Origin of the sequence: Kocuria sp. CPCC 205260 (genome assembly GCF_040981045.1) — a bacterium.
GTDB lineage: Bacteria > Actinomycetota > Actinomycetes > Actinomycetales > Micrococcaceae > Kocuria > Kocuria palustris.
The window spans coordinates 451167-508253 of sequence record NZ_JAVKPT010000002.1 but is presented as its reverse complement, the minus strand read 5'-3'; the positions used below and the strand labels follow the sequence as shown (position 1 = coordinate 508253).

Genomic DNA, 57087 nt, shown 5'->3' with positions numbered 1-57087 from the left:
GCGCGCAGCCGGCATTCCTTGATCCGGTCGTGCAGCATGACGAGCTCCTCGGATGGGGATGCGCCGGGATCGTTCGGCGGTGTCATCAACCGAGAGCCGTGCGATCCCCCAGCCCACCGATATACCCCCTGGTCACGGCCCTGCGGGGGTGAGCGCGGCGGAGACGGAGACGAGCCCCGCGATCGCTGCGCGCAGCGGCCGCGGGGCTCGTCGTCATGCGGAGTCCGGACGCCGGCCTACTTGATGGCGCCCATGGACAGACCGCGCACCAGCTGCTTCTGGGCGACCCAGCCGGCGATGACCACCGGGAGGGAGGCCAGGACGCTGGCGGCGGAGAGCCGAGCCAGGAACAGGCCCTCGCTGGTCATGGTCGAGACGAGCATGACCGGCACCGTGGCCGCCTCGACGGCCGTGAGGTTCAGGGCGAAGAAGAACTCGTTCCAGGCGAAGATCACGCAGATCAGGGCGGTCGAGGCGATGCCCGGGGCCACCATGGGGATCAGGATCGTGCGCAGCGTGGTCATCAGCGAGGCGCCGTCGATCTCCGCGGCCTCAAGGACCTCCCGGGGGACCTCCTGGAAGAACGAGCGCATCATCCACACCGCGATCGGCAGGTTCATGGCCGTGTAGAGCAGGACCAGGGTCCAGACGCTGTCCAGGACCTTGAGCTGACCGGCGACGACGTAGATCGGGACGATCACGGCCACGACCGGCAGCATCTTGGTGGAGATGAAGAAGAACAGCACGTCCGAGGTCTTCTCGACCGGGCGGATGCTCACCGCGTAAGCGGCCGGGATGCCGAGCAGCAGGACCAGGAGGGTCGAGGCCACCGTGGCGATCGCGGAGTTGAGCATGTAGTCGCCCAGTCCGGCGTCGATCACCGCGCGGTACTGATCCAGCGTGGGCGCGAAGAAGAACGTCGGCGGGTTCGTGGAGGCATCGGCCTCCTGCTTGAACGACGTCAGCACCATCCACGCCACCGGCAGGAAGAACCCGAGGGCCAGCAGCCAGGTGATGAGGGTCAGTGCCGCGCCGCCGATGCCGCCGGAGCGACGCTTGCGCACGGGCGGCTCGGGCCGGTCGTCGCGAGCACGGTCCTGGGCGTCCCAGGGAGCAGAGGTCGTCTCCGCGGAGACGGAGTCATGGGGCTGTGCGGTCATGTCGGTCACTGCTCCGTGGTCATGAAGCTCTTGAACATCAGACGCAGGGCCCAGGTCGCGATGATGATCGTGCCGATCACCACGACCACGCCCATGGCGGCGGCCTGGCCGACGTCGAAGCCCAGGAAGGCTCGCTGGTAGATGTAGAACGGCAGGTTGGCGCTCTGGGTGCCCGGTCCGCCTGCGGTCATGAGGTAGATCTGATCGAACGTGTTGACCACGTAGATCGCGCCGAGCAGGACGCACAGCTCGATGTAGCGGCGCATGTGCGGCAGCGTGATGAGGACGAAGGACTGGATCCTCGAGGCCCCGTCCACGCGCGCCGCCTCGAGGACGTCGCGGGGCTGGGACTGCAGACCGGCCAGGAGCAGCAGCATCATGAACGGCGTCCACTGCCACACCAGCGCCACGATCACGGAGATCCGCGGCATCTGGGAGGTCCAGTCCACCGGGTCGATGCCCACGAGGCCGATCATCCAGTTCACCAGGCCGTAGGACGGGTTGAACATGGACACCGACCACAGCATGGCCGAGGCCACGGGCATGATCAGGAACGGCGTGATCAGCAGAGTGCGGGCCAGGCCGCGGCCCAGGAACGCCCGATCCAGCAGCAGCGCGAAGATCATCCCCAGGATGAGGGCGAACAGCACGCAAGCCAGCGTGTAGAGGATCGAGTTGAGCGCCGCGCCGCGGAACGTGGAGTCGGTGAAGATCGCCAGGTAGTTGCGCAGGCCGACGAAACGGTCGGAGTCCTCGTTGAGGAGGTTCCAGGAGCGCAGCGAGTACCAGATGGTGATCAGGAACGGCAGCTGGGTCAGCGCGATCGTGAAGATCAGCGCGGGCAGCAGCGGAAGACGGCGGCGGAAGGCGTCGCGCTTGGCGCGCTCCTCGGCGCTGCGACGGCTGGCGGGCTCTGCGGCCCGAGTGCCCGACGGGGTGGCCACGGTGGACATCTCAGTTGCCTCCAGAGCTGTTGCGGTGCACGTCGGCGACGTCCTCGGCGTACTCCTGGGACTGCTCGAGCGCCTCGTCGACGCTCTTCTGGCCGGCCACGGCGGCCGACATCTGCTGGCCCACGCGGGTGCCGAGATCCTGGAACTCCGGGATCGCCACGAACTGCAGGCCCTCGTACGGGACGGGGTGCGTCATGGAGGTCTCCTGGGAGGCACCGGCCATGGCGTCGAGGGTGGGCTTGGCGTAGGCCTCGGAGACCTCGGCGTAGCCCTCGAGCTCATAGGTCGAGTAACGGCTCCCCGGGGGAACGCGCTCCCAGCCGATCTCCTCGCCGACCAGCTTCATGTAGTCCTTGCTGGTCATCCAGGCGATGAAGTCCCAGGCCTGCTCCTTGCGCTGCGAGGTCGCGGGGATGGCCAGCGACCACGAGTAGAGCCAGCCCGCGGCCTCGGTCTCCATGACCGGGGCGGGGGCGTACCCGCTGCGCCCGGCGACCGTGGAGGAGGCCGGGTCCTCGACCGAGGAGACCATGGCCGTGGCGTCGTACCACATGGCCGCCTGGCCCTGGCTGTAGCGGGTGATGCAGTCGCCGTAGCCGGAGGTGGCCGCACCGGGCTGCCCGTGCTCGCGGACCAGGTCCACGTAGAACTGGGTGGCCTTCCTGGTGGCGTCCGAGGTCAGCGTGGGGTTCCAGTCCATGTCGAACCAGCCGCCGCCGAACGTGTTGTACACGGTGGTCAGCGGGGCCATGATCTCGCCCCAGCCGGCCAGGCCGCGCAGGCAGATCCCGGAGATGTCCTGGTCGGGATCGGCCAGCTCGGCGGCGAACTCGCCGATCTGCTCCCAGGTGGGCTTCTCCGGCATCTCCAGGCCCTTGGCCTCGAAGAGGTCCTTGTTCCAGACCAGGAACGACGACTCCCCGTAGAAGGGCACGGCGTAGAGGCTGTCCTGGTAGCTCAGGGCGGCGCGCACCGAGTCGATGAAGTCCTCGGGGTCGTAGCCCTCGGTCGCCTCCGCGTACGGCTGCAGGTTCTCGATCCAGCCGTTGGCCGCCCAGATGGGGGTCTCGTAGTTGGAGATCATGACGACGTCGAACTCGCCGCCGCCGGTGGCCACGGAGGCCGTGATCTTGGCACGGGCCTCGTTCTCCGGAAGGGAGACGAATCGGACGTTGATGTCCGGGTGCTCCCGCTCGAACTCGGCCTGCAGGGAGATCGCGTCCTGCATCTGCGGGTTGGACACGATAGCGACGACGATCTCGTCGCCCTGGGACGAGCCGCAGCCGGTCAGGGCCAGTGCGGAGAGACCGAGGGTCCCGCCGAGCAGCTGGCGCCTGCCCACAGACCACGGCGGGCTGTGCGGCGAGGTGAGACGAGGGCTCATGGATACCTCTGTGGATTCGTACGGGCCCAGGCAGCGGTGTCCGGGCCGAGAGGCAGAAGACCTGGTGGGGGCGGGCACCCGGCCCCATCCGGTGCTTCTCACGTGAGCGCTCTATCCCGCTCAGGTGAGTGTGATGCTAGTCATATAGACTCACCTGAGCAACACCCGACCTCACAGATGTGGCCCCCATGACCTCGGATCCGACCGCACCATCCGCCGACGCCGCCCCCTCCTCGAGCGCCGACGACCGCGCCCACCTCACGCTGCTCGCCGAGATCAGTCGTGCCCACTTCCTGGATCAGAAGTCCAAGGTCCAGATCGCCCAGGAACACGACATCTCGCGCTTCCAGGTCGCCGCGCTCGTGCAGGAGGCCCGCGATCGGGGCATCGTGCGCATCACCATCGCCGTGCCGTCGGACGGCCGCGACCAGGAGACGGCGCAGTCCCTGGGCATCGCGGAGCTGATCTCGGTCGAGCCCGCCGACACCCCCCGCGGCGCCGAGGCCCTGGCCCGCGAGCTCGCCGCCTCGGTGGCCGAGCACGCCGCAGGCCAGACCGCCGTCGGGATCTCGTGGTCGCGCATCATCCAGGCCATGGCCCCGCACCTGCCCGACCTCTCGGACAGCGTGGTGGTCCAGCTGGCCGGGGCGATCGCCTCCCCGGACTCCACCGAGGCGGTCCCCCGGCTGCTGAGCACGCTGCGCGCCAAGCAGACGCTTCCCCTGTGGGCGCCGCTGGTGGCCGGTGAGGGCGCGGCAGCCCTGCGCGAGACCCCGGAGATCGCCCGCACCCTGGCCCAGGCCGGGGATCTGGACCTGGCGGTCTTCGCGATCGGCGGCTGGGGACCGGGGCTGTCCACCGTGTGGGACCGCATCCAGGAGCAGGACCGTCAGCAGGCCCTGGCGGCCGGCGCGGTCGCCGAGATCTCCGGGCACCTGATCGACGCCCGCGGCACCGCGGTGGAGGGCCCCGTCGAGGACTCCGTGATCGCGGCATCGCTTGCGGACCTGCGTGCGGCCCGTCGCCGGATCGCGGTCGCCCACGGCGCCGGGCGCGCCCCGGCCGTGCTGGCGGCGGTGCGGGCCGGGCTGGTCGACATCCTGGTCTGCGACATCCCGCTGCGGGATGCCCTGGCCGAGCTCGAGGGTCAGTGAGCGGGCGGCCGCCGGCCCTGCACCGGCACCGCAGGGCCGAGGCCGACCGAGCGCTCCCGGGAGCCGCCGCAGGCCCCTGCGATGTGACGCAGACCGCTAGGCTGAACCGTCAGAGAGTCTCGGCAGAGGAGCTGGAGTGAGCATCAGCGGAACCGTCATCGGGGTGGACTCCTCCACCCAGTCCTGCAAGGTCATGGTCGTCGACGCCGCCACGGGGCAGATCCTCTCTCGCGGCTCCGCCCCGCACCCGGACGGGACCTCGGTGGACCCCCGGGAATGGACCAAGGCGCTGAATCAGGCCTGGGACGCCGCCGGAGCCCGCGGGCGCTCGGACGTGCTGGGCGTGGGCGTCTCCGCGCAGCAGCACGGCATGGTGGCCCTGGACTCGGCCGGCGCGCCGGTCCACGACGCCCTGCTGTGGAACGACGTCCGCAGCGCCCCTCAGGCCCGGGCCATGGTCGAGGAACTCGGGATCTCCGGCTGGGTCGAGGCCACCGGCTCCGCGCCCGTCACCTCCATCACGCTGACCAAGCTGGCCTGGCTGCGCGAGAACGCCCCGGCGGCCGCGGCACGCGTTGAGCGCGTGGGCCTGCCGCACGACTGGCTGGTCTCAGAGCTGACCGGCGGCGCCTGGATCACGGACCGCTCCGAGGCCTCGGGCTCGGGCTGGTTCGACCCCGCCTCCGGCTCGATCCGCGAGGACCTCCTGGAGCGCTGGTTCGGGGCGGCCCCGCAGGTCCCCGAGGTCCTCGCACCCCACGCCTCCGCCGGCACCATCACCTCGGACTGGCTCCCGAACAGCCCCGGCGCGGTGGTCTCGGCCGGGTGCGGAGACAACGCCGGCGGCGGGCTCGGCCTGGGCATCGGCCACGGCGATGTCGTGGTCTCGGTCGGCACCTCGGGCACGGTCTTCGCCCACAGCCCGCACCCGATCGCGGACCCCACGGGCGTCACCTCGGGATTCGCCGACGCCACCGGCGCCTACCTGCCCCTGCTGTGCACGCTCAACGCCGCCCGGGTCATGGCCAGGACCTCGGACCTGCTCGGCACCGACCTGGACGAGTTCGACGCCCTCGCGGCCGCCGGCGACCCAGACTGCTCGGGGCTGACGCTGCTGCCGTACCTGGACGGCGAGCGCACCCCCAACCTCCCCGACGCCGCCGGGCGCTGGCACGGCGTCACGGGCGCCTCGCTCACGCGCGAGAACATGGCCCGCAGCTCGGTGCTGTCCGTGGCGAACTCGCTGGCCGACTGCCTCGAGGTGCTGCGGACCCTGGACGTCCCGATCGAGCGCGCCCTGCTGATCGGCGGCGGCTCGCGCTCCGCCACTCTGCGCACGGCCCTCACCCATGTGCTCGGCGTCGACATCGACGTCCCCGCCCCGGATGAGTACGTCGCCCTGGGCGGCGCGCGCCAGGCCTACTGGGCCGCACAGGGCGAGCTGCCCGCCTGGACCGCCGGCACCGAGGGCTCCCAGCATCTGCCCGCCGCCCAGGACGACGGGGCCGACGCCTTCCGCGCCCGCTACAGCGCCATGCGCCGTCAGCTCGAGGACGAGCTGGCCGACTGAGCCGTGACTGCCGGGAGCTGATCAGGCGCTCGGGCGCCCCACGACCTCCAGGACCTCCTCGAGCGTCGCGCGAGCGCCGCGCGAGCGGAAGCCGCGCAGGGCGCGCAGGTACGGCTCCGTGAAGGCCTCCTGCTGGGCGAGGTCCCCGAAGAGCTCCTCGTTGCGCAGGAAGGACAGCTCGTCCTCGTCGTGGTGAGAGGCGGCCTCGATCACGGCGTCGCGGCGGGGATCGACGATCTCGAACGGGCGGCCGTTCTCGTCGGCGCCCTCGGCGTAGCGCGCCCAGGAGGCCACGATTGTGGCGGAGAGCTCGACCGGGCGACCGGCCTCAAGATTCTCGCGGATCACCGGCACGAGCCACTTGGGGATGCGGTCCGAGGCCTCGGCGCACAGGCGGGCCAGGGTGTCGCGGATCTCCGGGTTCGCGAAGCGCTCGATGAGCGTCCTGCGGTAGTCGTCCAGGTCCACGCCCGGGACCTCGCGCAGCGTGGGAGTGGCCTCGAGCTCCATGTAGGCCAGCAGGTAGGCCACGTACAGCGGGTCGGAGCAGACCTCGTGCGCGTACTCGAGCCCGGCCAGGCGGCCCGGGTAGCACAGCGCCTGATGGGAGGCGTTGAGCAGGCGCAGCTTCATGAGCTCGTAGGGCTCGACGTCCTCGACGAGCTGCACGCCGGCCTTCTCGAAGGCGGGGCGGCCCGGGGCGCCGTCGAGGCCCGGGACGAAGTGGTCCTCGAGCACCCACTGGAAGAAGGGCTCGCACACGACCGGCCAGGCGTCCACCCGCCCGGTGTCCGCCAGGACGTTCTCGCGGTCGGCGTCGGTGGTGACCGGGGTGATGCGATCGACCATGGAGTTCGGGAACGGGACGTTCTCGCGGATCCAGGCGGCCAGCTCGGGATCGACCAGCTCGGCGAAGGCCACGAACTGCAGGGCGGCGGTGTCGCCGTTGCCCTGGATGTTGTCGCAGGACATGACGGTGAAGGGGGCGGTTGCCCGCTCGCGGCGCACCCGCAGAGCGTCCACGACCAGGCCGAAGACCGAACGCAGCTCGCCCTCGCCGGAGCCGCGCAGGACCTCGAGATCATGGGCGACGGCCGGCGTGGTCTCGTCGAACAGGCCCGTGGCCTGGTTGAAGTTGTAGCCGCCCTCGGTGATGGTCAGCGAGACGATGCGGGTGGCGGGATCCGCCATGAGCTCGACCGCTCCGGCCGGGTCCTCCGGAGCCACGGCCATGGTGCGGATGGAGCCGATCACGCGGTTGTCGCGGTGGCCGTCGGGGTGCTTGACCGCCAGGGTGTAGAGCCCGTCCTGGTCGTTGAGGGCGTCGCGCATGCGGGAGTCGCCGGCCAGGGCGCCGAGGCCCGTGATCGCCCAGCTGTCGTGGCCGCCCTGGGCCAGCAGGTCGTCCATGACGACGGCCTGGTGAGCGCGGTGGAAGCCGCCCACGCCGATGTGGACGATCCCGGTGCTCAGGCCGGAGCGGTCGTAGGCGGGCAGCTCCGCCTGCGTGCCGGGCAGCGAAGCGTCGGCAAGGCGCTGCGAGGGCTCGGACGAGGGAGCGGGTGAGACGGTGTCGGTGGGCATGCGGGCCTCCTGTGGGCAGTGCGGATCCGCGATGACCCGCCCGGCGAAAATATCATCTGAGACGAGACCCATGCCACATCTGAGACTGAGTTGCCTGCAGCCGCTCAGCTCAGCAGCTGCGGGGCCCAGGCCAGCGCGATCCCCGCTGCGCTGAGCAGGATCACCGCCAGGAAGGCCAGCAGCCACAGCATGGCCGGGACGCCAGTGGCCCGGGCCAGTGCCACGGCATCCGATGGCAGCCCCAGCGGGTGCTCGTGCTGCACCCGTCGGCTCAGGGCGCCCTGGACGTGGCGCCGGGCCAGCAGCCACCACACCCGCAGCGCGCCGACCCACAGCGCGGTGCCGACCGCGAGCATCAGCCAGCGCCCGATCGCGAGGTCCGCCCACACCAGCGCCAGCAGCAGCGCCGCCGATCCGGTCGTGACCACCCAGGACAGCGCACCGCGCATCACCACCAGGGAGCCCAGCAGCACCAGCGCGCTCACGACGGCGGCCACCGGCCAGTGCCCCAGCCCCACCGCGGCGGCCCACACAGCCCCGACGACGGCGGGGAAGGGATAGCCCCAGAAGGTCGACCATGCCGCGCTGGGCCCGGTGCCGAAGGAGTGCGTGACGCCCGAGTGATCGGCCTCGATGCGGATCGTCATGACCCTCCGGCCCACGACCAGCCCCGCCAGCGCGTGGCCGAGCTCATGCACGACCGTGACGACCAGCCCGAACCACCGCCAGGTCCGTCGCGGAAGGCACAGCCCTGCGGCGAGGAGCCCGCACAGCACGAGCACCCAGGCATCTGCCGGGGGCACGGGACGGGCCGCGAGCAGCTCGGTCATCGGCTCAGGGTCATGGGCACGTGCGGGATGCCCACCTCCAGGACCTCATCTCCGCTGCGGACGAATCCGAGCCGCTCGTACCACTGCTCCAGATGCGACTGGCCCAGCAGCACGACGGGGCGATTCAGCGGCGCCAGGTCCTGGAGCACCAGGCGCATCAGCCGCCCGGCCAGGCCCTTCCCGCGGTGCTCGTGAGCGGTGGCCACCCGGCCGATCGCGATGGCCTCCTCGTGGGCCAGGACGCGCAGGACCGCGGCGGGGCGGCCGTCGATCTCCAGCCAGTGGTGGATGGTGGTCTGCAGGGCATCGAGCTCGTCGATCTCCGTGACCTCGGTGGTCTTCTGCTCCACCACGAAGACGCGCTCGCGCAGCAGCGTGATCGCGTGCATCTGCAGTCCGGTCATCTCCGCCAGCGGCAGGGCCACGTGCCGCTCGGCGCTCGGCTGCTCCACGGCGGCCGGCTCCGGATCCTGCCGCTCCGGGGCGGGCTGCCCGGCGGGCTCGGTGCGCCGCCAGCCGCCGAAGTCGGCCTCGATGCGCGCGGGCAGCTCCGGCGTGCAGCCGTGGCGGCGCAGCAGCTCGCGCAGCCGCGCCGGTTCGGCCTCGAGCACCACCGACTCCCCGCGGCGGGCGTCGACCAGCTCGTCCACCAGGGCGTCCTCGGCGGCAGCCCGGCGCAGCGGGTCTTCGCCCTGCGGAAGGCAGACGATCTCCGCCCCCGGCCCGACGGGCCCCAGGACCCTCCCCTCCAGCACGGCGCGCGGATCCTCTCCGAGCAGGAGCACAGCGGGGCACTGCAGATCGGTCATCGGTCTCGTCTTCCTGGGGTCGAGTGCTGAGCGTCCGCGGCCCGGATGCTCATCTGCATTTCATCTGTTCGGAGTTCACTTCACTGTCATGTTGAGACGTGTGCTGCTCCTGGTCCTGATCATGGCCGTTCCCGTGCTGACCGCGCTGGGGACGCAGCAGCTGGCGCGGACCACGATGCCGCCCACTCTGCCCTCCGATCCTGTGAGCACCCGGGTCACGGCCCCGTCGTCGCCCGATCCCGAAGCCTCCGCACCCGCCCCGACGACCGAGCCGGAGGCGACAGAGGACGCGGCACCCGCCGACGACCGGGAGCAGCAGCAGGCGCCGACGTCCGGGCCGGCCGCTCCCGTCGATGAAGAAGAGCACGACGACGAGGACGATCCAGACCTCGAGCCGGAGGACGACGACGGGCCGGACGAGGTCGATCTGGACACCGATTCGGACGGCGAGCAGGACGATGTCCCCGAGGCCGGGACGGTGACGCGATGAGCGCGGACGCTCAGGAGCGCGGATCCCGGGTCTCGGCGCGCTGGCGCATCGTGGGCTGGATCGTGCTGACCACCGCCATCGCCCTGCTGGCCGTCGTGGTGACCATGCGCTCGCTGCTGCAGGGGCAGGTGGATCAGGCCGCCGATGCCGGGATCGTGCAGGAGGTCGAGGAGTTCCGCACGTTCGTCGACGAGGGCGTGGATCCTCGCACCGCGCAGCCCTTCGCCTCGGAGGCCGAGCTCATGGAGCGCTACCTCTCCCGGCAGACCCCGGCCACGCACGAGGCCTTCATCGCGGTGGCCGACGGCGACGTCTCCTACCTGGACAATGCCGCCGACGACGCCGGCGAGCTGCTGGCCGCGGAGGCCGCCGAGCTCGACAGTCTCCTCGCGGACCCGTCGGCCTCGGGAGTTCGGGACACCGAGCACGGCAGCGTGCGGTGGGGGCGGGTGGACACCGAGGACGGATCGGCCTTCCTGGTCCTGCAGTTCACGGACCCGGCCCACGACGACGTGGATCAGCAGGTCCTGCTGCTCGTGGGCGTGGCCGCCGGCGGGCTGGCGCTCACGGCCCTGATCGCGTGGTTCGCCGCCGGACAGATCCTTCTGCCGGTGCGCCGGATCGCAGCTGTGGCCCAGCGGGTCTCGGGCCACGACCTCTCCCCGCGCGTGCCTGTCGAGGGCCGCGACGACATCTCCAGCACGGCCCAGGCGGTCAACGGCATGCTCGATCGGCTCGAGGACTCCTTCGATCGCCAGTCGCACGTGGCCGCCGAGGTCGAGCGCCATCTCGCCCGCCCCCTGGAGGCCTGTCGTCGGGACCTGGAGACCGGCTCGCAGGGCTCCGACGGGCTGTCGAGCGCCGAGCTGAGCCGCCTCCGGCGCCGCATGCAGGAGATGCAGCGCAGCCTGGCGGATCTGAGCCTGCTCGCCGATGCGCAGCGGCCCGGAGCCCTGCGCATGCGGCCCACGGCCGCGGCCCCGCTGGTGGTGCGCCTGCGCCATGACCTGGCCCAGCGCTTCCCACGACGCAGCTGGGAGCTCGACGACGCGCCCGATCTCACCGCACCGATGGATGCCGCCGCCGTGTCGGCTGCCATGAGCCAGCTGGCGCGCAACGCCGTCGATCACACGGAGGACGGCGAGCGCATCCAGCTCAGCGCTGCCGTCGCCGAGCCGCAGTCGCAGTCGCAGTCGCAGGACGACGAGAACGCCGAGGTATCGACGGCGGCACAGGGGCGGGTCCTGCGCCTGTCGGTGACCAACGCGGGTCGGCCGCTGAGCGCCGAGCAGGCCCGGGCCATGATCGAGCAGTACCGCTCGGCCGCGCTGTCCGAGGCCTCCGGCGGCTCGAGCAGCACCGAGGAATCCGCCGACGTGGGCGGCATGGGCCTGGGGCTGGCCGTCGCACGCGCGGTGGCCGATGCCCACGGCGGCAGCCTGTGGGTGGCCTCCGAGCCCGACGGGCGCACCTCGGTCGGACTCGATCTTCCCCTCGTCCAGCCCGATCGGCAGGAGCTCGACGAGACGGACTCCGCCGCGCAGGACCGAGTGGCCGAGGCCATGCGGGTGGAGCGATGAGCGCGCAGACGGGCTCCGTGCGCTGGGCCTCGACCCCTCCGCAGAGCGGCCGCCCCGCGCCGGTGCGCTCGCGCCCCAGGCCGCGCCCGGCCGCGCTGATCCTGGCGGTCGTGATGCTCGTCGCGTGCACGGTGGTGATCCGGGCCTCGGTCCTGGGCGATGAGCTGCCGGCCCACGGCGCCCTGACCCTGTGCGTGTTCTGCGTGGCCGTGTGGCTGTGGATCTTCTCCCCGCTCGAGGACACCTACGTGGCGCTGGGCGCTGCGCTGATCCTGGTCTCCACCGGCGTGGTCGGGGACGAGGACCTCTTCTCCTCGCTCGGCGAGGACACGGTGTGGCTGCTGCTGACCGCTTTCGTGATCGCCGCCGGGGTGACCGCCTCGGGACTGGCCACCCGCGTGGCGGCATTCGTGGTGACCGGCGCCTCCGGGATGCGCCCGCTGTTCCACCTCACCACGGCGGTGCTGGTCGTCACGGCCTTCGCGATCCCGTCGACCTCCGGACGGGCGGCCCTGGCCCTGCCCGTCTTCGCGGCCATGGCGGCGGTGCTGGCGCCGCACCGGCGGGTGGTGCTGGCGCTGTCCCTGCTGTTCCCGTCGGTCATCCTGCTCTCGGCGGTGGCCTCCTACCTGGGCGCCGGCGCGCATCTGATCACCGCCCAGATCCTGGACGCGGCCGGGCATCGCAGCTTCGGAGTGGCCACGTGGCTGATCCTGGGCCTTCCGCTGGCCGTGGTGTCCTCGCACGCGTGCACCGAGCTGATCCTGCGGCTGTTCACCCGGCGGGAGGACCGGCGCGAGCCCGTCTCGATCAGCCTGAAGGACATGCAGGCGCATTCGGCCTCGCCCATCTCCGGACCTCTGACCACCGCGCAGACCCGCTCGGCCATGCTCGTGGCCGTCGTGGTGGTGCTGTGGTGCTCGGAGCCGCTGCACGGGCTGCACCCGGCGATCGTCGGCCTGCTGGGCGCGCTGCTGGCCGCGAGCCCCCGATGGGGGTCGGTGGACCTGGGCAAGGCGCTGAAGTCCGTGCCGTGGTCGCTGCTCGTGTTCATGGCCGCCACGCTGACGCTGGGCACCGGGCTGGTCGACTCGGGAGCCGCCGACTGGCTGGCCGCCGGAGCTCTCGGCCCCGTCCAGCGGATCGGCCCCGGAGCCCCCATCGCGTTCGTGGTCCTGGTCGTGGTCCTCTCGACCGCCGCGCACCTGGTCATCCAGTCCCGCTCGGCGCGCTCGGCCGTGCTGATCCCCATCGTGGTCGCCCTGGCCCCGGGCCTGGGGGTGGATGCCTCCGCCGCGGCGTTCGCCTCGACGGCGGCGGCCGGGTTCTGCCACACGCTGACCAGCTCCGCCAAGCCCGTGACCCTGTTCTCCGACGTGGAGGACGTCGAGACCTTCCGCCCCGAGCACCTCCTGCGGCTCTCCGCCTGGCTGGCCCCGATCTCGGCCGTGCTGGTGCTCGTCTTCGCCTTCCTGGTCTGGCCCCTCATGGGCCTGCCGCTGTTCCGCTGACCCGCCCCTTCAACACCGAGGAGTCCGATATGACCGCCGCACCCTCCACCGCCTTCGTCCGCCGAGTCCTGGTGGCGCCCTCCGGCTTCAAGGAGTCGCTGGACGCCGAGCAGGTCGCCCGCGCGATCAGCGCAGGAGTCCGCCGCGCCGTGCCCGGCGTGCGCGTGCGCACCGTGCCCGTGGCCGACGGCGGCGAAGGCACGGCCCGCACACTGGCCTCAGCCACCGGCGGCGAGCTGATCCCCGCGCGGGTGACAGGGCCCATGGGTCAGCCGGTCGAGGCGCACTGGGCCCGCCTGGGCGGCGACGCGCGCGGGACCGCCGTCGTGGAGATGGCCTCGGCCGCGGGACTGCGCCTGGTCCCGCACGATCGCCGGGATCCCACGCTCACCACCACCCACGGGGTCGGCGAGCTGATCCGCGCGGCCCTGGAGGACGGGTCGCAGACGATCGTCGTCGGCTGCGGCGACTCCGGGACCTCCGACGGCGGCCTGGGGGCGCTCACGGCCCTCGGCGCCCGGGTGCTGGACGCCGACGGGGAGCCGGTCGGCACCGGGGGCGCGGCGCTCACGGAGGCCCGGAGCCTGGACCTCTCCGGTCTGCACCCGTCGCTGAGCGCCGGCCGCGTGCGCGTGGTCCTGGCCCTGAACCCGCACAACGTGCTGACCGGCGACCATGGCGTCGCCCGGGTCTTCGGCCCGCAGAAGGGCGCCACGGCGCAGCAGGTCGAGCAGATGTCGCGCGGGTTCGAGAACTGGGCGGAGATCCTGGGCCGCGACGGCCTCGAGCGGACCCGGGACCGCGACTTCGCCCTGGGCCCCGGCACCGGGGCCTCGGGAGGCCTCGGCGCCGGCATGGCGGCCATCGGCGCCGAGCTGGTGCCGCGCTTCGAGGCGCTGCTGGACTCGGGGCTGGCCGGGATCGACCTGGACAGCTCGATCCGCGGCGCCGACCTGGTCATCACGGCCGAGGGGGCGATCGACTTCCAGACCCCGCGCGGCAAGGTCCCCGCCGAGGTCGCCCGTCGAGCCTCCGAGCAGGGCGTGCCGGTCATCGGCCTGGCAGGGACCTTGGGCCAGGGATCGGACGCCGTGCACGGGATCGGCATCGACGCCGTCGCCTCCATCCTGCCCGTGCCGATGTCCCTGGCGGAGGCGGTGCGCGACGGCGAGGAGCTGCTGATCGAGGCCACCGAGCGGTTCATGCGCACCCTCATGCTCGGCGCCTCGATCGCCGAGGACCGGCTGGTCGGAGACGACTGGTGAGCTGCGCGGGACCGTCGTCGGATCCGCCCGCGGCGGTCGAGCCGCTCGCGGTCCCCGGCGGCAACCGGCTCCCGCTCCATTGAAGACTGTCGGTGGCGAGCGCCACAATGGGACCATGAGCGAATCGACGATCCAGGATCTGCACGCCGAGGACGGCATCGCCCTCCGTGCCGCGATCAATGCCCCCATCGAGACGGTGTGGAGCTTCCTGCGCGACCCCGCGAACCACGCGCGCATCGACGGCTCGCAGATGGTGCGAGCCGCCGTCGGCCAGGAGCCGCTCGAGCACGTGGGGCAGGTCTTCGTGATGGAGATGCTCTGGACGGACGGCACCACGCAGTACCGCACGGAGAACCACGTCACCCGCTACGACCTCGAGCATCGCCTGGAGTGGCTCGTGGCCGACGAGGGCCAGGAGCCGCAGGGCTGGGCATGGGGCTGGATCCTGCGCTCGACCCCCGAGGACACGACCGAGGTGGTCAACTACTGCGACTGGTCCCGGACCTCGGAGCAGACCCGCCAGGCCAAGGGGTTCCCGGTCGTCGAGAAGGAGAAGATCGAGGCCACGCTGCATCGGCTCGCAGACGAGCTGAGCTGAGTCCAGCCGGCCCGGCGCGCCCCGGGGGCGCGGACCGGCGTCCCCGAACGCGCCGTCGACGACGAGGTCGACGGCGTCCTGACCTCAAGGAGCGCACATGATCATCGGAGTCCCCACGGAGACCAAGCCGCAGGAGGGCCGTGTGGCCCTCACCCCGGCCGGCGTCCATCAGCTGGTGGGCCACGGCCACGAGGTCCGCGTCCAGGAGGGCGCCGGGATCGGCTCCAGCATCCCGGACCAGGAGTACACCGACGCCGGCGCCGTCCTCGTGCCCGTCGAGGAGACCTGGGCGGCGGAGCTCGTGCTGAAGGTCAAGGAGCCGATCCCCTCCGAGTACGGCTTCCTGCGCGATGACCTCACGCTGTTCACGTACCTGCATCTGGCCGCCAGCCGCGAGCTGACCCAGGCGCTGCTGGACTCCGGCACCACGTCGCTGGCCTACGAGTCCGTGCAGAGCGACCGCGGCACGCTGCCGCTGCTCGCGCCCATGTCCGAGGTCGCCGGCCGCATGGCCGCCACCGTCGGCGCGAACGCGCTGCTGGCCTCCCACGGCGGCCGCGGCCTGCTGCTGGCAGGGGTCCCCGGTGTGCGCCCGGCGCAGGCCACCGTCATCGGGGCGGGCCAAGCCGGTCGCAATGCGGTGCACCAGCTGGTCGGCATGGGCGCCGACGTCACCGTGCTGGACACCTCGATCGAGGCTCTGCGCGCCATGGACGACCTCTACGGCAACCGCGTGCGCACGGTCGTCTCGACCCCCTACGAGGTCGAGAACTGCGTGCTCGAGGCCGATCTGGTGGTCGGCGCGGTGCTGATCCCGGGCCGCAAGGCCCCGAACGTCGTCACCCACGAGATGGTTCTGAAGATGAAGAAGGGCGCCGTGCTTGTGGACATCGCCGTGGACCAGGGCGGCTGCTTCGAGGACACGCACGCCACCACCCACGACGACCCCACCTTCCAGGTCGGACCCGCGATCTTCTACTGCGTCGCCAACATGCCCGGCGCCGTGCCGGCCACCTCCACCGCGGCGCTGACCAACGCGACCCTGCCCTACGTCCTGCAGGTGGCGGACAGCGGGTGGAAGAAGGCCTGCTCCGATTCCCGCGAGCTCGAGCGCAGCCTGTCCACCTCGCACGGCAAGCTGCGCAACGCGGACGTCATCGCCGAGTTCCCGGACCTGCCGTCCGCCTGAGGTCCCCGATACGGCGCAGCAGCTCGCGGTGGAACGTGTCATCGCGGGTGAGCTCGGGGTGGAAGGACAGCCCCAGCGCCGTGTCCGTGCCGACCGCGACGATCGGGCCGTCGCCGTCGGGAGCGGTGCCGCGGCGGGCGAGGACCTGGATGCCCTCGCCGACCTCGAGCACCTCCGGTGCCCGGATGAAGGCCCCCGCCACCGGGCCGAGCGAGGTCTGCAGGGTTTCGGCGGTCGAGTCGACCTGGCGCCCGAACGCATTGCGGCGCACCCGGATCCCCAGCGAGGCCAGGCTGATCTGCCCCGGCGCCGGATCCACGATCTCGTCGGCCAGCAGGATCAGCCCGGCGCAGGTGCCCAGGACGGGGAGGCCGTCCTGGAGCAGCTGCGCCAGGCGGCCCCTCATGCCGAAGCGGCGCAGCAGACGATCCATGGTCGAGGACTCCCCGCCGGGCAGCACGATCCCGTCGAGAGGCTGTTCCAGGGCCGCCGAGGAGCGGATCGGCACCGCCTGGGCGCCCAGGCCCTCGAGCATGCGCACGTGCTCGGCGACCCCGCCCTGCAGGGCCAGGACGCCGATGCGCGCGGTGCGGGCGTCGTCGTCGCCGCTGCGGCCCCGGGCAGTGCCGGCCCGGGCACTGTCGCCGCGCGCGTCGTCCCCGGGGCCTCCCCGGCGGCTCGGCGCCGAGGCCGCGGGAGCCTCCGGGCTCACCAGCCGCGCTCGGCCAGGCGGTGCGGAGCGGGCAGGTCGCCGACGTTGAGCCCCACCATGGCCTCGCCCAGGCCGCGGGAGGCCACGGCGATCGCGGCGGGGTCGTCGTACTGGGCCGTGGCCTTGACGATCGCCGCCGCGCGCTCGGCCGGGTTGCCGGACTTGAAGATGCCGGAGCCCACGAACACGCCGTCGGCGCCGAGCTGCATCATCATCGCGGCATCGGCAGGGGTGGCCACGCCGCCGGCGGTGAACAGCACGACCGGCAGCTTCCCGGTCTCGGCGACCTCGCGGACGATGTCGTAGGGGGCCTGCAGCTCCTTGGCGGCCACGAACAGCTCGTCGGGGTTGGAGCGGAAGGTCGCCTGGAGGTCCGCGATCTGCTTGCGGATGGTGCGGATGTGCTTGGTGGCCTCGGAGACGTCGCCGGTGCCTGCCTCGCCCTTGGAGCGGATCATGGCCGCGCCCTCGGCCAGGCGGCGCAGCGCCTCGCCCAGGTTGGTCGCACCGCACACGAACGGGACGGTGAAGCCGTGCTTGTCGATGTGGTGGGCGTAGTCGGCGGGGCTGAGGACCTCGGACTCGTCGATGTAGTCCACGCCGAGCGACTGCAGGACCTGGGCCTCCACGAAGTGGCCGATGCGGGCCTTGGCCATGACCGGGATCGAGACGGTCTCGATGATGCCGTCGATCAGATCCGGGTCGGACATGCGGGCCACGCCGCCCTGGGCGCGGATGTCGGCCGGCACGCGCTCGAGCGCCATGACGGCCACGGCGCCGGCATCCTCGGCGATGCGGGCCTGCTCCGGGGTGACGACGTCCATGATGACGCCGCCCTTGAGCATCTCGGCCAGGCCTCGCTTGACGAGGGGCGATCCGGTGGCGGCAGTGGTGTTCTCAGTCATGCCGAGCATGGTGTCCCGTCCCACTGGTCCGCCACAAGATCCACTTCTTACCGCTTGGAATAGACCAGTGCGGCAGACTGAGGTCATGACCGCACGTTCCTCCGTGGAGCTGACCGTGGTGCTCGATCGCTCCGGGGCCCTGCCGCTGCCCGTCCAGCTGGCCGACGGCATCCGCGCCCAGGTCGCCTCCCGCGCCCTGACAGCCGGCGATGCGCTGCCCTCCACGCGCCTGTTCGCCTCCCGGCTCGGGGTCTCGCGCGGCACTGTCGTGGCCGCCTACGACCAGCTGATCGGCGAGGGATACCTGCGGGCCGAGCAGGGCCGGCCCACCACGGTGCATCCCGGGCTCGAGCGGATCCACCCGTCGACGCCGGCCTCCCTGCCCGGGTCGGCTCCCTCGCCATCGCCGGGGTCGCCGTCGTCGTTCAGCCCCGCCCCCAGGACTTCTGGGTTCGGCGAGGGGCCGATTCCCCACCCCGCGCCCGTCGCGGACGATGCGGTGGACGGACTGCCGGTCCGCGAGGAGCACCTCCTGGACCTGCGCCCCGGTCAGCCGGACACCAGCCGCGTGGAGGGCCCGGCATGGCGGGCGGCCTGGCGCCATGCAGCCGGTCAGCCGCTGCCCGTCCGCCCCGATCCTGCGGGGCAGGGCGTCCTGCGCCGCGCCTCGGCCGAGCACCTGCGCCTGATGCGCGCCCTGCCTGCGAGCCCCGACCGGCTCGTGATCACCGCCGGCGCCCGCGAGGGCCTGAGCCTGCTGCTGGGGACGCTGTCGGCCCGCTCCGGCCGCGCCCGTCTGCGGGTGGGGGTCGAGACGCCCGGCTACCCGACCCTGCGCGCGGCTGTGGAGGCGCTGGGGCACGAGCGCGTCGCCTGCCCGGTCGACGACGACGGGCTGCGGGTGGATCTCCTGCCCGCAGGAGACGACGCCCCCAACGTCCTGATCGTGACCCCCAGCCATCAGTACCCCCTGGGCGGATCCCTGAGCCTGCAGCGACGGCTGGAGCTGCTCGAGTGGGCGCAGCGCCATGACGTGCTGATCGTCGAGGACGACTTCGACTCCGAGCTGCGCTACGTGGGCGCCCCGCTGCCCACGCTGTCCGCGCTCGATCCCACCGGCGCATCCGTGGCCCTGCTCGGCACGTTCTCCGCCCTGCTCAGCCCCGCCTTGGCCACCGGCTACCTCGTGCTGCCCGACCCGTGGCTCGATCCGGTGCTGGAGCGGCGCCGCCAGCTCGGCGTGCCGGTCTCCGCGCTGACGCAGGCCGCGATCGCGCACCTTCTCGACTCCGGCTACCTGCGCCGGCACACGCGGCGGATGCGCTCGGTCTACGCCCGGCGCCGCGACCGGATCCGGGCGGCCTTCGCCGAGACGCGCCGAGCCCGACTGGCGCCCATGCACGGCGGTGTGGACGTCGTGATCACGACCGACGACGAGGAGGCCGCCGTCGTGGGCCGCTGCCGCGATGCCGGGCTGCTGGTGGGACGCCGCTCCGCCTACTGGAGCGCTGCTTCGCCTCTGCCGAGCGAGGCCAGCGACGTCGACTGCGCGGACCGCAGCGACTGCGGCATCCATGGCGGCAGCGACGGTGAAGTCGCCGGCGACATCAGGGGCGGTGCAGGTGGCAGGGGCGGCGGCGGCATCGTGGTGGGCTTCGCCCGCACCGACGACGAGGTCCTCACCCGGGTCCTTCCGCAGCTCGTCGCCGCCTGCGAAGGCCGCCCCTCCCCCCACCCGCCGAGTGGATGCTGAATTGCGCTGAGAGGGCCGATAGCGCAACTGGGTATCCACTCGGCGGGAGGAGGACTGTCTCGGCGGGAGGATGAGAGGGGAATCGTCCTCCAGGGTGAGGCGGATCGTGCGCGGGGAGGGCGACCCGGGGATGTCGGCATTCCTAGCGTGGAGCCATGCACACCACCACAGCACCGGACGCCTCAGCGGCCCCGCACACTCCTGCCGAACCTCACCCGGGCGCCCGCTTGCACCCGACGCCGCAGATGGCGCATCTGCTCTGGGCCATTGCGGCGTTCGTCGGGAGCCTGGCGGGAGCGGCCATCGGCGGCATCGCCCTCGGCTTCCTGCTGCGCTCGGGGACGGCCATCGCCGTCGGCGTGATGATGGGAGGCGCGCTGGCCGGGTTCGGGCTGCTGCGCCTGGGCCTTCTGGGGCGGATGGGATGGAGCGTGCGCGATCTGGGCTTCCACCGCGGACGCCACAGCCTGCTGCACCTGCTCTGGTTCACCCCGGTCGGCATCATCGCCGCGCTGATCGCCACGGCCATGGCAGGCTCCGCCCTGGGCGCCTCCCCGGCCCAGAGCACGACGAGTCTGCAGGCGCTGGAGGCAGGCCCCCTGCTGGGAGTGCCGATGCTGCTCCTGGCCGCAGTGGTGCTGCCCCTGCTCGAGGAGATCGTGTTCCGCCGGGTCCTGCTGGACTGGATGGCCTCGCACATGCCCGTCGGGCTGGCCGCGGCGCTCGTGGTGGTCGTGTTCGCAGCGGCCCATGCGGTGCCGGCGGTGATGCTCTACATCTTCTTCCTCGGGATACCGCTGGTGCTCGCTCGGCTGTGGTTCGGGAACCTGTGGGCGCCGCTGATCGTGCATGCGACCAACAACGCGCTCGTCAGCCTGGTGGCCCTCACGACCCTCACCTGAGCCCGCACGACTCCGCCGAGTGGATCCCCAGTTGCGTTGAGAGCCTCAACAGCGCAACGGGGAATCCACTCGGCGGGGTGGGGTTGGGGGTGAGTCAGACGGAGGTGTACCCGCCGTCGATGACCAGGTTCTCGCCGGTGACCATGGCCGCGTCGTCGCTGGCCAGGTATCCGATCGCCGCGGCGATCTCCTCCGGCTCCGCGAAGCGCCCGGCGGGGATGGCGGCGCGCATCTCGTCGCCGACCGGCCCGGCCCAGGCCTTCTTGCCCAGCTCCGTGGCCACGACCGTGGGCGAGACCGTGTTCACGGTGACGCCACTGGCAGCCCACTCGGCGGCCAGCACCTTGGTCAGCCCCAGCAGCCCCGCCTTCGAGGCGGCGTAGGCGGCGTGGCGCTCCAGGCCCACGAGCGCACCCTGGGAGGCGATGCTCACCACGCGCCCATGGCCCTTCTCGCACATGACGCGCCCGGCGGCGCGGCTGAGGCGGAACACGGCCGAGAGGTTCAGGGCGATCGTGGTGTCCCACTTCTCGTCCGAGAGCTCCAGGGCCGGATCCAGCAGGGCGACGCCGGCCGAGTTCACCAGGACGTCGAGGCCGCCGGCCGCATCCACGACGTCGGCGATCACCCGGTCGGCCGCGCCGTCCTCGAGCAGATCTGCGACGACCGCGTGATGGCCCTCGCCGAGCCCCGTCATGACATCGATCAGGCGCTCATCGCGGTCGATGCCCACCACGGTCGCCCCGGCGGCGGCGAACCACTGCGCGGAGGCCAGTCCGAGCCCGTTGGCGGCGCCGGTGACCGCCACGACCTCGCCGCTGAAGTCGGCGCTCAGGCGGCTCATGCGCCCTCCTGCAGGCCGGTCGCTTCCTTCTCGTACTCGCTCAGGGCGGCGACCTTCTCGGCCGAGGCGCTGGACTCATCGAACGTGTAGCCCAGCCACTCCCTGGCCAGGCGACGAGCCAGCTCCAGTCCGATCACACGCTCGCCCATGCACAGCACCTGCGCGTTGTTGGACAGCACCGAGCGCTCCACCGAGAACGAGTCGTGCGCGGTCACGGCGCGGATGCCCGGAACCTTGTTGGCGGAGATCGCCACGCCCAGTCCGGTGCCGCAGATCAGCAGCGCGCGGTCGGCCTCGCCGGCGGCCACCTTGCGCGCGGCGTCGACGGCCACGTGCGGGTAGGCGGTGTGCTCGTCGTCGCCGACGCCGACGTCGATGACCTCGGCCACACGCGGATCCGCCTCCAGATCCTTCTTCAGCGCGGTCTTGTAGCTGTAGCCGGCGTCATCCCCGCCGACGACGATGCGCAGTCCCTGATCAGCCATGTCCTCCTCCTTCTGCCGGGGCACCCGCCCCGGCGCTTCGTCTGGTTTCAGCTCCAGGCTCGGACGGATCGTGCGCGCGGCACAACCGGTCCGAGCCGGAATCCCTGTCAGTTCGCGGCGGGCGCATCCGTCTGGCCCAGGGTCTCCCCCAGCGAGACCAGGATCAGGCCCATGGAGGTGGCCCCGGCGTCCGGGGTCCCCACCGACTTCTCCGCCAGCGGGCGGGCGCGGCCCACCTTGGGCCGCAGCTCGGCTGTGGCCTCCGCCTGCTCCTGCGCCGTGACGGCCGCCTTGGTCCAGGCCTCCTGCAGGGGAAGCTCCGCGTGCTCCTCGCACAGGGCGTCGACGAACGGCAGCAGCGCATCCAGCAGGGTCTTGTCCCCGCGATGGGCCCCGCCGAGCTGCTGGATGGACTCGGCGAACGAGCGTACGGCCCGGCGGACGTCGTCCTCGGAGTACCCGTCGGCGGCATCGTCGATCTCGCGGCCCGCGGACTCCAGGGCCGCGCCCCACAGCACGCCCGACGTGCCGCCGGCGTACTCGGCCCAGGCCTGGCCGCCGCGGCGCAGCGTCCAGGAGGCTCCCCCCTCGGCGGCTGCCGCGTCCACAGCCCTGCGCGCCGCGGAGATGCCCTTGACCATGCCGCGGCCGTGATCGCCGTCTCCGGCCACGGCGTCGATCTCGCCCAGGCGCTGCTCGTTGTCCCGCAGCAGCTGCTCGATCCGCACGGTGGCGTCCTGGACGACGCCGGCGGCCCGACGCCCTGCCTCCGAGGACTCCGGGGCCTGCTCCCTCTCCTCGGCGTCGGCGGCCTCCTCCGCGGAGCTCATGCCCTGCAGCGGCGCCGCCTGCTTGCGGTAGGCCGGGGTGTAGGCATCCGAGGTCCACAGGCGCTCGAGCTCCTCGTCCAGCCAGAACAGGGTCAGCGACGCGCCGCCCATGTCCAGGCTCGTGACGAGCTCACCGACCTCGGGATCGATGATCTCCAGCCCGGCTTCACGCAGCCGCGGGGCGATGCGGCTCCACAGCAGGAACAGCTCCTCGTACTTGGTGGTGCCCAGCCCGTTGACGATCACGCCCACGCGCGAGCCCCTGTCCTGCGGGACGTCCTCGAGCAGCGGGGTCACGAGCATCTCCGCCAGACCGTCGGCGGTGGGCAGCTCGACGTCGCGGATGCCGGGCTCGCCGTGGATGCCCAGGCCCAGGCCCAGGTGGCCCTCAGGCACGGAGAACAGCGGCTCATCCGCTCCGGGCATGGTGCACCCGGAGAAGGCCACGCCCAGGCTGCGGGTGCGCGCATTCGCACTGCTGCCGATGCGCTCGACCTCATCGAGATCGAGACCCTCGGCGGCAGCCGCCCCCATGGCGCGGAAGACCGTGAAGTCACCCGCGATGCCGCGGCGCTTGTCGATCTCCTCGGCGGAGGCGATGTCATCGGTCACCACCACGATGCGGGTGTCGATGCCCTCGTCGTTGAGCCGCTTGGCCGCGATCCCGAAGTTCATGTTGTCCCCGGCGTAGTTGCCGAAGGTCAGGATCACGCCGCGGCCGCGGTGGGCGGCCTTGGCCACCGAGTAGACCTGAGCGGCCGAGGGCGAGGTGAAGATGTTGCCGACCACCGCACCGGCCGCGAAGCCGGGGCCGACGAGCCCCGCGAAGGCCGGGTAGTGCCCGGAGCCGCCGCCGACGATCACTGCCACCTCGGGCTCGCCCTGCGGCAGCCGCACGACGCCGCCGGCCACCTTGCGCAGGCGGTCGGAGTACAGGTCCACGAAGCCGTCGAGCTGATCGTCGCAGAACTCGGCCGGGTCGTTGAAGATCGTGGTCATGATCGGTCCTTCTCGATCCGCAGCGGATCGGTCGACTGAATGTATGTGGCCTTCGGAATATGCGAGGGGCGCGGCCGTCCTCGTGACTGGATCCCGCGAGGTGCGCGGGCAGCGCCCGCCGAGACAGGCCCCGGCGGGCGCTTCGGCTCAGTGGGCCTCGCCGCGGACCTGCGGCACCTTGAGCACGCGGGTCAGTGCGAAGGCCACGCCGTAGAGGACCACGAAGGCCCACACCACGCCGGCGTCGCCGCCCCACGGACGCACGACCGCGACCACGAGCGAGCCCAGGAAGGCCGCGCCACCGGCGGCCGTCGTGTACATGGCCATCGCCGCGCCCTTGTGCTGGGGCGTGAGGTTCGGCATGACCGCGCCCATGGGCACGAAGCCCGCGAGCAGGATGCCGAACACGGTGCCAGCGATCACGGTCAGCCAGTAGCCGTAGGTGGAGCCGGGCTCGACCATGTGCGGGACGTACCACCAGGCCAGCAGGCCCAGGGCCGATCCGACGATGCCGAACCAGCGCACGGTGCGGATCCAGCCCCACTGATCGCCGATGTAGCCGAACAGGGCGTTGAAGGAGATGTTGCCGGCGAACACGATCGTGGTCATCAGCAGCCACTGGTTCTGGCTCCAGCCGAGGTCGTCGACCATCACGGCCGGCAGAATCACGAACATGCCGAACTGCGGGGCGGTGTTGATCAGGCGGACGCAGAAGCCGGCGAAGATGCGCGGCTCGAGCACCATGACGCGCAGACCGCCCAGGATCACGGTTCCGGCGGACTCCCCGGCCGGAGCCAGGCGCTGCAGGCCGCGGGGCTCGCGGACGCCGAACCAGGCGATCAGGAAGCCGGCGAGCACGAGCAGCGAGGAGACGATCATGGCACCGGTCTCGCCGCCGTTGCCGCCGCCGAAGCCCGAGATGGCGAGGATGGCCACCAGGGAGCCCAGGGTCGGCATGCCTCCGGTGAACATCACGTAGAACCAGCCCACGGCCGTGGCGTTGCGCGCTCGCGGAGTGACGTGGTTGATCCACACCAGGAACGAGAACGCGAACAGCGGGAAGCCGAAGCCGCGGAAGAAGTACGACAGTGCGATCAGCACCGTGCTGTCGAGCTGGATCGAGAGCAGGAAGGCCGCCTCGAACACGATCCACACCAGGAAGCCCAGCAGCATGACCCGCTTGGGGCCGAAGAGATCGGAGAGGGCACCGGAGAGGTAGGAGCCGACCAGCACGGAGATGCCGTAGATCGAGATGACCGTGGCAGCGAGGTTCTCGTCGCCCACGGCCCGGGCCAGGTGCGGGGAGATGAAGTTGGACTCCACGCCGTTGCCGGTCATGAAGATCAGGACGGCCAGGAAACCCCATTTGATGGAGTTCGGGATGCCCATGCGGTCGAAGCGGGTCTCCGTCACCGGGGAGCCGGTCGCTGTCGCGGTCTGAGTCATGTGCTTGCTTTCATCCGGGTCGGCGGCCGCGGGCGGTCGCGGCCGCCGACAGGCAGAGGTGGTGAGGTGCTCGGCGTATCAGCCGTGGACGATCGAGACCTTGACGGAGGCTCCACCGGAGTCCCCCACCAGATCCAGGGCGTCCTGGTACTTCTCGAGCGGGAACTGATCCGTGCAGATGCGATCCAGCGGGAGCTTGCCCGACTCGATCATCTTGATCGCGGCCGGCCAGGTGTGGGGGCCCAGGTGGGCGCCGCGGACGTCGAGCTCCTTGTCATCGGAGATGATCGACCAGTCGACCGTGACGTCCGAGCCGAAGACCGAGTACTCCACGAACGTTCCGAGCTTGCGCAGCAGGTTCAGCCCCTGGCTCACGGCCGACGGGTGCCCGGTGCACTCGATGTAGACATCGGCGCCGTAGCCCTCGGTGAGCTCCTTGACCTTGGCGACCGCGTCCTCGCGGCCGATGTTGATCGTGAGGTCCGCGCCGCAGGCCTTGGCCAGATCGAGCTTCTGGTCGTCCATGTCCAGGGCGATCACGGTCAGCGGGGACTTGGCCACCGCGCCGGCGATCGCGCCCAGGCCGATGGGGCCGCAGCCGGCGATCACGACGACGTCCTCGAACGTGATGCCCGCGCGCTCCACGGCGTGCAGCGAGCAGGCCAGCGGCTCGGCGAACGCGGCGTGCTGCGGGGCGACATCCTTGGAGATCCGGTGCACGCGGGCCTGCGGCGGGACGAGCATGAACTCGGCCATGCCGCCGTCGAAGTTGCGGAATCCGAACATGTCGTGCGGGCCGCACATCCAGTACTCGCCGCGCTGGCAGTAGCGGCACTTGCCGCACGGAACGATCTGCTCGAGGACGATGCGGTCCCCGACCTCCACGCCGTGCTTGCCCAGGCCCTCCGTGCCGCCGCCGACGACCTCGCCGACCAGCTCATGGCCCGGGGTCACGCCGGTCTGCGCCCAGGCCGGGCGGTTGGCGTCGCCCCAGAACTTGGCGGCGCCGTGGTAGCACTTCAGGTCGCTGGCGCACACGCCGACGGCCTCCATGCGCACGAGCAGCTCATCCTCCTGCGGAGTCGGCTTGGGCCGGGTCTCCATGCGGTAGTCCTCGGGACCGTGCACGACGACCGCCTGCATGGTCTCGGCACCCTGGGTGGTCGTGGTGTCTTCCGACATGGTGTCCCCTCACAGCTCTGTGATCCGAATTACAGGACAACACTAGATCGCGCTGAACAGATGTCAAGAACAGATGTGCGGACATCCGTCCGGCGGGCGGGACATGTCGTCATGAAGCGCCGGATGACACGGATCGCAGGCGTTCGCGCGGCATCGGAGCGGCCGCGGGGTAGTGTGAACAGATGTTCACCACAGCCCAGGAGCCGGGGTCCCGATGACCGCTGCCGATCCTCGCCTGCAGCTGGCCTTCGAGGCAGCGGAGGCCTACTACACCCATGGCCGCACCCAGGCGGACGTGGCCCAGCATCTGGGAGTCTCCCGCCCCACCGTCAGCCGCCTGCTCGAGGAGGCGCGCAGATCCGGCATGGTGACCATCACCGTGACGCCGCCGCCCGGCGGAGCGGGCCTGCAGGCGCTGAGCGCCGAGCTGACGCAGGCTCTGGGCGTGCGCAGCGTGCGGATCTCCTCCGGCGGCGGGCGCGAGGCCTCGCTGGGCGCGGCCCTGGTCCAGCAGACGTCCCAGGCCCTGCTCGACTACCGGCTGCGGCCCGGCGACGTCCTGGTCGTGGCCTCGGGGCGCACGGTCTACGAGCTGAGCCTCGAGAAGCTGCCCCAGCTGCCCGGGCTCGTGCTGGTGCCCGGCGTGGGAGGGCAGGCCGACCCCGAGCCGTGGTTCCAGACCAACGAGCTCGTGCGCACCCTGGCGCACAAGACCGGCGGCAGCCCCCGGTTCCTGTTCGCCGAGGCCAAGCCGTCCCCCGCCCTCTACGAGGCGCTGCGCACGGACCCCAGCTTCCGCGGCATCCAGCAGCTGTGGGCCGGCGCCTCCGCCGCGATCCTGGGCATCGGCGCTCCGCCGCGGACCCGCAGCTCGGTCACCTCCGGCATCCCGGTGGACGACCCCGCGGTCCTCACCGCCGCCGGCGACGTCTGCCTGCACTTCATCCACCCCGACGGCCGCCCGCTGGAGTTCCCGGACTCCGAGCGGCTGGTGCGCATCCCCCTGGACGACCTCCTGGCGATCCCGCAGCGCCTGGCCGTGGCCGCTGGCACCGAGAAGGTGCCGAGCATCATCGCCGCCGCGCGGATGGGCTGCTTCCACGATCTGGTGACGGATCAGCCGACCGCCCGCGCCCTGGCCGAGACCCTGCTTCCGCCGCCTTCCTGACCCCCGCCGAGTGGATGCCCAGTTGCGCTATCGGGGCTCTCAGCGCAAAGGGGTATCCACTCGGCGGGGGGGGTTCAGGCCTGGACGGGGGTGTCGCTGCCGCGCTGCAGCTCGGCCAGGCGATGCATGGTCTCCCGGTTGTCCCGGTAGAGCTGCGTGTAGAGCCCGAAGATCTCGTCGTAGAGCTCGCGGTGCTGCGGATCGGGCTCCACCGTCTCCCCGATGCACGCCCAGTCCCGGGTGTCGATCCCCGACGTGGTCTCCGCCGCAAGCATGGCCGCCCCGTAGGAGGCGCCGATCGTCTGATCCGGGATCTGCTGCGAGCGCCCGGTGACATCGCTGACGATCTGCACCCACAGCCGCGACTGCGTACCGCCGCCCACGGCCACGAGCCGCTCCGGGCGCTCTACCCCCTCCTCGAGCAGGTCCAGGATCTGGCGCAGTCCGCAGGCGATGCCCTCGTAGGTCGCCCGGAAGATCTCGGCCGGACCGTGGGAGAGCGTCAGGCCGATGACGGTGCCGCGGGCGTCGGGATCGAAGATCGGGGTGCGCTCGCCCGCGAAGTACGGCAGCACCACGAGCCCGCGCGCCCCCGGCGGAACCGAGCCGGCCTCCTCGACGAGCTGCCCGAAGTCCGGATCGCCCCACTGCCCGCGCCACCACGAGGTCAGGCTGCCCGAGGTCGCGGTGCCCGCGGCCAGGCAGCGCGAGCCCTCCGTGATGCCAGCCGTGGACCACAGCTGCGCCTCATGGGCCTGGCTGCGCAGGTTCTGCACGACGAAGAACGTGGAGCCGTACTGGAGCATGGTGTCGCCGGGGGCGCGCACGCCGGCGCTCCAGGCCTCGGTCCAGGCGTCGACGGTCCCGGCACAGACCGGGGTGCCCTCGGGCAGGCCGGTGGCCCGGGAGGCCTCCGCGGAGATCGACCCGACCGCCTCGTTCGCCCAGGCCAGGCGTGGGCGCTCCAGGTGCTCCGCGATCTCGTCGTACCAGTCCTCGGCCCAGGTCTCGGCGGTGAGGTCGTAGAGCGGATCCGACTGGCTGGCGGTGTGGTGATCGAGCACGTACTCGCCAGTGAGCATGCCGAGGATGTACGAATGCGCGCTCCCCCAGCGCACGGCCCGCGTGAAGCTGTCCGGCTCGTGATCGCGGACCCAGCGCATCTTGGGGCCGATCGACTGGCTGGACAGGGAGTTGCCGCACCGTGCGACGATCCGCTCGTCGCCGAGCTGCTCGGTGAGGTCCTCGATCTCCTGGAAGGCCCGGGTGTCCACGCCGTAGAGGATCGCGGCGCGCACGGGCGTGAAGTCCTCCTCCATGAGCACCAGGCACGGTCCCATGCCGCTGACGCAGACGCCGTGGACCTGCTCGGCATCCTGCCCCTCGAGCAACCGCTGCGAGATCTGCTGGATCTCGGGCCACCACTGCTGCTGGGCGTCGAACTCGGCCCATCCCGTGGAGGGCGAGGACATCGTGTGGGTCACCGACTCCTTCCGCAGGATGGTGCCGTCGCCATCCACCAGGACACCCTTGGTGCTGCCCGTGCCGATGTCGATGCCGATGTGCATGACCGCCCCTCCGTCGCCGATGTGCCCCGAGCCTATCCTCGGGATCCGTCACGCCCGTGAGCCGCGCCACCACCCCGCTCCCCCTCCCGCCGAGTGGATGCCCAGTTGCGCTGAGAGCCCCGATAGCGCAACTGAGCATCCACTCGCGGGAAGGGGGATGTGCGGATTGTTGACAATCCGACGCGGTGTTCTAGGGTCGGGATCGTGAGCAGCACTCAGTTCCCCATGGGAAACCGCGACTACGCCGCCCCGGAGCCGGAGCGGACGCCCGATGACGACGTCCGCCCGCCGCTCTTCAGGCGCGCCGAGTACGACCGCCGACTGAAGGCAGTGCGCGAGCAGATGGAGTACCAGGGCCTCAGCGCCCTGATCGTCACGGATCCGGCGAACATCTTCTATCTGACGGGCTACGACGCCTGGTCGTTCTACACCCCGCAGCTGCTCTTCGTGGCCGACGAGGGCGAGATGCTGCTGCATCTTCGGGAGATGGACGCCAACGGCGCCTTCCGCACCGCCTGGCTGCCGCCGGAGCAGATCGTGGGCTACCCGGAGCGCTATGTGCACCGCCCGCACCTGCACCCGTTCGACTGGATCGCCTTCAGCCTGCGCCGCCGGGGCCTCATCGCCCGCGCCACCCGCGGCGCCGTCGGCCTGGAGATGGACGCCCACTTCTTCTCCCCCAAGGGGTTCCGCAGCCTGCTCAACGCCTTGCCGGAGTGGAAGCTCGTGGACTGCTTCGAGCTCGTGAACTGGGTCCGCGCCGTGAAGTCGGAGGCCGAGATCCAGTACATGCGCACCGCGGCACGCGTCACCACGGCCGCCATGCAGGCCGCGATCGACACGATCGGCGTGGGAGTGCCGCAGAACATGGTGGCCGCCCAGATCGCCCGTGCGCAGGCCGAGGGCGACGGCGAGGCCTGGGGCGACTTCCCCGCGATCGTCCCCATGCTGCCCACCGGAACCTCCGCGGACACCCCGCACCTCACCTGGTCGGACCGCGTGCTCACCGAGGGCGACGCCGTCGTCGTCGAGCTCGCCGGCGCCCACCGCCGGTACCACGTCCCCCTGGCCCGCACGGTGATGCTGGGCGAGCCCACCGACGACCTCCTGCGCCTGGAGGACGCCGTGGCCGAGGGCCTGCAGGTCGTGCTCGACACCGCCGCCGAGGGCGTGCCCGTACGCGAGCTCGCCCGCGCCTGGAACTGGTCGCTGGCCCGTCACGGCCTGGAGAAGGACAGTCGCCTGGGCTACTCCGTGGGCATCGGCTACCCGCCGGACTGGGGCGAGCGCACGATCAGCATCCGCACCGAGGACGAGACCGTCCTGGCCGAGAACATGACCTTCCACGTCATCTGCGGCATGTGGATGACCGGCTTCGGCTACGAGGTCTCGGAGTCCGTGCGGATCACCCGCTCCGGCGCAGAGACCTTCACCTCGTTCCCGCGTTCCCTCATCAGGAAGTGAGCAGATCATGACGACCCCGCACCTGAGCACCGTCTCCGGACTCGAACCTCGTCCGACCGAGGGCATCGCCGGCGATCCGCACGAGGGCCTGCTCCCGCTGGCCTCCCGCGCCGATGGCCTCGTGGGCTCGGTCATCGACTCGTCGACGTCGCTGCTGGCCGCACAGACCCACGACATCGTGCGCTTCGCCATGGGGGCCCCGGCGGCGGAGGTCATCCCCACCGAGCAGTTCCGGCGCCTGGCCGGCGAGGTCCTGGACGACAGCTCGTTCACCTACGGCGCCACCGAGGGCGAGCCCGGAATGCTCGAGACCATCGTCGCGCTCGGCACGGAGACCGGGCACCCCACCCGCCCGGAGCGGATCGTGGTGACCTCCGGCGGCATGCAGGGCCTGGACATCGCCTTCAAGCTGTTCGTGGATCCCGGAGACCTGGTGGTCGTCGAGAGTCCCACCTACACCAACGGCTCGGGCACCGCGCTGAGCTACGGCGCGGAGATCCTCGAGATTCCCATGGACGACGACGGCATGGACATCGACGCCCTCGAAGCACAGGTCGGCGAGCTCGGACGCAAGCCCCGGCTGATCTACACGATCCCCAACTTCCAGAACCCCTCCGGGACCACGCTGAGCCCTGAGCGCCGCAAGCGCCTCCTCGAGCTGGCGCACGAGTGGGGCAGCGTGATCCTGGACGACGATCCGTACGGCGAGCTGCGCTTCAGCGGCCATGACGTGCCGAGCTTCGCCGAGCTGAGCCCCGAGGACCCCCTGGTCTTCTCCGTGCGCACCTTCTCCAAGGTCCTGGCCCCGGGACTGCGCGTGGGGTGGATCGACGCCGATCCTCGCATGCGCGATCTCGTGATCGCGGCCAAGCAGGCTATGGACACGTGCACCAACGTGCCGAACCAGCACGTGGTGGAACGCTTCATCCGCCAGGGCGGCTACCAGGAGCACCTCGAGGGGCTGCGCACCGAGTACCGTCGGCGCAAGGAGGCCATGGACGCCTCGATCGCCCGTCACCTGGGCGATCGAGTGGTCACCACCGACCCGCAGGGCGGCTTCTTCCTGTGGGTCACCCTGCAGGGCGAGGACGCGCGCATCTCCACGAGCCGCCTCTTCGAGATCGCACTGGCCGAGGGCGTCGCCTTCATCCCGGGACCTGCGCTGTCCCCGTCGGGCCGGTTCCAGGACGCCTTTCGGCTGTGCTTCGCCTCCTCGACCCCCGAGCGCACGGAAGAGGGCCTGCAGCGACTGGCCCGCGCACTGGACATCGCCCGCGCGGAGCTGGGCGGCTGAGCCGCACGACGACGCGGCTGAGCGGGTTTCCCGAGAATCCCTGCGCAGCGCCCAGCCGCTGAGCGCTCAGGAGCACGACGGAGGCGGGGCCCGGACCGATCGGTCCGGGCCCCGCCTCCGTCGCCTGGTGCTGCCGCCCCGAGCGGGCCGATCGGGCCCCGCGGCGCGGGGACATGAGAGGGCAGCTCAGGCCTTCCCGGCGCGGATCCGCACGATCTCCTGCGGCCCCGTCTCCGGGATGTCGTTGCCGCGCAGAGACGCGCCCACGGTCTCCTTCATGAAGTGCACCGCGATCAGTCCGACGATGCAGGCCGCGCCCATGTAGAACGCCGGCACCAGCGGGCTGCCGGTCGCCTCGATCAGCGCCTCGTTGACCGACGGGGCGGTGCCGCCGAACAGCGAGGTGGAGACGTTGTAGGTGATCGCGAACCCGGCGAAGCGCACCTTGGTGGGGAACATGGCCGGGAAGGTCGCCGAGATCGTGGCCAGCTGGAGGACGTAGAGCAGGCCCAGGACGCTGATGCCGATCAGCGTGCCCCATACGCCCTGCGACATCAGCATGTACATGGGCACGGACATCACGATCAGCCCGATCAGGGAGATCCGCCACACGGGCTTGCGCCCCAGCCGGTCGGACAGCGACCCCGCGAAGGGGATCAGCAGCATCATGCCGAACTGCGTGACGAACGAGATCGTCAGCACCGTCTGGTACTCCATGCCGCCGGTGCCCTCGAGGTAGGTGGGCATGTAGCTGAGCAGCGTGTAGTTCACGACGTTCACGGCGATGACCAGCCCGGCCATGGTGAGGATCGGGCGCCAGTAGCCGGTGAGCAGGTCCTTGAGCCCGCCGAGGGCGCTGTCCTGGGTGGCGTCGAGCTCCTCGGCCTCCTCGAACACGGGGGTCTCCCCCAGCTTGGAGCGCAGGTACATGCCGATCAGGCCCATGGGGCCGGCGATCAGGAACGGGATGCGCCATCCCCACTCCATCATGCCGTCATGGCCCAGGAAGGTCTCGCCGAGCAGCACGATCAGGGACCCCAGGGCGAAGCCGCCCATGGTGCCGAACTCCAGGAAGCTGCCCAGGAAGCCGCGCTTGCGGTCCGGGGCGTACTCCGCCATGAAGGTCGCTGCGCCGCCGTACTCGCCGCCGGTGGAGAAGCCCTGCACGGCGCGCAGGACGATCAGCAGGATCGGGGCCAGGACGCCGATGGTCTCGAACGAGGGCAGCAGACCGATGCAGAACGTGGCGCCGGCCATCAGGATGATCGTCAGCGCCAGGATCGCCTTGCGGCCCAGGCGGTCGCCGAGCGGGCCCCAGAACAGGCCGCCGAGCGGACGGACCAGGAACGAGAAGGCGAAGGTGGCCAGCGCCAGGACGGTGCCGTACTCGCCGGGGAAGAAGTTGTGGGTGATGTAGCCGACCGAGACCGCGTAGACGCCGTAGTCGAACCACTCCGTCGCGTTGCCGATCGCGGAAGCGGCGACGGCGCGGTGGACGGTGCCCGCATCGGGCGCGGCGGGCTGGTGATCGGCGTCGTGCGCCGACGGGTCGCGCTGCGACCCCGGATCCTGTCCTGCTTGCGACGAGCTCATGGCAGTCTCCCTCGTAGGATTGTCAACAATCATTGAAGCATCTGACCCCTCCCACCTCAAGCCCATGTCGCCCATTGACCAGAGCGACGCGCTGGGAGCGCACGGTAGGATCGTCGACAATCGTCAACGCCCACCCGGAGGCCTCCTTGCCGCCCGCTGCACTGAACCCCGTCGTCCAGGAGTCCACCCCCGCGCTGATCGCCCGGCAGCTGCGCCGCGCGATCGGCGAGGGGGAGCTGGCTCCGGGACAGCAGCTCAACGAGGCCGCGCTCAGCCGCAGCCTCGGCGTCAGCCGCGGCCCCCTGCGCGAGGCCATGCAGCGCCTCACCCAGGAGGGCCTGCTCGTCAGCGTGCGGAATCGCGGCGTCTTCGTCATCGAGGTCACCGACGACGACGTCCGCGACATGTACCTGGCCCGCACGGCGCTCGAGCGCGCCGCTGCCGCACATGCTGCGGAGACGGATCCTGCCGCGGCGCAGGAGCAGCTGCTGCGGATCGTGCAGGAGATGGAGGACGCGGCCGGCCGCGGCGACCTCGTGGCCGTCACCGAGGCCGACATCGACTTCCACACCACGCTCGTGTCCCTGGCGCACAGCCCGCGGCTGACCCGGATGCACACCACGCTCATGGTCGAGACCCGCATGTGCATCACCGCCCTGGAGCAGCGCTACAGCTCGCAGTCCCCGCGGCTGCAGGAGCATCGGCACATCGCCGAGGCGATCGGCCGCGCCGATCTGGCCGGGCTGGACCGCCTGCTCGTCGGCCACATGGAGGACGCGATCGGCAGGCTGGTCGCGGCCCTGGACTGAGGCCGGGCTTCAGCCGCGCGGCATGGCCATGTACGTGGTCTCGAGGAACTCGTCGATGCCCACGCGACCGCCCTCCCTGCCCAGGCCCGAGGCCTTGATGCCGCCGAACGGCGCGGCCGGGTTGGAGACGATGCCCGTGTTGAGCCCGACCATCCCGACCTCCATGGCCTCCCCCACGCGGAAGGCGCGGTCGAGATCCTGTGTGAACAGGTAGCCCGACAGCCCCCAGGGGGTGTCGTTGGCCAGGGCGATGGCCTCCTTCTCCGTGTCGAACGGGATGACCGGGGCCACCGGCCCGAAGATCTCCTCGCCCATCAGCCTCGAGGACGGGTCGACGCCCGAGAGGACCGTCGGGCGGTAGAAGTAGCCGGGCCTCTCCGGGCGCGAGCCGCCGCAGATCACCTCGGCGCCGCGCTGGACGGCGTCGTCCACGAGCTCCTGGACCTTGCGCAGGGCCTTGGGCTCCACGAGCGGGCCCACCTGCACGCCCTCCGCCAGCCCGTCGCCCACGCTCAGCGCGCCGAGTCGCTCGGCGAGACGGCGGGAGAACTCGTCGGCGACCGAGCGCTGGACGTAGAGGCGATTGGCCGCGGTGCAGGCCTCGCCCATGTTGCGCATCTTGGCCGCGAAGGCGCCCTCGACCGCGCGGTCCAGGTCGGCATCCTCGAAGACCAGGAACGGCGCGTTGCCGCCGAGCTCCATGGACGAGCGCATGACGTGCTGCGAGGCCTGCTCGAGCAGCCTGACACCCACCGCCGTGGACCCGGTGAAGCTGATCTTGCGCGCGATCCCGCTGGACATCCACGGCTCGACGACGGAGCCGGCATCGGTCGTGCACACGATGTTCAGCACTCCGGCGGGCACCCCGGCCTCGAGCAGGATGTCGGCCAGCGCCAGCGACGTCAGCGGGGTGAGCTCGGCCGGCTTGAACACCATGGTGCAGCCGGCGGCGATGGCCGGGGCGATCTTGCGCGCCCCCATGGCCAGCGGGAAGTTCCACGGCGTGACCAGCACGCACGGGCCCACCGGTCGCTGGGAGACCATGAAGCGTGTCTTCCCGTCGCCCGAGAGCATCTGGTCCCCGCCGATGCGCACGGCCTCCTCGGAGAACCAGCGCAGGAACTCCGCGGCGTAGGCGACCTCGCCCTTGGCCTCGGCCAGCGGCTTGCCCATCTCCGAGGTCATGATCAGGGCGAGCTCGTCCTGCCGGGCCATGACCAGGTCGAAGGCCCGGCGCAGGATCTCGCTGCGCTCGCGCGGGGCGGTGCGGGCCCACTCGGGCTGAGCGCGCCCGGCGGCCTCGATGGCTCGGCGGGCGTCGTCGGGTCCGCCGTCGGCCACCGTGGCGATGACCTCCTCCGTGGCGGGGTTGATCACCTCGAAGCGAGCGCCGGTGGCGGACTCGCCCCAGGCGCCGTCGATGAGCAGCCCCGTGCTCACCGCGGAGATGACCTCATGGGCAGTGCGGGCATGATCCTGGGTGTTCATCGTGGCTCCTCTTCCTGGTCTCGCTCGGGTTGTTCGGCTCGGTGGCCTGGGGCCACCTGGTCTGCTGCGGGGCCCGACGGGGGCCCCGGATCCAGCAGCTGCGCCAGGTGCATCCCCGGGCGCTGGGGCTCCAGGTGGTCCACCTGCATGGCGCAGGAGAAGCCGTCGGTGAGCACGGGATCCTCCTCGCGCGCGCCGCGCAGCGCCGGGGCGAGCGCGTTCTCGGCGACCTGCATGCTGACGTCGTAGTGCTGGGCCTCGAAGCCGAAGTTCCCGGCCACGCCGCAGCACCCGGAGGCATCCACGACCTCGCGCACGCCGGCGGCAGCGAGCACCCGGCGCTGGGAGGCGGGGCCGAACACGGAGTGCTCGTGGCAGTGGGTCTGCAGCACGACGCGATCGGGGATCGGGGCCGACGGCTCCGGCCGCCAGCCCTGCGCCGTCCGCTCGGCCAGATGCGCGGCGAAGCTGCGCACCCGTCGGGACACGCGCCGGGCCTGGTCGGTGGGCACCAGCTCCGGCAGGTCCTTGCGCAGCGCGGCCGCGCAGCTGGGCTCGACCACCACGATCGGGCGCTCGGTACCGTCGTCGAGGGCCTCCGCGGCCCGCGCCAGAAGCCGCCGAGCGGTGCCGAGCTGCCCCGTGGAGATCCAGGTGAGCCCGCAGCACGCCTCGGCCGAGCACTCGACCCGCTCGCCGGCCTGCTGCAGGACGCGAGCGGCAGCGCCGGCGGCCTCGGGGCGGAACCCGCGGGTGAAGGTGTCGACGAAGAGCACCGCATCGCCCGCTCCCGGGGCGACCGCGGCGTCCGCGACCTCCTGCCGCCACTGCCCCGTCCGAGCGAAGCGCGGCATCCTGCGCTCGGGCGTCAGCCCGCCCAGCACGGCTGCCGCCTTGGCCAGCGGCGTGGACAGCAGCGCATTGACGACCGGTGCGATCCGCCCGGCCACGAGCAGCCACCGCGGCAGCCATCCCAGGGAGAAGTGCGCGACCGGACGCAGGCGCCCGGCGTAGTAATGATCGAAGAACTCCGACTTGTACGTGGCCATGTCGACCCCGGCGGGGCAGTCGGTCGAGCACGCCTTGCAGGACAGGCACAGGTCCAGCGCCTCGCGGACCTCCTCGGAGCGCCAGCCCTCCTCCACGGTCCTTGCGCCCCGGACCATCTCCTGCAGCACCCGAGCGCGTCCGCGCGTGGAGTCCTTCTCATCGCGCGTGGCCCGGAAGCTGGGGCACATCACCCCGCCGGTGTCGGCCCGGCAGCGCCCCACGCCGATGCACCCCTGGACGGCGTGCACCCAGGGGTCGGGGGCGCTCTGGCCGGCGCTCGCTCCGCCGGCCGCACCTGAGGTGTGGGAGTGGGCGGGGCTGAGATCGAAGCTCGTGCGCCACTCGCGCTGCGGGACGCCCTCCAGGGCCAGGTGGTCGTCCATCCGGTCGGGCTCGGTCATGATGCCCGGGCTGAGCATGCCCTCCGGGTCCCACAGCCGGCGGAAGCGCACGAAGGCGGCCAGGACCTGCGGCGAGTACATCAGCGGCAGCAGCTCGGAGCGGGAGCGCCCGTCGCCGTGCTCCCCCGACAAGGACCCGCCGTGGCGCACCACGAGCCGGGCCGCAGCCTGGGTGAACTCGCGGAAGACCCTGCGGCCGTCGTCGGTGCGCAGGTCGTAGGTGATCCGGATGTGCATGCAGCCGGCGCCGAAGTGCCCGTACATGACCCCGTCCAGCCTGTGCTCGTCCATCAGCACCCGCAGCTCGGCCAGGTAGTCGGCCAGGTCCTCCGGCTCCACGGCCGAGTCCTCCCAGCCCGGCCAGGACTCGCCGCCGCTGGCCAGGCGCGAGGACAGCCCCGCCCCATCCTCGCGGACGCGCCACAGGGAGGCGCGCTCCGCCGGGTCCGGGACGGCCTGGCCCTCCACGAGCCTGCCGTTGCGCGCCAGCCGCTCCAGCAGCCGCTCGGCCTGGCCCTCGACGGCGGCCTGGTCTTCACCGTCCAGGTCCACGAACAGCCAGGCGCGGCCGTCGGGCAGTCCCAGAACAGAGTCCGGACCGCGGCGCGCCCGCATGGTCTCCACGATCGCGGCGTCGGTGCCCTCCACCGCCGCTGGGGAGAACTCGAGGATCGTGGTGATGTCGCGGGCGGCATCCACGACGTCGTCGTAGCCCAGGCACACGAGCAGCGCGCTGGGCGGCCTGGGCACCAGGCGCATGCGGGCCCCGACCACCAGGGCGCAGGTGCCCTCCGAGCCCACGAGCGCGCGGGCGATGTCCAGCCTGTGCTCGGGCAGCAGGTTCTGCAGGTGATAGCCCGAGACCTGCCGCTGGATGCGTCCGAGCTCGAGCCGGAAGGGCGCCAGGTTCTCCCGGCCGAGCTGCTCCAGCTGCCCCAGCAGCTCACGGGCGCGTCGCTCGGAGTGCACGTCGTGCGGATCGGTGGCGCGCAGACCACGGTTGGTCGCGGTGAGACGGGCGCCGTCGGTCGTGACGACGTCGATCTCGACCACGTGGTCCGAGGTCCGCCCGTAGCGCACCGAGTGGTTGCCGCAGGCGTCGTTGCCGATCGCCCCGCCGACCGTGGCCCGATTCTTGGACGACGGGTCCGGGGCGAACGTGAGCCGCCCGCCTGTGGCCGCCTCGACCTCACGGGTCAGATCCGCCAGGACCACCCCGGGATCGACGTCGACGGTCCGCGCGTCCTCATCCAGGACGCGGATGGCCGTGAGGTGGCGCGAGAAGTCCACGACGACGCCGGGGCCCACCGCGTTGCCCGCCATGGATGTCCCGCCGCCCCGTCCGATCAGGGGCGTGCCGGTCTCGCGGCACACACGCACGATCGCCAGGACGTCGTCGGCGCTGCGCGGGAAGACGACGGCCAGCGGGACCACGCGGTAGTTCGAGGCGTCGTAGGAGTACTCGGCCAGCCTCCGGGCGGAGACCTCCGCCTGGAGGCCGGCCTGCTGCATCCGGTCCAGGATCTCGTCGGCATCGCCCTGCGGGGCCTGGGCGTCGCTGCGGAGGGCGGCCTCGCTCATGGGCAGACCTCAGGCGCCGGTGGTGCCGGACGGGGCCGAGGAGACGACGGCTTCCACGGCCGCCTCGAAACGCTGCAGGCCCAGGGCGATCTCCTCCTCGCTCACCACGAGCGCGGGGATCAGGCGCACGACGTTGCCCGCCGGACCGCAGGTCAGGCTGAGAAGGTCCTGCTCCGTGGTGGCCTGCTGGACCGCGGCGGCGTTGGCGGCATCAGGAGAGCCGTCCGGCGCGGTGAACTCGATGCCCTGCATGAGCCCCAGGCCGCGGACGTCGCCGATGACCGGGAAGCGCTGCTGGATCTGCTTCAGTCCGGCCTGCAGCTGCTCGCCGCGGACCCGGGAGTTCTCCACCAGCCCCTCCTTCTCGACCACCCCGAGCGTGGCCACCCCGGCGGCGGCCGAGACGGCGTTGCCTCCGTACGTGCCGCCCTGCGAGCCGGGCCAGGCCTTGGACATCAGCTCGGTCGAGGCGGCGATCGCGGAGATCGGGAAGCCGGAGGCGATGCCCTTGGCGGTGATGAGGACGTCCGGGCGGGCGGAGCTGTGCTGGTGGCCCCAGAACTTCCCGGTGCGCCCGACGCCGGCCTGGACCTCGTCGAAGATGAGGACGATCCCGTGGCGGTCGGCGCGCTCGCGCAGCCCCTCCAGGAAAGCGGGAGGCGTGGGGATGTAGCCGCCGTCGCCCAGCGCGGGCTCGATCAGGAAGGCCGCGGTGTCCGAGGGCGCGGTGCGGGTCTGCAGGAGGTAGTCGAGCTCCTGCAGAGCGAAGTCGACGGAGGTCTGCTCATCCCAGCCGTAGCGGTAGGCGTACGGGAACGCGGACATGTGCACGCCAGCCATCAGCGGGGCGAAGCCCGCCGAGAACTTGGTGCCGGCGGTGGTCAGCGAGGCCGCGGCGACGGTGCGCCCGTGGAAGCCGCCCTGGAACACGACGATGTTCGGGCGACCTGCGGCCATGCGCGCCAGGCGGATGGAGGCCTCGACCGCCTCGGAGCCGGAGTTGGCGTAGAACACCGAGTCCAGGCCCTCCGGCAGGACCTCGCCGAGCTTGTCGGTGAGCTCCAGTAGGGGCTTGTGCATCACGGTCGTGTACTGCGCGTGGATGATCTTCCCGACCTGCTCCTGGGCGGCGGCCACGACCTCCGGGTGGCAGTGCCCGGTGCTCGTGACGCCGATCCCGGTGGTGAAGTCGAGGTACTCGCGTCCGTCGATGCCGTAGATCCAGCTGCCGCGGGCGTGGTCGACGACCACCGGGGTGGCCTGCTTGAGGACGGGGCTCAGAGATGTCATGCGTCACATTCTCCGAACCGCGCCGCAGGATTGTCAACAATCCGACATCGCTACAGTGGAGGGATGAGCACCGCGAGCCCGTCCCCGCAGTCCGAGTCCCGGCCCCGCCTGGTCGTCCTCACGACCGAGACCACGCCGCCCCCGTCCGGCTCCGCCCGCTTCGAGGAGCTGACCGAGGTGACCTGGACCGATGCCGAGGGACTGCCGCAGGCGATCGCCGGCGCGCAGATCCTGCTCGTGTGGGACTTCTTCTCCGGGGCCCTGCGCGAGGCCTGGCCGCACGCCGATGCCCTCGAGTGGGTCCACGTGGCGGCCGCGGGCGTGGATTCGCTGCTGTTCGACGAGCTGCGCCAGTCCCCCGTGACCGTCACCAACGCGCACGGGGCCTTCGACACCCCGATCGCCGAGTTCGTGCTGGCCTCGATCCTGGCCCACGACAAGCAGCTGCACCGCTCCGAGCGGCTGCAGCGCGAGCGCACGTGGCAGCACCGGGAGACTGCTCTGAGCGCAGGGCGTCGGGTCCTGGTGATCGGCACGGGCGGGATCGGCCGGGCCACGGCGCGGCTGCTGAAGGCCGTCGGCATGGAGGTCATGGGTGCCGGTCGCACGGCGCGGCAGGATCCGGACTTCGGGACGATCATCGCCAGCGACGAGCTCGTGGAGCACGTGGGGTGGGCCGATCACGTCGTGCTGATCGCGCCGCTGACCGAGCAGACCCGCGGGCTCGTGGGACACGAGGTGCTCGAGCACATGAAACCCACTGCCCATCTGATCAATGCGGGCCGCGGCGCGCTGGTGGACGAGCCGGCGCTGATCGCCGCCCTGCAGGAGGGCCGGATCGCGGCCGCCTCGCTGGACGTCGTCTCCCAGGAGCCCCTGCCGCAGGACTCGCCGCTGTGGGACATGGACGAGGTCCACCTCTCGGCACACATGAGCGGCGACGTGGTGGGCTGGCGGGACACGCTCAGCGAGCAGTTCGAGCGCAACCTCGAGGCCTGGGTCCAGGGCCGTCCCCTGAGCAACGAGGTGGACAAGCAGAAGGGCTACGTCCGAGGCTCCTGACCGCTCTCCACCCCGCCGAGTGGACAGCTGCTTGCGCTATAGCTGCACATAGCGCAACTGGGTATCCACTCGGCGGGAGGGGGTCAGCACTCGACGACGTTGACGCCCACGTTGACCGCCAGGCCTCCGCGCGCGGTCTCCTTGTACTTCTCGGACATGTCCGCACCGGTCGAGCGCATGGTCTCGACCACCTGGTCCAGGCTCACGAAGCCCGGCTCGGACTCCTCGAACAGCGCCATGCGGGCCGCGTTGACGGCGGTGGCGGCTGCGATCGCATTGCGCTCGATGCACGGCACCTGCACCAGGCCGGCGATGGGATCGCAGGTCAGACCCAGGTGGTGCTCCATGGCGATCTCGGCGGCCTTCTCGACCTGCACCGGCGTGCCGCCCATGACCTGGGCGAGGCCGGCCGCAGCCATGGACGACGCCGAGCCGACCTCGCCCTGGCAGCCGACCTCGGCGCCGGAGATCGAGGCCTGCTCCTTGATCAGCGACCCCACGGCCGCCGCGGCCAGCAGGTAGTCCACGGTGATGTCCTCGCGCGAGCGCTTCCCCGGCCCGCGGGCGGCCGGGGTGTAGTGCGTGGCGTAGAACATCACGGCCGGCACGATGCCCGCCGCGCCGTTGGTGGGTGCGGTGACGATGCGCCCGCCCGAGGCGTTCTCCTCGTTGACGGTCAGCGCCACCAGGTTGACCCACTCGACCCAGTGCTGCGGGTCGAAATCGGTGTCGATCGCCTTGAGCCGGGCGTGCCACTCGGGCGCGCGGCGGCGCACTTTGAGCCCGCCGGGCAGCGGCCCCTCGCGCTCCAGGTTGGAGTTCTTGGAGTCCTCCATGACCTGGGCGATCTTGAGCACGCCCGTGCGGACCTCCTCCTCGGGACGGCGCGCCGCCTCGTTGGCCATCGCCAGCTCCGCCACCGAGATGCCATGGGACAGGCAGTGCCCCAGCAGGCCCTCTGCGTCGTCGTACGGATACGGGATGGGAGTGTCGCCCTCGTCCGGCAGAGGATCCTCGCCCTCGACCGGATCGACGACCACGAACCCGCCGCCCACCGAGTAGGCCGTCCGCTCCGCCAGGACGTTGCCGTCGGCGTCGTAGGCGGCCATGGTCATGCCGTTGGGGTGGTACGGCAGCAGCGTGAGCGGGTGCTGGACGATGTCCTCGACGTGGAAGTCGAGCTCGACCGGCTCGTCGACGCCGTCCAGGGCATCACCCAGGCGCAACGGGTGCCCGGCGGCCAGGGCCTCCTTGCGGGAGTCCATGGTGGCGGGCAGGACCTTGTCGGGCTGGTGGCCCTCCAGGCCGATGAGCACGGCGTCGAATGTGCCGTGCCCGCGGCCGGTGGAGGACAGCGAGCCGTAGAGGTCGACCGCGATGCGGTCCAGTCGCGACAGCAACCCCTCGCCCACCAGATCGGCGACGAAGTCGGCCGCCGCGCGCATGGGGCCCACGGTGTGGGACGACGACGGGCCCACGCCGATGCTGAAGAGATCGAAGATGCTGACGGTCATGTGATGCTCAGTCCTCCTGTGCTGCGGCGTAGTCCTCGGGGCTGAGCAGCTCGCCCTCGGACTCGACCTCGACGGTGAAGAGCCAGGCAGCGCCGTAGGGATCCTCGTTGAGCAGGCCCGGGCTGTCGACGACGGCGTCGTTGATCTCCACGATCGTGCCCGTGACGGGCGAGTACAGCTCGGAGACCGACTTGGTCGACTCGACCTCGCCGCAGACCTCGCCTGCGGTGACGGATGCGCCGGCCTCGGGGAGGTCGACGTAGACGACCTCGCCCAGGGCGTCGACGGCGATCTGCGAGAGGCCGACCTTGGCCGGCGAGGAGGAGTCGATCCACTCGTGCTCAGCGGAGTAGCGGTAGTCCTTGTTGACCTTGTCCAGAGCGCTCATTGCCTGGTCCTTCCATGGTGGGGTCCTGCTGCGGGGTGGTGTCCAGCGCCGGGGCGGGCTGGCGTCATGCGGCGAGACAGCTGTCGCGCTGTCAGCTCTCGCGCTTGTAGAAGGGGAGCTTGACGACGCGGAACGGCGTGGGCTTGCCGCGCAGGTCCACATCGAGCTCGGTGCCGGGCTCGGTGAGCTCGGGAGAGACGAAGGCCAGGGCGATCGCGTGGCCCAGGGTGGGGCTCGGGGCGCCGGAGGAGATCTCGCCGACCTTCTCGCCGTCCTTGAGCACCGCGTAGCCCGGGCGGGCGGCGCGCTTGCCGTCGTTGACCAGGCCGACCAGCTTGGAGGAGGGACCCTCCTCCTTGATCTTCGCCAGGGCCTCGCGGCCCACGAAGGAGTCCTTGGTCTTCAGCGCGACGATCGGCAGGTTCGCCTGGTACGGGTTGATGTCCTCGGAGAGCTCGTGGCCGTGCAGCGGCATGCCGGCCTCCAGGCGCAGCGAGTCGCGTGCGGCCAGCCCGCAGGGGACCAGGCCATGGGGCTCCCCGACCTTCTCGAGGACGCTCCACAGGCGCTCGGCCGCCGTCGGGTCGGACTCGATGTCGATGTAGATCTCGAAGCCGTCCTCGCCGGTGTACCCGGTGCGGGCCAGCTGCACGGGCAACGGGCCCTCGGGGGTCGTGAAGACGGCGTCCGTGATGGCGTAGTACTTCACGTCCTTCACGGCCTGCGCGGACTGGGCCTCCACGGCCTCGAGCAGCACGGCCTCGGAGGCCGGGCCCTGCACGGCGATCAGCGCGGTCGCCTCGGTGCGGTCCGTGATGGTGACGTCGAAGACGGTGCCGTCGGCGGCCGTGGTGCGCTCCTGGAACGCGGCCAGCGCGGCCGGGGTGTTCGACGCGTTGGGCACCACCAGGAAGGTCGTCTCACCCAGTCGGTAGGTGATCAGGTCGTCGATCACTCCGCCGGCCTCGTTGCACAGCAGCGAGTACTTGGCCTTGCCGATCTCGATCGCGGACAGCCTGCCCACCAGCGCGTAGTCCAGGAACGCGGCGGCATCGGGGCCCTCGATGAGCAGCTCGCCCATGTGGGAGAGGTCGAACTGACCGGCGGCCTCGCGCACGGCCCTGTGCTCCGCCATGTCCGAGCCGTAGCGCAGGGGCATCCACCAGCCGCCGAAGTCGGTGAAGGAGGCGCCCAGCCGCTCGTGGACGGGGGTCAGAGCCGTGGGACGGGATGCTGCTTCGGTGCTCATCGTGCGCTCTCCTGGCTAGGCTGGACGGTGGTCTTGGTCTCGCTGTCAGCCTGGGGCTCGGCGGAGGTGTCCGGCTCGGTCTCGTCGACCGTCTCGAAGGCCTCGGGCGGCGGGCAGCTGCACACGAGGTTGCGGTCGCCGTACGCGCCGTCGATGCGACCGATCGGAGGGAAATACTTGTCCACCCGCAGGCTCGGCACCGGGAAGGCCGCGGTCTCGCGGGAGTACGCGCGGTCCCAGTCGTCCGAGACGAGTGCTGCGGCCGTGTGCGGGGCGTGGCGCACGACGGAGTCGGCCTCCTCGACCTCGCCGTCGACGACCTGCTGGATCTCGCCGTGGATCGAGATCATGGCCTCGATGAAGCGGTCCATCTCGGCCTTGTCCTCGGACTCGGTCGGCTCGACCATGAACGTGCCGCTGACCGGGAAGGACTCGGTGGGCGCGTGGAAGCCGTAGTCGATCAGGCGCTTGGCCACGTCCGCGACCTTGATGCCCGACGCATCCGTGAGCTTGCGCAGATCCAGGATGCACTCGTGGGCGACCAGGCCGTTCTCGCCCGTGTAGAGCACCGGGAAGTGCTCGTTGAGGCTGCGGGCGATGTAGTTCGCGTTCAGCAGGGCCACGGCGGAGGCGCGGGTCAGGCCGTCGCCGCCCATCAGGGCCAGGTAGGCCCACGAGATCGGCAGCACGCCGGTGGAGCCCCAGCGGGTGCTGGTCACGGGCAGGCCGCGGCCGTTCGCGGCGGCATCGGTCGGCTGGTCGACGTCGTGGCCGGCGTCCGAGGCGCCGCCCACTGTCGGGCGACCGGGATCGCCCTCGAGCGGATCTCCGGGCAGGAAGGGCACCAGGTGCTCGGCCACGGCCACCGGGCCGACGCCCGGGCCGCCGCCGCCGTGCGGGATGCAGAAGGTCTTGTGCAGGTTCAGGTGCGAGACGTCGCCGCCGAACTGGCCCGGCTGGGCGAGTCCGACCATGGCGTTGAAGTTCGCGCCGTCCAGGTAGACCTGGCCGCCGGCGTCGTGGATCTTGCCGCAGACCTCGCGGACGTCCTCCTCGAACACGCCGTGCGTGGAGGGGTAGGTGATCATGATGCCGGCGATCGCGCCCTCGTTGTCGGCGATGGCCTTGTCCAGGTCCTCGTGATCGACGGTGCCGTCGGGCGCGGTCTTCACGACGCGCACGCGCAGCCCGGCCAGCACCGCGGAGGCGGCGTTGGTGCCGTGGGCCGAGGCGGGGATCAGCACGAGGTCGCGAGCCTCGTCGCCGCGGGAGATGTGCCAGCGGCGGATCGCCAGCAGGCCGGCGAGCTCGCCCTGGGAGCCGGCGTTCGGCTGGATCGAGACCTTGGCGTAGCCGGTCAGCTCAGCCAGGCGGGACTCGAGGTCCTCCACCAGGTGCTGCCAGCCCTGCATGCGCCAGGCCGGGGAGTACGGGTGGACGTCCGCAAACTCGGGCCAGGTGATCGAGGCCATCTCGACCGCGGCGTTGAGCTTCATGGTGCACGAGCCCAGCGGGATCATGGTGCGATCCAGGGCCAGGTCGCGATCCGCGAGGCGGCGCAGCCAGCGCATCATGGAGGTCTCGGAGCGGTGGGTGTTGAAGACCTCGTGGGTCATGAACTCGGAGGTGCGCACCAGCGCCTCGGGCAGCGCCGGAGCGGCCGTGGGATCTGCCTCGGCCTCGGCCTGCACGCCGAAGGCGCCGAGCACGTCCGCGACGTCCTGCGCGGAGGTGCGCTCATCCGCGGAGACGCCCACGTGGTCGTCGTCCACGCGGCGCAGGTCGATGTCGTTCTCGGCGGCGGCTGCGAGGATCTCGTCGGCGCGGCCCGGGACGCGGGCCACGACGGTGTCGAAGACCTGATCGGAGACCAGCTCGATGCCGGCATTCTGCAGGGCATCGACGATCGTGCGGGCACGGCTGTGGACGCGACGGGCGATCCGGCGCAGCCCGTCCGGGCCGTGGTAGACGGCGTAGCAGGCGGCGACCTCGGCCAGCAGCGCCTGGGCGGTGCAGATGTTGGAGGTGGCCTTCTCGCGGCGGATGTGCTGCTCGCGGGTCTGCAGGGCCAGGCGGTAGCCGGGGCGGCCGGTGTCGTCGTGGGAGACGCCGACCAGGCGGCCGGGCAGGCTGCGCTGCAGTTCCGAGCGCACCGCCACGAAGGCGGCGTGCGGGCCGCCGGCGAACAGCGGGACGCCGAAGCGCTGCGAGGTGCCCACGGAGATGTCCGCGCCCATCTCGCCCGGGGACTTCACGAGGGTCAGGGCCAGCAGATCGGCCACGACGGTCGCCACGGCGCCGGCGCCCTTGGCCTGGGCGATGACGTCGGTCCAGTCGTGGACCTTGCCGGAGGAGCCCGACTGCTGGAGGATCACGCCGGCGATGCCGTTCTCGCGCTCGAGCTGCTCCTGCGGGATGCCCTGCGAGAGGTCCAGGATCTCCAGGTCCATGCCCACGGCGCGGGCGCGGCCCGGGAGGACGGCCAGGTGCTGCGGGAAGAGATCCGCATCCACCAGGATCGCGCCGTTCTTGGCCTTGCGGTTGGCGCGCTTCATCAGCAGCGCGGCCTCGACGACGGCGGAGGACTCGTCCAGCAGCGACGCGTTGGCGATGTCCAGGCCGGTGAGGTCCTGGACCATGGTCTGGTAGGTCAGCAGCAGCTCGAGGCGGCCCTGCGAGATCTCGGGCTGGTACGGGGTGTAGGCCGTGTACCAGGCCGGGGACTCGAGCAGGTTGCGCTGGATGACCGCGGGGGTGTCGGTGCGGTAGAAGCCCTGACCGATCATCGGGCGGCCCGGCTCGTTCTGATCCGCGATGCCGCGCAGGGCGCTGAGGACCTCGGCCTCGCTGAGGGCGTCGGGAAGGTCCAGCTCGCGGTCCATGCGGATCGACGCCGGCACGGCCTGATCCACGAGCTCCGCCAGCGAGCCCACGCCCACGGCGCTGAGCAGCTGGTCGATCTCCTGGCCGCGCGGGCCCACGTGGCGGTCCACGAAGGCCAGTGCGTCGGAGCTGACGCCCGAGGCGCTCACGGCGCTGTCAGCAGGTGCGGAAGGGCTCATTGGGGAACTCCTTGGTCTGAGGGGGCATGCCCCGGCCGGTTCCTCCCCGCTCTGTCATGGGACCTGAGAGTTTCCGCGGGTGGGCCCGCTTGCTCCGTCGGTGCCGGTCACGACCTGGGGGTCGAACCCGGGCTTTCCAGAGGTGCCGAGCGATCCCGGTGCCGGTGCCTGAGAGTTTCCCGGGGAGGGTTGCTCCTACGGCGCCCGCACGGCGGTGTCCGCGGGGTCTCTCCCGGAACCGCTCATCGGCGTGGTCTGTCGTCTTCCGGTGTGAGGGTACCCCGCGTCACAGAGCGTCTCCAAGATGACGGAGTCTCTGTGGCCTCACCCAGATTTGTAGCCTGAAGACCCCCCCCAGTGCCCACCAGCGGCGCCGTTCAGATCCCCCGAACAAAGGCCTATCGCCCATATGACCCCCCACGCCGCAGGAAGGCCCCAGCGTCCTGCTGCCCTGTCCTCGACCGCCGCCGGACACGGCCCCTCACGCCGCGCAGTCCTGGCAGCCACGGCGGCGGCCCTCACCGTCAGCGCCGCCGGGGCAGCGGCGACGCAGGCTTCGGCCGTCGAGCGGCCGATCGTGCTGTGGGGCAGCTCGTCCGCCGCCTCCTACGCCAGCGCAGTCACCGACGGCTTCCGCGTGGTCCATCTGGACACCGAGCTCGCCAGGCTGCTGGGAACGACCGTCACCTCGGAGGCCACGCCCGCCGCCCGGTCGCCCGAGATCCTGATGGCCCGCTCCGAGAAGGCCGCCGCGCGCCTGGACTTCCGCTACATGGGAGCAGCCGGAATGCTCCCCGCCTCGGGCACCCTGGTCCTGCCCACCCTGGATCGCCGCGTGCCCGAGTCCGGTCGCTCCTACCCCGGCACCATCGACGGAGTTCCGTTCGATCTGCGATACGTCCCCGGCACCCACCGCAAGGTGGAGATCCGCCGCGCCTCCGCTGGCTCCCCCGTGCACGTGGGCGTCTCGGCTCGGTCCCGCTGGGTGACCGACCTGGAGGCGCGACACCGCGGCAGCACGCACCTGCTGTGGATGGGCAAGAACAACATCGGCGACATCGATCGCGTCCTGGCCGATACCCGCGCCGCCTATGACGTGGAGCCCGAGTCGACGCTCGTCCTGGGGCATTGGAAGAACTTCCTGGACACCCCCGGCACCGCAGCCTATTCCCAGGTGGACACCGTCAACCGGGCCTATGCCCGCGAGTACGGGGCTCAGTACCTGGACATCAATGCCGTGCTCACGGATCCGCAGCGCTGGCAGCATCCCGAGCTGCGCCGCTACAGCATCGGCTCCACGGCCCCCGACCGTCAGCGCGCGTCATGGGGCATGGCCCCGCTCGAGCTCAAGGGCGACAACTACCACCTCAACCGCTTCGGCTACCTGATCGTCGCGACCGCCATCGCCGAGAAGCTGCGCGCTCTCGGCTGGTACTGAGCCGACGGCCCCGAAAGGACTTCTCATGGCGACATTCCGGGACATCAGCAGCCGATCCGCCTTCGCGGCGGAGATCGGGTGGGTCTCCGAGCTCGGCTACCTCCGCGGCTGGGGCGACGGCAGCTTCCGGCCCCTGAGCACCATCAAGCGCGACGCCATGGCCGCGGTGTTCCACCGCATGGCCGGCTCGCCGGACTTCACCGCGCCGAGGCGATCGCCGTTCACCGACGTGCGCCCCGGCCAGCAGTTCTACCGGGAGATGTGCTGGGCGCGGGAGCGCGGTCTGCTCAACGGCTGGAGCGACGGCACGTTCCACCCGCTGGACCCGATCGACCGCAATGCCACCTGCGCGCTGTTCTACCGCGCGGCCGGGTCTCCGGCGTTCGCCGCACCGGCTCGTTCGCCCTTCCGGGACCTCACGCCGCGCTCCGCGTTCTACAAGGAGATCTGCTGGGCCCGCAGCGTCGGGATCACCACCGGCTGGGCGGACGGGGCCTTCCGCCCGCTGGAGTCCACAGCGCGCAATGCCATGGCGGCGTTCATCAGGCGCTTCGACCTGGCCGTGGGCTGAGGCCGCATGGGATCGTCGTCCGCATGACGACGAATCCCCTGACCTCAGCCGCCGTCGAGCAGCTGCAGTGGCACTGGCAGAACCTGCTGCGCCCGCGACTGGAGGGACTCACGGACGAGGAGCTCCTCTGGGACCCCACCGGGGATGACCAGCAGGCGTGGACGGTGCACTCCGCCGACGAGCAGCGCACCGCGCACCAGGCCGGGGCCGGTGACCTGGTCATCGACTTCGACCTCGTCGAGGGGCAGCCGCAGCCGTTCACGACGATCTCGTGGCGGCTGGGGCACGTGATCGTGGGCGTGCTGGCCGCGCGCAGCCACAGCCACTTCGACGGCCCCGAGGCCTCCTACGGCACGTGGGAGTTCGCGGGCACCGCCGACGAGGCCCTCGCCCAGCTCGATCGCGAGGTCGAGCGCTGGCTCGACGGCCTGCGCAGCGTGGACGACGAGCGCATGCAGCAGCCGTGCGGACCGGCCGAGGGCCCGTGGGGCGATCGGCCCTTCGCTGACCTGGTCCTGCACATCAACCGCGAGGTGATTCACCATCTGGCCGAGGTCGCGCTGCTGCGGGATCTCTGGGCCCATCGCGGCTGAGGCTCAGCAGCCGGCTCCACCCGGGTTCTCGAAGCAGTCGTCGGCGTAGTTGCGCACGGTCGAGCGCCAGACGCTCAGTGCGACGGGGTCGCTGCTGACCGTGCTGGTGCCGTCGACCGGCAGCCAAGGGCCGCCGCTGATCGAGTACTCGCCCGCGAACTCAGTGGTCAGCACCACCGAGACGTCGCCGGTGTCGGCGTACTGGTGACTCGTATCGGTGGGCTCATCCCACGATCCCGCAGGAAGCGGACCGCCGCTGAGCTCCGTGGGGCCGAAGGTCGTCCCATCGCCGTAGTCCCAGGTGTACGACACCGGGGTCACTCGCACCTGGACGGGGAAGCCCGCCAGTTCGGTGTCGAAGACCTGGTCCTCCGCTGAGGCGTACATGTTGGTGTGCAGGCCCACGAGCGTGTCCGGCTCCGGCTCCACCGCAGTCACCGCCGGACTCACCTCGAGCCGACGGAGGTCCTCGACGGTGAAGACCGGCAGCGGCATGGGCTCATCGCCCTCGGGGACCTGATCCGCTGGCGAGCAGATGGGCCTTGTGGCCCTCTTTGCTTCAGCCCCAGGCTCGGCGTATTCGACATAGAGGTTCTGCCCCTGTGATCCATCGAGAAGGGTGCAGGACTCCCTCGCCTCGCACGCTTCGGCATTCGAACCTCCCGCGCAGAGGTCGACCAAGGAGTAGTTGCCGGGATCAGCCGAAGGTGTCGAACGATTCGCCCCTCCGGCAAGACGATCATCATAGTTGCTCTGAACGGCGAACTGGCGGAGCATTCTGTCGCGAAGCTCACCCTCTTCCTCGACCCAACTCCCTGCTTCACCCCCCACACCTATGTCTTGAACGGGAGGAGGCATGTCACTGCGAGATTGAGGCCTAGAAACCGAAGGGCTCGCCCCTCCACCATTCGATCGTATACGGATATCAACAGACCCCCCAAGTGCCTCTGCAGACGACGCGTATGATCCATTCGCGAAATTTCGTCCACCCCGTTCCCCGGGATCAGCTATCGCTTCCTTTGGGTCAAGAGCAGCTAGGGCCAGCGTGATTAGGCCGACGACCAACAGACCACGCACGAAGTCCTGGCTCACGCGGGTTCGTCCGTAGACAAAACATATACCCACCCGTCATCCGCATGAGCCATGTGGACATAAACCACACTGTCTTTGGGGTCAATGGGTGGATATTTTTCCTCAACCTCCCCATTCGGCCCCCAAACTGTCATCCCCTCATACCCATTACTTACACGCGGCGACGGGAATCCGTAAGAATTAACCGGCATATCCTTGTCGATGATATCCAATTCATCACGCCCTGCAGAGGCCCACCCCCCGCTTTCATAAATCGCGTCAATGTCGTCATATTCTTCGTAGCAATTGCCGCATTCTTCCGCGGTGATCTCCCGGATCAGAGTGGTGTCACCCGTCTGATAGGCATATGCGCGCGCGTCGGCCAGGTAGTCGAGGAAGGCCTGGGCCCCCTCGTACGACTCCTCATCAGCCAGCGCCGGCTTCTGGGGCTTGGGGACGTTCTGGGCAGGCCCGTCGGCGGATGCCTCCACGTACTCGCCATCGGCGCCCGGGGTCTTCTCGGCCGACGCCTCGGAGGAGGACGAGGAAGAGGCCGCCTCGGAGGCCGTGCTGCTGGAGGCGTCGTCGGGGCCGTCGTCCGCCGGGGCGCAGGCCGTCAACAGGACTGCTGCGACCATTGCGGTGGCAGGCAGGACGAGGGATCTCGCGGTCATCGGATGGCCTCCGGCTCGATGCCCCTGCAGTCTCAGGTGCATGACGACAAGTGTCGTGATCGTATGCCGCAGTCACAGCGTCACGACAGGGGGTCGTCGAGACCTGTGGATGACCCGGATGAACATGCGTCACAGCAGGTCACGGGTCGAATCTTCATGAACAGTCACGGCAGAAATCCGTCGCCTGCACCCATCGACCCGAGGCCATGCGGACCGCTAAAGTGACCGGCGCGTAGATCTCTTCTCGCGCCCCTCAAGCATCTGATCCCGGGCACTCGCCCCGCTTGAACAGGACTGCCGTGCGCCTCTCTTCCCAGCCGTCATCGGCCTCGCGCGACGACGATGATTCGCTGCTGCGCCCCTGGCACAACAGCACGATCAACTCGTCGCGCCTGCTGCTGGCCCTCAAGGCGGCGCTGGCCTGCATGCTCGCCTACATGGTCGCTCCGTTCATGCCGGGCGTCGTGGCGCAGTACCCCTACTACGCCCCTCTGGGCGCGCTCGTGGCGATGTACCCGAGCCTCACGGGCTCGCTGCGCACTGCGGGGCAGACGCTTCTGGGACTGGGCGTGGGCATGCTCCTGGCCCTGACAGTCCAGCTCACGCCGTGGCCGGTGGTCATCACCCTGTTCCCCGCCATCGCACTCGGCGTCATCCTGGCGGGCGTCCGCAGGTTCGGGGCCGGGGCGGACTACATCCCCATCACCGCGCTGTTCGTGCTGGTGGTGGGCGGGCCCAACGCCGACAACTACTCCCTGGGCTACATCGTCCAGATGGCCACCGGCGCCACGATCGGGCTGATCGTGAACTACGTGGTGGCTCAGCCCGTCGACTTCCGCTCCGCGTCCCTGGAGCTGGGGCGGATCGAACGGCTGATGGTGTTCTACCTGCGCGACGTCGCCATGGAGGTCCGCACGCCCGGCTCCACCTCGCGCACCGACTGGGTGGAGGTCAACTACCAGCTCGCCTCGGTCGCCGCGGAGGTCCGCGGCGTCGTCGAAGCCACCGCCTCCACCGCCAAGGGCAACCCGCGCATGATGCTGCCCAACAAGAAGGGTCAGGACCCCGGTCTGGCCCGTCTGATCCGCGTGGAGCACGTCTCCTTCTACATGCGCGACCTCACCGACGCCCTGCGCAGGCTGTTCGCCGAGGACGGCTCCCACATGGTGGTCCCCGCCGACGTCTCCCGCGAGCTCGAGCGCGCGCTGCGCGCCGTCGCCGAGGTCATGCGCGTGGCATGGAAGGTGGACACCGAGTCGTTCTCGACCATGACCACCTCCCTGTCGATCGTGCCGCTGAACCTGGACGACGAGGAGAAGGACGAGGTCCAGATCCTGGCCGCGCGGGCCCGTGCGCGGGTGAGCGATCTCTCGAACGTCCTGGAGGACCTCGAGATGCGCAACACCTGGGACCACTGGTGGCTGGTCACCGTGGGCACAGACCTGGAGCGCGTTCTGCAGGTGGTCACGACCCACGGCGCGTCGAACCCGCCGCCCAAGCCGCGCCGGTCGTTCCGACCGCGGCGCACCGCGCAGGGCAGTGGCACGCAGCACGAGCGGCGCCTGCGCTGATAGCGCGTCCGGCACCGGGTCTAGAGTGGGGCGCACTTCTCAGCACCAGGAGGCCCCCGTGCACCAGCCCCACCCCGCGGAGCCGGGATCTGCCGCACCCGAATGGGTGCCGCACCCCGACAATGCGGTGATCGCGCGCAGCGGTCTCGAGAACTTCGAGAGGGTCTTCGGCCGCAGGCCGGAAGGCATCTGGCAGTCCCCGGGCCGCGCGAACCTCAACGGAGAGCACATCGACTTCCTGGGCGGGCGCTGCCTTCCGCTGGCCCTGCCCTACGGAACGCTCGTGGCTGCAGCACCGCGCACCGACGGCCTCCTGCGCATGCGCACCCTGGAGCCCACGCTTGACGAGGGGATTCTCGAGGTCCGCGTGGAGGACATCGGCCCGGGCCGTCCCGAGGGCTGGACCGGCTACGTGGCCGGCGCCCTGTGGGGCCTGCACGAGGTCGCGGAGTGCACCCCCGGGACCAGCATCCCCGAGGGCTTCGGAGCCGACATGCTGATCCGCTCCACTCTTCCCGTGGGCGGCGGCCTGTCGTCCTCGGCCGCGCTGGAGTGCGCCTCGATCCTCGCCTTCGCGGGGATGATCACCGGCTCCGACGAGCACGACGACGCCCGCCGCGCAGCCCTGGCCCACGCCTGCATGATGGCGGAGGTCCGCGTGGTGGGTGCCAACACCGGCGGGCTGGATCAGACCGCGAGCCTGCGTTCCCACGCCGGCCAGGTGGTCTCCCTGGACTGCCGCGACTTCTCGATCACCTACCGCTCGGCCGACGCGCTGCTGGATGGGCACCGGCTGATCGGCGTGGACACGCGCACGCCGCACTGGCTCGGCGGGCACGAGTTCTCCTCCCGCCGCCTGGACGCCGAGGCAGCCGCCCGATTCCTGGGCGCCGACCGCCTGCGGGACCTCCTGCCGGAGACACCGTCCCAGGACGACGTCGAGACCGTCCTGCGACGCTGGGAGGATGCCGCGCCCACCGCCGAGCAGCTCGAGGGCCGCGACCCCGGCGACGCCTTCCGCCGCCTGCGCCACGCCCTCACGGAGATGCTCCGCTCCGAGCAGATCGACGCCCTGCTCGCCGGCGAGACGGGGGTTTCGGTCCCCTGCGCCGTCGGGCGGATCCTCACCAGCGGACACGCCTCCATGCGCGACGACGCCGAGGCCTCGTTCGCCGCCGCCGACCTCATCGTGGACACAGCGCTGTCCGCCGGCGCCGACGGCGCAAGGCTGATCGGCGGCGGCTTCGGCGGCTCGGTGCTCATGCTCGTCCCGGAGCGCAATGTGGAGGCAGTCACGGAGGCCGTGGCCGCAGCGGTCGTCCGGGCGCAGCTGCCCAGCGTGCGCTTCCTGGACCTCAGGCCCGCCGATTCGGGCCACGTGGTCTGCCGGGACTGCCTGGAGCTCGCCGGGATGGGCTGCAACTGACACGCGGCGGCGCCACCGGTCCGGGGACCGACGGCGCCGAGCAGTGCGATCGAGCGATCAGCGGCGGTGGATCCGCTTCAGCTCCCCACCGGCGAAGGACTCCTCGATCTGCTCGAGCGAGCGGCCCTTGGTCTCGGGGACGAAGCGCCAGAAGAAGAACAGGCATGCCGCGCCCAGGGCCGCGAACAGGAAGAACGTCACCGTGATGCCGGTGGCCGAGACCACCTGCGGGAACAGCAGGGTCACCGTGGCGTTGGCCAGCCACATCATCAGCACCGAGATCCCGATGCCCGCCCCGCGGAACTTCAGCGGGAAGATCTCGGCCAGGATGATCCACGCGCCGAAGCCGATCGAGGCCTGCATGCAGCCCACGAACAGCACCACGAAGATCAGGATGAAGATCGCCCGCCCCAGCCCCTCAGGCAGCAGCAGTGCGCTCAGCCCGATCAGCAGATGCATGGACGTGATGCCCGTGAAGCCGAAGATCATCAGCCGTCGTCGTCCCACGCGGTCGATCAGGGCCATGCCGGTGAGCATGCCGATCACGGCGATCACGCCGTTGGCCACGTTGGCGATCAGGGCGGCCGAGGATGAGAAGCCCGCCTGCTCCAGCAGCAGCGTGCCGTAGTACATGACGGAGTTGATGCCGGAGAGCTGCTGGGACACGGCCACGCCGATGCCGATCAGCAGCACGCGGCGCACCCAGGGCTCGTTGCGCAGAGTCGCCAGCCCGCCCTCGTGCTCAGCCGCATCGCGAGCGGCCAGCTCCTCGACCTCCACGAGCTCTGCCTTGGCGCGCTCCGGAGTGCGGACCCGCTGCAGGACCTTCAGCGCGGCATCGCGGTCGCCCTGGGCCAGCAGCCAGCGCGGCGACTCCGGCATGCGCAGCATCCCGAAGAACAGCGCCAGCGCTGGCAGCGCGGCCACGGCCAGCATCACGCGCCAGTGCCCGGGGACCTCGTAGAACGCGCTGCCGATGATCGCGTTGATCAGGAACGCCAGCAGCTGACCGACCGCGATCATGACCTCGTTGCGCCCGGACATGGCCCCGCGGCGCTCGGTGGGGGCCATCTCCGAGAGGTAGACCGGCACGGTGACCGAGGCTCCGCCCACAGCCAGGCCCAGGACCACGCGGAAGGCCACCATGACACCGGCTGTCGGGGCGAGCACGCAGCCCAGGGCGCCGACGAAGAAGAGGACCGCCATGGCCAGGATCGTGCGCCGACGTCCCCAGCGGTCCGAGCAGCGCCCGCCGATGATCGCGCCGGCTGCAGCGCCGATCAGCAGCGACGACGTCACGACGCCCTGCTCCATCGGGGAGAGATCCAGCGCCCCAGGCTCCGACATGGGGCCCAGGGCGCCGTTGATCACGCCGGTGTCGTAGCCGAAGAGAAGGCCGCCGAAGGTCGCGATGACCACCAGCTTGTCCAGGAAGCGCGAATGCTTCCCGGACGTCAGGGGAGGCAGGCCTGTGCCCTGCGCCCGACCGGTTCGCACCTGACTCATTCTCAATCCTCCGCGACCTCGCGGAACCTCCATGTCCCGCGTCTTCGGAGACTGACACTAGCCCGATCCTCGAGATGGCACGCGCCGGGGCCGGTCCCTGCATGGCAGACGACGGCCGCGAACGAGCTTCCAGCTCGCTCGCGGCCGTCGTCGTGACCGTGCGCCTTCTGCAGGCGCCCTGATCAGGAAGCGGAGATAGCCTCCGCGATCGGGGTGTCGCCGTCCACAAAGTTGATCTTGCGCCCGATCGTGGTGTCGTCCGACAGGACCGCATGGGCCACAGCGGCGACGTTGGCGCGCGAGGTGTCGGCGTTGTCCGGCTGCTGGCCCTCGGGCAGCACGGTGATCTTCCCGGAGGCGTCGTCGAGGGTCAGCATGCCCGGGCCCAGGATGGTCCAGCGCAGCGAGGACTTCTTCAGGTGCTCATCCGCCTGGGTCTTGCCCTCGGCATAGGCGAAGAAGTCGTCGGATTCGTCCACGCCGTGATCCGGACCGGCGCCCAGGTAGGACACCATCACGTACCGGCCCACGCCGGCCTTCTCGGCGGCGTCCATGGTGCGGATCGCGGCGTCGCGGTCCACCGCCCAGGTGCGCTCGGGGTCGCCGCCGCCGGCGCCTGCGGACCAGATGACGACGTCCACGCCCTCGAACTCGTCCGAGAGCTGCTCGGTGGACAGCTGCTGGACGTCGAGGACCTTGGCGGTGGCCCCGGTCTGCTCGATGTCCTCGACCTGGTCCTGGCTGCGGATCCACGAGGTGACCTCGTCGCCCGCCTCGACCAGCAGGGGAGCCAGCCGCAGCGCGACCTTGCCGTGGCCGCCGATGATCGCAATGTTCGTCATGATCTGCTCCGTTTCCCGGGGGCGGTTCGAGACCCGTCCCCGTCCTCGAGTGATGCCTCCATCATGCCTCCGCCCCTCGCCGCGATGAAGGGTGTTCGCCGACGGCCGCACCACCCCTTCGCGAGCGTGACGTGCTCGGTCGTCATGCCCGTGCTCGAGTGCGGCATCAGGGGTGATCGGGCGGCAGGATAAGCGCATGTCCTCCCTCACCTCCCCCCGGACGTCGTCGGCCCCCGCCCGACGCCGCGCCCTCGCCGCCCTCGCCCTGGCCGTCGGACT

The 57087-nt window shown here is 71.1% G+C and carries 46 protein-coding genes, 1 pseudogene and 1 riboswitch (1 of these 48 cut by a window edge); of the genes and pseudogenes, 20 read left to right on the top strand and 27 right to left on the bottom strand.

The annotated features are described in order from the left end of the window. From RF645_RS07030 to RF645_RS07015, 4 genes and pseudogenes are all read right to left on the bottom strand, one after another. A pseudogene (locus RF645_RS07030) lies at positions 1 to 38 on the bottom strand (helix-turn-helix transcriptional regulator) (its annotated part extends 79 nt beyond the left edge of the window); the annotation flags it as partial. Between the two features lie 198 nt (positions 39 to 236). Next, the gene (locus tag RF645_RS07025; RefSeq protein WP_231861302.1) at positions 237 to 1160 is read right to left on the bottom strand and encodes a carbohydrate ABC transporter permease; all 924 of its coding nucleotides are present in this window, start codon (positions 1158 to 1160) and stop codon (positions 237 to 239) included. 5 nt (positions 1161 to 1165) lie between these two features. After that, complete coding sequence (locus RF645_RS07020) at positions 1166 to 2113, bottom strand: carbohydrate ABC transporter permease (RefSeq protein WP_058871526.1); 948 nt, start codon at positions 2111 to 2113, stop codon at positions 1166 to 1168. Position 2114: 1 nt separating this feature from the next. Next, positions 2115 to 3497, bottom strand: coding sequence for a sugar ABC transporter substrate-binding protein (locus RF645_RS07015; protein WP_051452656.1), 1383 nt, complete (start codon positions 3495 to 3497; stop codon positions 2115 to 2117). 188 nt (positions 3498 to 3685) lie between these two features. Between RF645_RS07015 and RF645_RS07010 the strand changes: the two genes are divergently transcribed. Both RF645_RS07010 and RF645_RS07005 read left to right on the top strand, forming a co-directional pair. Further along, entirely contained in the window at positions 3686 to 4651 is a 966-nt protein-coding gene (locus tag RF645_RS07010; RefSeq protein ID WP_058871527.1) for a sugar-binding domain-containing protein, read from the top strand. A 136-nt stretch (positions 4652 to 4787) separates the two neighbouring features. Continuing rightward, the gene (locus RF645_RS07005; protein WP_058871528.1) at positions 4788 to 6221 is read left to right on the top strand and encodes an FGGY family carbohydrate kinase; all 1434 of its coding nucleotides are present in this window, start codon (positions 4788 to 4790) and stop codon (positions 6219 to 6221) included. Positions 6222 to 6242: 21 nt separating this feature from the next. On the opposite strand, the gene RF645_RS07000 is transcribed toward RF645_RS07005, so the two are convergent. From RF645_RS07000 to RF645_RS06990, 3 genes are all read right to left on the bottom strand, one after another. Further along, entirely contained in the window at positions 6243 to 7805 is a 1563-nt protein-coding gene (locus RF645_RS07000) for a mannitol dehydrogenase family protein (protein WP_058871529.1), read from the bottom strand. 104 nt (positions 7806 to 7909) lie between these two features. Next, a complete protein-coding gene (locus tag RF645_RS06995) occupies positions 7910 to 8635 on the bottom strand; it encodes a M50 family metallopeptidase (RefSeq protein ID WP_058871530.1) in 726 nt (241 codons plus the stop codon). Continuing rightward, a complete protein-coding gene (locus RF645_RS06990; protein WP_235586771.1) occupies positions 8632 to 9444 on the bottom strand; it encodes a GNAT family N-acetyltransferase in 813 nt (270 codons plus the stop codon). The genes RF645_RS06995 and RF645_RS06990 overlap by 4 nt, the downstream gene beginning before the upstream one ends. A gap of 88 nt (positions 9445 to 9532) precedes the next feature. On the opposite strand from RF645_RS06990, the gene RF645_RS06985 reads away from it, so the two are divergent. The 6 genes from RF645_RS06985 to ald all read left to right on the top strand — a co-directional run bounded on the left by RF645_RS06985 (position 9533) and on the right by ald (position 16077). After that, positions 9533 to 9934 carry a hypothetical protein gene (locus tag RF645_RS06985; RefSeq protein WP_153005697.1) on the top strand — a complete coding sequence of 134 codons (402 nt, stop codon included), beginning with the start codon at positions 9533 to 9535 and terminating at the stop codon, positions 9932 to 9934. Next, a complete protein-coding gene (locus RF645_RS06980; RefSeq protein ID WP_058871531.1) occupies positions 9931 to 11514 on the top strand; it encodes a HAMP domain-containing protein in 1584 nt (527 codons plus the stop codon). The genes RF645_RS06985 and RF645_RS06980 overlap by 4 nt, the downstream gene beginning before the upstream one ends. Continuing rightward, on the top strand, positions 11511 to 13025 hold the full coding sequence (locus RF645_RS06975) for an SLC13 family permease (protein WP_058871532.1): 1515 nt from the start codon (positions 11511 to 11513) through the stop codon (positions 13023 to 13025). Before RF645_RS06980 ends, RF645_RS06975 begins: the two co-directional genes overlap by 4 nt. Before the next feature lie 29 nt (positions 13026 to 13054). After that, complete coding sequence (locus tag RF645_RS06970) at positions 13055 to 14290, top strand: glycerate kinase (RefSeq protein ID WP_058871533.1); 1236 nt, start codon at positions 13055 to 13057, stop codon at positions 14288 to 14290. A 115-nt stretch (positions 14291 to 14405) separates the two neighbouring features. Continuing rightward, positions 14406 to 14888 carry an SRPBCC family protein gene (locus RF645_RS06965; RefSeq protein WP_058871534.1) on the top strand — a complete coding sequence of 161 codons (483 nt, stop codon included), beginning with the start codon at positions 14406 to 14408 and terminating at the stop codon, positions 14886 to 14888. A gap of 97 nt (positions 14889 to 14985) precedes the next feature. Continuing rightward, a complete protein-coding gene (ald, locus tag RF645_RS06960; protein WP_006215627.1) occupies positions 14986 to 16077 on the top strand; it encodes an alanine dehydrogenase in 1092 nt (363 codons plus the stop codon). Here ald and pdxT read toward each other — a convergent pair. Then, complete coding sequence (gene pdxT / locus RF645_RS06955; RefSeq protein WP_058871535.1) at positions 16043 to 16789, bottom strand: pyridoxal 5'-phosphate synthase glutaminase subunit PdxT; 747 nt, start codon at positions 16787 to 16789, stop codon at positions 16043 to 16045. The genes ald and pdxT overlap by 35 nt on opposite strands. After that, the gene (gene pdxS, locus RF645_RS06950) at positions 16786 to 17694 is read right to left on the bottom strand and encodes a pyridoxal 5'-phosphate synthase lyase subunit PdxS (protein ID WP_024289347.1); all 909 of its coding nucleotides are present in this window, start codon (positions 17692 to 17694) and stop codon (positions 16786 to 16788) included. Before pdxS ends, pdxT begins: the two co-directional genes overlap by 4 nt. An 85-nt stretch (positions 17695 to 17779) precedes the next feature. Here pdxS and RF645_RS06945 point away from each other — a divergent pair, with 85 nt between their 5' ends. Together RF645_RS06945 and RF645_RS06940 are read left to right on the top strand one after the other, a co-directional pair. Next, positions 17780 to 19447 (top strand): PLP-dependent aminotransferase family protein, encoded by a 1668-nt coding sequence (locus tag RF645_RS06945; protein WP_058871536.1) that lies wholly within the window; start codon positions 17780 to 17782, stop codon positions 19445 to 19447. 155 nt (positions 19448 to 19602) lie between these two features. Continuing rightward, positions 19603 to 20349: a CPBP family intramembrane glutamic endopeptidase gene (locus RF645_RS06940; protein ID WP_082676955.1), complete on the top strand. Its 747-nt coding sequence runs from the start codon at positions 19603 to 19605 to the stop codon at positions 20347 to 20349. 94 nt (positions 20350 to 20443) lie between these two features. Here the strand turns inward: RF645_RS06940 and RF645_RS06935 are convergent, their stop codons facing one another. The 5 genes from RF645_RS06935 to RF645_RS06915 all read right to left on the bottom strand — a co-directional run bounded on the left by RF645_RS06935 (position 20444) and on the right by RF645_RS06915 (position 26135). Next, on the bottom strand, positions 20444 to 21193 hold the full coding sequence (locus RF645_RS06935; RefSeq protein WP_058871538.1) for a GolD/DthD family dehydrogenase: 750 nt from the start codon (positions 21191 to 21193) through the stop codon (positions 20444 to 20446). Then, the gene (locus tag RF645_RS06930; RefSeq protein ID WP_058871539.1) at positions 21190 to 21678 is read right to left on the bottom strand and encodes a ribose-5-phosphate isomerase; all 489 of its coding nucleotides are present in this window, start codon (positions 21676 to 21678) and stop codon (positions 21190 to 21192) included. The genes RF645_RS06935 and RF645_RS06930 overlap by 4 nt, the downstream gene beginning before the upstream one ends. A gap of 107 nt (positions 21679 to 21785) precedes the next feature. Next, on the bottom strand, positions 21786 to 23507 hold the full coding sequence (locus RF645_RS06925) for a dihydroxyacetone kinase family protein (protein ID WP_058871540.1): 1722 nt from the start codon (positions 23505 to 23507) through the stop codon (positions 21786 to 21788). 147 nt (positions 23508 to 23654) lie between these two features. Further along, positions 23655 to 24953, bottom strand: coding sequence for an RbtT/DalT/CsbX family MFS transporter (locus tag RF645_RS06920; RefSeq protein ID WP_058871541.1), 1299 nt, complete (start codon positions 24951 to 24953; stop codon positions 23655 to 23657). A gap of 78 nt (positions 24954 to 25031) precedes the next feature. Next, positions 25032 to 26135: a zinc-binding dehydrogenase gene (locus RF645_RS06915; RefSeq protein WP_058871542.1), complete on the bottom strand. Its 1104-nt coding sequence runs from the start codon at positions 26133 to 26135 to the stop codon at positions 25032 to 25034. A gap of 214 nt (positions 26136 to 26349) precedes the next feature. Between RF645_RS06915 and RF645_RS06910 the strand changes: the two genes are divergently transcribed. Next, positions 26350 to 27303, top strand: a complete 954-nt coding sequence (locus RF645_RS06910) for a sugar-binding transcriptional regulator (RefSeq protein ID WP_058871543.1) — start codon at positions 26350 to 26352, stop codon at positions 27301 to 27303. A gap of 74 nt (positions 27304 to 27377) precedes the next feature. Here the strand turns inward: RF645_RS06910 and RF645_RS06905 are convergent, their stop codons facing one another. Then, positions 27378 to 28871, bottom strand: a complete 1494-nt coding sequence (locus tag RF645_RS06905; protein WP_058871544.1) for an FGGY-family carbohydrate kinase — start codon at positions 28869 to 28871, stop codon at positions 27378 to 27380. Positions 28872 to 29096: 225 nt separating this feature from the next. Between RF645_RS06905 and RF645_RS06900 the strand changes: the two genes are divergently transcribed. Further along, positions 29097 to 30335, top strand: a complete 1239-nt coding sequence (locus RF645_RS06900) for a M24 family metallopeptidase (RefSeq protein WP_235586782.1) — start codon at positions 29097 to 29099, stop codon at positions 30333 to 30335. Between the two features lie 7 nt (positions 30336 to 30342). Beyond that, positions 30343 to 31629, top strand: coding sequence for a PLP-dependent aminotransferase family protein (locus RF645_RS06895; RefSeq protein ID WP_235586772.1), 1287 nt, complete (start codon positions 30343 to 30345; stop codon positions 31627 to 31629). A 186-nt stretch (positions 31630 to 31815) separates the two neighbouring features. Here RF645_RS06895 and RF645_RS06890 read toward each other — a convergent pair whose 3' ends face one another. Continuing rightward, entirely contained in the window at positions 31816 to 33222 is a 1407-nt protein-coding gene (locus RF645_RS06890) for an MFS transporter (RefSeq protein WP_058871545.1), read from the bottom strand. A gap of 146 nt (positions 33223 to 33368) precedes the next feature. Here RF645_RS06890 and RF645_RS06885 point away from each other — a divergent pair, with 146 nt between their 5' ends. Next, entirely contained in the window at positions 33369 to 34031 is a 663-nt protein-coding gene (locus RF645_RS06885) for a GntR family transcriptional regulator (protein WP_006214549.1), read from the top strand. A 9-nt stretch (positions 34032 to 34040) separates the two neighbouring features. Here the strand turns inward: RF645_RS06885 and RF645_RS06880 are convergent, their stop codons facing one another. Genes RF645_RS06880 through RF645_RS06870 form a run of 3 tightly spaced genes read right to left on the bottom strand, consistent with a single transcriptional unit; the run spans position 34041 to position 39841 of the window. Continuing rightward, positions 34041 to 35519, bottom strand: coding sequence for an NAD-dependent succinate-semialdehyde dehydrogenase (locus tag RF645_RS06880; protein ID WP_024289359.1), 1479 nt, complete (start codon positions 35517 to 35519; stop codon positions 34041 to 34043). After that, entirely contained in the window at positions 35516 to 38551 is a 3036-nt protein-coding gene (locus RF645_RS06875; protein WP_058871546.1) for an FAD-binding and (Fe-S)-binding domain-containing protein, read from the bottom strand. Before RF645_RS06875 ends, RF645_RS06880 begins: the two co-directional genes overlap by 4 nt. Before the next feature lie 9 nt (positions 38552 to 38560). Then, positions 38561 to 39841: an aspartate aminotransferase family protein gene (locus RF645_RS06870; protein ID WP_368818851.1), complete on the bottom strand. Its 1281-nt coding sequence runs from the start codon at positions 39839 to 39841 to the stop codon at positions 38561 to 38563. 63 nt (positions 39842 to 39904) lie between these two features. On the opposite strand from RF645_RS06870, the gene RF645_RS06865 reads away from it, so the two are divergent. Further along, complete coding sequence (locus RF645_RS06865) at positions 39905 to 40903, top strand: D-2-hydroxyacid dehydrogenase (RefSeq protein WP_368818850.1); 999 nt, start codon at positions 39905 to 39907, stop codon at positions 40901 to 40903. Between the two features lie 83 nt (positions 40904 to 40986). On the opposite strand, the gene RF645_RS06860 is transcribed toward RF645_RS06865, so the two are convergent. From RF645_RS06860 to gcvP, 4 genes are all read right to left on the bottom strand, one after another. Then, on the bottom strand, positions 40987 to 42417 hold the full coding sequence (locus RF645_RS06860; protein ID WP_368818849.1) for an L-serine ammonia-lyase: 1431 nt from the start codon (positions 42415 to 42417) through the stop codon (positions 40987 to 40989). Between the two features lie 7 nt (positions 42418 to 42424). Then, positions 42425 to 42796: a glycine cleavage system protein GcvH gene (gene gcvH, locus RF645_RS06855; RefSeq protein WP_368818860.1), complete on the bottom strand. Its 372-nt coding sequence runs from the start codon at positions 42794 to 42796 to the stop codon at positions 42425 to 42427. 100 nt (positions 42797 to 42896) lie between these two features. Further along, complete coding sequence (gene gcvT, locus RF645_RS06850; RefSeq protein ID WP_368818848.1) at positions 42897 to 44054, bottom strand: glycine cleavage system aminomethyltransferase GcvT; 1158 nt, start codon at positions 44052 to 44054, stop codon at positions 42897 to 42899. Next, on the bottom strand, positions 44051 to 47116 hold the full coding sequence (gene gcvP / locus RF645_RS06845) for an aminomethyl-transferring glycine dehydrogenase (protein WP_368818847.1): 3066 nt from the start codon (positions 47114 to 47116) through the stop codon (positions 44051 to 44053). The genes gcvT and gcvP overlap by 4 nt, the downstream gene beginning before the upstream one ends. Positions 47117 to 47157: 41 nt before the next feature. Beyond that, positions 47158 to 47266: riboswitch (glycine riboswitch) on the bottom strand. A 259-nt stretch (positions 47267 to 47525) separates the two neighbouring features. Here gcvP and RF645_RS06840 point away from each other — a divergent pair. Genes RF645_RS06840 through RF645_RS06830 form a run of 3 tightly spaced genes read left to right on the top strand, consistent with a single transcriptional unit; the run spans position 47526 to position 49718 of the window. Next, positions 47526 to 48554, top strand: a complete 1029-nt coding sequence (locus tag RF645_RS06840) for a hypothetical protein (RefSeq protein WP_368818846.1) — start codon at positions 47526 to 47528, stop codon at positions 48552 to 48554. A 25-nt stretch (positions 48555 to 48579) separates the two neighbouring features. Next, entirely contained in the window at positions 48580 to 49125 is a 546-nt protein-coding gene (locus RF645_RS06835) for an S-layer homology domain-containing protein (RefSeq protein WP_368818845.1), read from the top strand. A 23-nt stretch (positions 49126 to 49148) separates the two neighbouring features. Then, entirely contained in the window at positions 49149 to 49718 is a 570-nt protein-coding gene (locus tag RF645_RS06830; RefSeq protein WP_368818844.1) for a DinB family protein, read from the top strand. Positions 49719 to 49721: 3 nt separating this feature from the next. Here RF645_RS06830 and RF645_RS06825 read toward each other — a convergent pair whose 3' ends face one another. Both RF645_RS06825 and RF645_RS06820 read right to left on the bottom strand, forming a co-directional pair. Further along, a complete protein-coding gene (locus RF645_RS06825) occupies positions 49722 to 50213 on the bottom strand; it encodes a hypothetical protein (protein ID WP_368818843.1) in 492 nt (163 codons plus the stop codon). Positions 50214 to 50806: 593 nt separating this feature from the next. Further along, entirely contained in the window at positions 50807 to 51463 is a 657-nt protein-coding gene (locus RF645_RS06820) for a DUF6318 family protein (RefSeq protein ID WP_368818842.1), read from the bottom strand. A 299-nt stretch (positions 51464 to 51762) separates the two neighbouring features. On the opposite strand from RF645_RS06820, the gene RF645_RS06815 reads away from it, so the two are divergent. Then, positions 51763 to 53034: an aromatic acid exporter family protein gene (locus RF645_RS06815; protein ID WP_368818841.1), complete on the top strand. Its 1272-nt coding sequence runs from the start codon at positions 51763 to 51765 to the stop codon at positions 53032 to 53034. 58 nt (positions 53035 to 53092) lie between these two features. After that, positions 53093 to 54460, top strand: coding sequence for a galactokinase (locus RF645_RS06810; protein WP_368818840.1), 1368 nt, complete (start codon positions 53093 to 53095; stop codon positions 54458 to 54460). A 57-nt stretch (positions 54461 to 54517) separates the two neighbouring features. On the opposite strand, the gene RF645_RS06805 is transcribed toward RF645_RS06810, so the two are convergent. Both RF645_RS06805 and RF645_RS06800 read right to left on the bottom strand, forming a co-directional pair. Further along, positions 54518 to 55966 (bottom strand): sugar porter family MFS transporter, encoded by a 1449-nt coding sequence (locus RF645_RS06805; protein WP_368818839.1) that lies wholly within the window; start codon positions 55964 to 55966, stop codon positions 54518 to 54520. Positions 55967 to 56148: 182 nt separating this feature from the next. Continuing rightward, positions 56149 to 56808 (bottom strand): SDR family oxidoreductase, encoded by a 660-nt coding sequence (locus RF645_RS06800; protein WP_040560767.1) that lies wholly within the window; start codon positions 56806 to 56808, stop codon positions 56149 to 56151. Between the last annotated feature and the right edge of the window lie 279 nt (positions 56809 to 57087).

Excerpts from the sequence above, each read along its gene's own strand:
- RF645_RS07025 (WP_231861302.1), bottom strand. The coding sequence starts at position 1,160 with ATGACCGCACAGCCCCATGACTCCGTCTCCGCGGAGACGACCTCTGCT.
- RF645_RS07020 (WP_058871526.1), bottom strand. The coding sequence starts at position 2,113 with ATGTCCACCGTGGCCACCCCGTCGGGCACTCGGGCCGCAGAGCCCGCC.
- RF645_RS07015 (WP_051452656.1), bottom strand. The coding sequence starts at position 3,497 with ATGAGCCCTCGTCTCACCTCGCCGCACAGCCCGCCGTGGTCTGTGGGC.
- RF645_RS07010 (WP_058871527.1), top strand. The coding sequence starts at position 3,686 with ATGACCTCGGATCCGACCGCACCATCCGCCGACGCCGCCCCCTCCTCG.
- RF645_RS07000 (WP_058871529.1), bottom strand. The coding sequence starts at position 7,805 with ATGCCCACCGACACCGTCTCACCCGCTCCCTCGTCCGAGCCCTCGCAG.
- RF645_RS06995 (WP_058871530.1), bottom strand. The coding sequence starts at position 8,635 with ATGACCGAGCTGCTCGCGGCCCGTCCCGTGCCCCCGGCAGATGCCTGG.
- RF645_RS06990 (WP_235586771.1), bottom strand. The coding sequence starts at position 9,444 with ATGACCGATCTGCAGTGCCCCGCTGTGCTCCTGCTCGGAGAGGATCCG.
- RF645_RS06985 (WP_153005697.1), top strand. The coding sequence starts at position 9,533 with ATGTTGAGACGTGTGCTGCTCCTGGTCCTGATCATGGCCGTTCCCGTG.
- RF645_RS06980 (WP_058871531.1), top strand. The coding sequence starts at position 9,931 with ATGAGCGCGGACGCTCAGGAGCGCGGATCCCGGGTCTCGGCGCGCTGG.
- RF645_RS06975 (WP_058871532.1), top strand. The coding sequence starts at position 11,511 with ATGAGCGCGCAGACGGGCTCCGTGCGCTGGGCCTCGACCCCTCCGCAG.
- RF645_RS06970 (WP_058871533.1), top strand. The coding sequence starts at position 13,055 with ATGACCGCCGCACCCTCCACCGCCTTCGTCCGCCGAGTCCTGGTGGCG.
- RF645_RS06965 (WP_058871534.1), top strand. The coding sequence starts at position 14,406 with ATGAGCGAATCGACGATCCAGGATCTGCACGCCGAGGACGGCATCGCC.
- ald (WP_006215627.1), top strand. The coding sequence starts at position 14,986 with ATGATCATCGGAGTCCCCACGGAGACCAAGCCGCAGGAGGGCCGTGTG.
- pdxS (WP_024289347.1), bottom strand. The coding sequence starts at position 17,694 with ATGACTGAGAACACCACTGCCGCCACCGGATCGCCCCTCGTCAAGCGA.
- RF645_RS06945 (WP_058871536.1), top strand. The coding sequence starts at position 17,780 with ATGACCGCACGTTCCTCCGTGGAGCTGACCGTGGTGCTCGATCGCTCC.
- RF645_RS06940 (WP_082676955.1), top strand. The coding sequence starts at position 19,603 with ATGCACACCACCACAGCACCGGACGCCTCAGCGGCCCCGCACACTCCT.
- RF645_RS06935 (WP_058871538.1), bottom strand. The coding sequence starts at position 21,193 with ATGAGCCGCCTGAGCGCCGACTTCAGCGGCGAGGTCGTGGCGGTCACC.
- RF645_RS06930 (WP_058871539.1), bottom strand. The coding sequence starts at position 21,678 with ATGGCTGATCAGGGACTGCGCATCGTCGTCGGCGGGGATGACGCCGGC.
- RF645_RS06925 (WP_058871540.1), bottom strand. The coding sequence starts at position 23,507 with ATGACCACGATCTTCAACGACCCGGCCGAGTTCTGCGACGATCAGCTC.
- RF645_RS06920 (WP_058871541.1), bottom strand. The coding sequence starts at position 24,953 with ATGACTCAGACCGCGACAGCGACCGGCTCCCCGGTGACGGAGACCCGC.
- RF645_RS06915 (WP_058871542.1), bottom strand. The coding sequence starts at position 26,135 with ATGTCGGAAGACACCACGACCACCCAGGGTGCCGAGACCATGCAGGCG.
- RF645_RS06910 (WP_058871543.1), top strand. The coding sequence starts at position 26,350 with ATGACCGCTGCCGATCCTCGCCTGCAGCTGGCCTTCGAGGCAGCGGAG.
- RF645_RS06905 (WP_058871544.1), bottom strand. The coding sequence starts at position 28,871 with ATGCACATCGGCATCGACATCGGCACGGGCAGCACCAAGGGTGTCCTG.
- RF645_RS06900 (WP_235586782.1), top strand. The coding sequence starts at position 29,097 with ATGGGAAACCGCGACTACGCCGCCCCGGAGCCGGAGCGGACGCCCGAT.
- RF645_RS06895 (WP_235586772.1), top strand. The coding sequence starts at position 30,343 with ATGACGACCCCGCACCTGAGCACCGTCTCCGGACTCGAACCTCGTCCG.
- RF645_RS06890 (WP_058871545.1), bottom strand. The coding sequence starts at position 33,222 with ATGAGCTCGTCGCAAGCAGGACAGGATCCGGGGTCGCAGCGCGACCCG.
- RF645_RS06880 (WP_024289359.1), bottom strand. The coding sequence starts at position 35,519 with ATGAACACCCAGGATCATGCCCGCACTGCCCATGAGGTCATCTCCGCG.
- RF645_RS06875 (WP_058871546.1), bottom strand. The coding sequence starts at position 38,551 with ATGAGCGAGGCCGCCCTCCGCAGCGACGCCCAGGCCCCGCAGGGCGAT.
- RF645_RS06870 (WP_368818851.1), bottom strand. The coding sequence starts at position 39,841 with ATGACATCTCTGAGCCCCGTCCTCAAGCAGGCCACCCCGGTGGTCGTC.
- RF645_RS06865 (WP_368818850.1), top strand. The coding sequence starts at position 39,905 with ATGAGCACCGCGAGCCCGTCCCCGCAGTCCGAGTCCCGGCCCCGCCTG.
- RF645_RS06860 (WP_368818849.1), bottom strand. The coding sequence starts at position 42,417 with ATGACCGTCAGCATCTTCGATCTCTTCAGCATCGGCGTGGGCCCGTCG.
- gcvT (WP_368818848.1), bottom strand. The coding sequence starts at position 44,054 with ATGAGCACCGAAGCAGCATCCCGTCCCACGGCTCTGACCCCCGTCCAC.
- gcvP (WP_368818847.1), bottom strand. The coding sequence starts at position 47,116 with ATGAGCCCTTCCGCACCTGCTGACAGCGCCGTGAGCGCCTCGGGCGTC.
- RF645_RS06840 (WP_368818846.1), top strand. The coding sequence starts at position 47,526 with ATGACCCCCCACGCCGCAGGAAGGCCCCAGCGTCCTGCTGCCCTGTCC.
- RF645_RS06835 (WP_368818845.1), top strand. The coding sequence starts at position 48,580 with ATGGCGACATTCCGGGACATCAGCAGCCGATCCGCCTTCGCGGCGGAG.
- RF645_RS06830 (WP_368818844.1), top strand. The coding sequence starts at position 49,149 with ATGACGACGAATCCCCTGACCTCAGCCGCCGTCGAGCAGCTGCAGTGG.
- RF645_RS06825 (WP_368818843.1), bottom strand. The coding sequence starts at position 50,213 with ATGCCGCTGCCGGTCTTCACCGTCGAGGACCTCCGTCGGCTCGAGGTG.
- RF645_RS06820 (WP_368818842.1), bottom strand. The coding sequence starts at position 51,463 with ATGACCGCGAGATCCCTCGTCCTGCCTGCCACCGCAATGGTCGCAGCA.
- RF645_RS06805 (WP_368818839.1), bottom strand. The coding sequence starts at position 55,966 with ATGAGTCAGGTGCGAACCGGTCGGGCGCAGGGCACAGGCCTGCCTCCC.
- RF645_RS06800 (WP_040560767.1), bottom strand. The coding sequence starts at position 56,808 with ATGACGAACATTGCGATCATCGGCGGCCACGGCAAGGTCGCGCTGCGG.